This window comes from Streptomyces sp. NBC_00203, from assembly GCF_045206325.1.
GTDB lineage: Bacteria > Actinomycetota > Actinomycetes > Streptomycetales > Streptomycetaceae > Streptomyces > Streptomyces lutosisoli.
Window position 1 is genome coordinate 9,678,983 of sequence record NZ_CP108126.1, and the last position, 57,055, is coordinate 9,736,037.

Below are 57,055 nucleotides of genomic sequence, written 5' to 3' on the forward strand. Positions count from 1 at the left end.
GCACAGGGCGTGCCCTTCGCCCGCGAGTACGGCGGCCTCCTCGACACCCGTTCCTTCGGCGGCGTCCAGGTGTCCCGCACCTTCTACGCCCGGGGGCAGACGGGCCAGCAGCTGCTGCTCGGCGCGTACCAGGCGCTGTCCCGGCAGATCGCCGCCGGCAATATCGAGATGCACCCCCGGACCGAGATGCTCGACCTGATCGTGGTCGACGGACGGGCGCGCGGGATCGTGGCCCGCGACCTGATCACCGGGAAGATCGACACGTACTACGCGGACGCGGTGGTCCTCGCGAGCGGCGGATACGGCAACGTCTTCTACCTCTCGACGAACGCCATGAACTCCAACGCCACCGCCATCTGGCGGGCCCACCGGCGCGGCGCCTACTTCGCCAACCCCTGCTTCACCCAGATCCACCCCACCTGCATCCCGCGCACCGGCGACCACCAGTCCAAGCTCACGCTGATGAGCGAGTCACTGCGCAACGACGGCCGCATCTGGGTGCCGAAGGCCAAGGGCGACACCCGCCCGCCCAACGAGATCCCCGAGGACGAGCGCGACTACTACCTGGAGCGCATCTACCCGTCCTTCGGCAACCTCGTGCCCCGCGACATCGCGTCGAGGGCCGCGAAGAACGTCTGCGACGAGGGTCGCGGCGTCGGCCCCGGCGGCCAGGGCGTCTACCTGGACTTCGCCGACGCCATCCAGCGCATGGGCAGGGCGAAGGTCGAGGAGAAGTACGGCAACCTCTTCGACATGTACGCCCGGATCACCGCCGAGGACCCGTACAGCGTGCCGATGCGGATCTACCCCGCCGTGCACTACACGATGGGCGGACTGTGGGTGGACTACGACCTCCAGACCACCATCCCCGGCCTGTTCGCGATCGGCGAGGCCAACTTCTCGGACCACGGCGCGAACCGGCTCGGCGCATCGGCCCTGATGCAGGGGCTCGCCGACGGCTACTTCGTCCTGCCGTCGACGATCAACGACTACCTCGCCCGCCATCCGCACCACGAACAGGTCACCGACGAACACCCCGCCGTACAGGAGGTGCTGGCCGACACCGAGGACCGGCTGCGGCTGCTCCTCGCCGTCGACGGCGACCGCACACCCGACTCCTTCCACCGCGAAGTCGGCGAACTCATGTGGGAGTTCTGCGGCATGGCCCGTACCGAGACCGGGCTGCGCAAGGCACTTGAGCGCATCCCGCAGATCCGCGAGGAGTTCTGGCGGCGCATCAAGGTGCCCGGCACCGGCGAGGAGTTCAACCAGTCGCTGGAGAAGGCCAACCGCGTCGTCGACTACCTGGAGCTCGCCGAACTCATGTGCCTCGACGCACTGCACCGCTCCGAGTCCTGCGGCGGCCACTTCCGCGAGGAGTCGCAGACCCCGGACGGCGAGGCCGCCCGCAGGGACGAGGAGTTCTCGTACGCGGCCGCCTGGGAGTTCACCGCCACCGGCGACGCGCCCGTCCTGCACAAGGAAGACCTGGTCTTCGAGTACGTCCACCCCACCCAGCGGAGCTACGCATGAAGCTCACCCTGCGCGTCTGGCGGCAGAAGAACGCCGACGCCGACGGAGCGATGTCCACGTACGAGGTCGACGACATCTCGGCCGACATGTCCTTCCTGGAGATGCTCGACACCCTCAACGAGGAGCTCATCCTCAGCGGCGACGACCCCGTCGCCTTCGACCACGACTGCCGCGAGGGCATCTGCGGCGCCTGCTCGCTCGTCATCAACGGTGACGCACACGGACCCGAGCGCACCACCACCTGCCAGCTGCACATGCGGTCCTTCCAGGACGGCGACACGATCGACATCGAGCCGTGGCGCGCCTCGGCCTTCCCGGTCGTCAAGGACCTGGTGGTGGACCGGTCGGCCTTCGACCGGATCATCCAGGCCGGCGGCTACATCACCGCCCCGACCGGCGCCGCGCCCGAGGCACACGCGACGCCCGTACCCAAGCCGGACGCCGACTTCGCCTTCGAGCACGCCGAGTGCATCGGCTGCGGCGCCTGCGTCGCGGCCTGCCCGAACGGCGCGGCGATGCTGTTCACCTCGGCGAAGGTCAACCACCTGAACGTCCTGCCGCAGGGCGCGCCCGAGCGCGAGACCCGCGTGCTCGACATGGTGACGCAGATGGACGACGAGGGCTTCGGCGGCTGCACCCTCACCGGGGAGTGCGCGACCGCCTGCCCGAAGGGCATCCCGCTGGTCTCCATCACCAGCATGAACAAGGAGTGGCTGCGCGCGACCCGCAAGGCGGGCAAGCGTTAGCCGACAAGTCGTTCGCCGTATGGTGCGGACGGGCGGGACCGGGTGTGGTGCTCAAGCCCCGGTCCCGTCTCGCATTCCCGGGCACCCCTGGCATTCAACATCCTCACATCCGCCCTCCTGGCGCAGGTCACGCGCACGCCAACCGGCATCGGAAGAACAGGAGCGCGCAGACCGCACCGATCCGGTCTGCCGCCGATGAGCCGAAACCGGCCCGTGACCAGGAGAGTGCCATGACCGGCGTTTCCACCCTCGACAGCCCCCCGCAACCCGTCGCCCCGACCCGCTACACCGTCACCCTCGCCCGCGACGAGGCCGACGTCCGTGCCGCCCAGCGGCTGCGCCACGACGTCTTCGCCGGGGAGATGGGCGCCCTCCTGACCACCCCGGAGCCCGGCCACGACATCGACGCCTTCGACGCGTACTGCGATCACCTGCTGGTCCGCGACACGGTGACCGGCCAGGTGGTCGGCACCTACCGGCTGCTGCCGCCCGAGCGTGCCGCGATCGCCGGACGCCTGTACTCGGAGAGCGAGTTCGACCTCGGCCCGCTGGCCGCCATCCGCTCCGGGCTCGTCGAGGTCGGCCGCTCCTGCGTCCACCCCGACCACCGCGACGGCACGGTCATCGGGCTGATCTGGGCCGGCATAGCCCGCTACATGGTCGAGGGCGGCCACGAGTGGCTCGCCGGCTGCTGCTCCATCCCGCTCGCCGACGGCGGCGCGCTCGCCGCCGGCACCTGGGACCGGGTCCAGGACAAGCACCTGGCGCCCGAGGAGTACCGGGTACGTCCGCTGCTGCCCTGGAGCGCGGAAGGCGTAGCCCGGCCGCCCGCCCGCACGCCTTTGTCCCCGCCCGCCCGCACACCTTTGTCCCCGCCCGCCCGCACCGAGTTGCCCCCGCTCCTGCGCGGCTATCTCCGGCTCGGCGCGTGGGTCTGCGCCGAACCCGCGCACGACCCGGACTTCGGGGTCGCCGACCTGTACGTGCTGCTGTCGATGCGCCGGGTCAACCCGCGCTATCTGCGGCACTTCCTCTCACTCGTCCCCGCCTGATGAGCGCGTCCCGCCTCGCGGTCATCCGCCGCCCACGCCTCGGCGGGGGGCCGGGCGTCGCGGTGCTTCCCGGTCCCGTGCCCACGGTGCCGCGGCTCGTCGCGCCCGGCCCCGCCCCGCGGACCAGTGCCTGGCTGCCCACCGCACCCTGCTCCCCGCACGGCTGCGTGGAGTCCACGACCTCCTGGGCGGCGGTGCCGCGCGCCGTTCTGCGGCTCGCCGCGGTGCTGCTGGTGGTCCTCGTCGGCGTCCTCCTGACCCCGTTCGCGGCACGTATGCGGGCGGTGCCGCGCGACCGGTGGATCCGCCGCTGGTGCCTCGCCGTCGTGCGCGCCGCCGGTGTGCGGACACGGATCACCGGAGCCGCCGGGCCCACCGGTGGACTGCTGATCGTCGCCAACCACATCTCGTGGCTGGACATCCCGCTCCTCGCCGCCGTCCGCCCGGCGCGGATGCTCGCCAAGACCGAGGTCCGCGGCTGGCCCGTGGCGGGCGCGCTGGCGGCCCGCGGCGGCACCCTGTTCATCGAACGCGACCGGCTGCGCGCCCTGCCCGCCACCGTGGACCGGATCGCCCGGGCCCTGCGCGGCGGGGCGGCCGTGGTCGCCTTCCCCGAGGGCAGCACGTGGTGCGGCCGGGCCCAGGGACACTTCCGCCGGGCCGTCTTCCAGGCCGCGCTCGACGCCGGCGTGCCCGTCCAGCCGGTGCGCCTCCGCTACCGGCTCACCGGGGGAGCGGCCAGCACCGCGCCCGCCTTCGTCGGCGACGACTCGCTCCTCGCGTCGTTGTGGCGGGTGGCGTCGGCGCGGGGGCTGGTGGCCGAGGTGGAGCTGCGGCCCGTGCTCGCGGCCGGCGCCCACACCGACCGACGTGCCCTCGCGGACGCGGCGCAAGGGGGCTTGCGACGAGCCTGTCCACCGGCCGACGCACACCCCTGACGGCCGTGCCCATGGGCTCGGGGGCCTGCCGGCTACCGGCCCTGTCCGAGGGCACGGGCGAGGTAGGGCGCCGTCCGGCTCCCGGCCGCCCCCGCCACCTCCGCCGGCGGCCCCGCCGCCACGATCCGCCCGCCCGCGTCGCCGCCGCCGGGGCCCAGGTCGATCACCCAGTCGGCGCCCGCGACCACCGTCATGTCGTGCTCGACGACCACGACCGTGTGGCCCGCGTCGACCAGGCCGTGCAACTGGCGCATCAGCACTTCGACATCGGCCGGGTGCAGTCCCGTCGTCGGCTCGTCGAGGAGATAGAAGGTGTGGCCGCGCCGCACCCGCTGCAACTCGCTGGCCAGCTTGATGCGCTGGGCCTCACCGCCGGACAACTCGGTTGCGGGCTGGCCGAGTCGCAGATAGCCGAGGCCCACGTCGAGGAGCGTGGTGAGGCTGCGCGCGACGGCCGGGGTGTCCGCGAAGAAGTCGGCCGCGGCCTCCACCGTCAGGTCCAGGACCTGTGCGATGTTCCGTTCCCGGTACGTCACTTCGAGCGTCTCGGGGTGGTAGCGCGCCCCACCGCAGTCCGGGCACGGCGTATAGGTGCTGGGCAGGAACAGCAGCTCCACGCTGACGAAACCCTCGCCCTGACAGGTCTCGCACCGTCCGCCCGCGACGTTGAAGGAGAAGCGCCCCACGCCGTAGTCACGCCTCTTCGCCTCCTGAGTCGCGGCGAAGACCTTGCGTACGACGTCGAAGAGTCCGGTGTAGGTCGCCAGATTGGAGCGCGGGGTACGGCCGATGGGCTTCTGGTCGACGGAGACGAGCCGCCCGACACCGGAGAGCTCCTCCGTGATCTCGCCGATCAGCGTGGACTTGCCGGAGCCGGAGACGCCGGTGACCGCGGTGAACACGCCGAGCGGGAACTCGGCGGTGACCCCGCGCAGGTTGTGCCGGGTGACCGGCCCGACCTTCAACTGGCCGCCGGGTGACCGGACGTCGCGTACCGGAGCGGGGGAGCGGTCGAAGAGGAAGCGTGCCGTCGCGGACTCCGCCACGCGCTCCAGCTCCGCGACCGGGCCGCTGTGCAGTACGCGCCCGCCGTGCTCGCCGGCGCGCGGACCGACGTCGACGAGCCAGTCGGCGCCCCGTACGACATCGAGGTGGTGCTCCACGACGAACACCGAGTTGCCCGCCGACTTCAGCCGCTCCAGGACGGTGAGCAGGGCCTCGGTGTCCGCCGGGTGCAGTCCCGCGGACGGCTCGTCGAGGACGTACACGACCCCGAAGAGACCGGAGCGCAACTGCGTTGCCAGACGCAGCCGTTGGAGTTCTCCCGCGGAGAGGGTGGGGGTTGCCCGGTCGAGGCTCAGATAGCAGAGGCCGAGCTCGGCGACGGGCGCGATACGGGATCTGAGGTCGGCGGTGAGGACCCGGGCGGCCTCGCCGGTTCCCCGCAGCGCACGAGCCAGCTCCGCCAACGGCAGCGCGGCCAGCTCGGCGATGTTCCGTCCGGCGAACGTCACCGCCAGCGCCTCGGGACGCAGCCGGCTGCCGCCGCACGCCGGACAGGGGGCGCTGCTGAGAAACCGCTCAGCCTTGGCCCTGAGCGTCGGGCTCTTCGTGTCGGAGAAGGTCTTCATGACATAGCGCCGGGCGCTCATGTACGTACCCTGGTACGGGCGTTGGATCCGCTCCGCGTCGCGCACCGGGTGCACGGTGACGACCGGCTGCTCGTCCGTGAAGAGGATCCACTCCCGTTCCTCGGCGGGCAGTTCCCGCCAGGGCCGGTCCACGTCGTGGCCGAGCGTGTCGAGGATGTCCCGCAGGTTCTTGCCCTGCCAGGCACCCGGCCACGCGGCGATCGCGCCCTCGCGGATCGACAGCGCCGGATCGGGTACGAGCAACTCCTCGGTCGTACGGTGCACTTGACCGAGACCGTGGCACTCGGGGCAGGCCCCGGCCGCCGTATTGGGTGAGAACGCGTCCGAATCGAGCCGCGTGGCGCCCTCCGGATAATCGCCCGCCCGCGAGAACAGCATGCGCAGCGAGTTGGAGAGATTGGTGACCGTCCCCACGGACGAGCGCGACGTCGGTGCCGACCGCCGCTGCTGCAAGGACACCGCGGGCGGCAGCCCCGTGATCTCCCCGACCTTCGGCGCCCCCACCTGGTGGATCAGCCGTCGCGCGTACGGGGCGACCGACTCGAAGTAGCGGCGCTGAGCCTCCGCGTAGATGGTCCCGAAGGCCAGCGAGGACTTGCCGGAGCCGGAGACGCCGGTGAAGACCGCGAGGACGTCACGCGGGATGTCCACGTCCACGCCCTGGAGGTTGTGCTCACGGGCACCCCGGACGCGGACGTACGGGTCGTGGGGGCTGTGCATGGGGTGGACTCCTGCGGCTTGGGGCAGGGCCCCACGATACAAGGCCACCGCATGCGTAAGAACAAGACCCTTGCTCTTACCAGTAATATGCAACAAGCTTGACCGGTCCTTACCGCCTGCCCCGAATGCGGAGCCACTTCATGCCCCGTCTGATCCCGGACGCCGGACCGCAACGCGTCATCGCCGCTTCGAACTTCGTCTACACCGTCGGCAGCGGCCTCTACCTGACCGCCGGGGTGCTGTACTTCACCCAGTCGGTGCACCTTCCGGCAGGCCAGGTGGGCCTCGGACTCGGCATCGCCGGTCTTGTCTCACTGGCTGTGGGCATCGCCGTCGGCCATCTCGCGGACACCCGCGGAGCGCGCGGCGTCTACGCGACCACCCTGGTGGTCCAGGCGCTGGCAACGGCCGGCTTCGTGCTGGTGGACAGCTTCTGGCCGTTCGTTCTCGCGGTCTGCGCGGCCACCGGGGCGAAGGCGGCCGGACTGGCCGCACGCGGTCCGATCATCAGGCGCTACGGAGGAGACCGGCCGCAGGAATTCCGCGCCTACCTCCGTTCCGTGACCAACATCGGCATATCCCTCGGTGCTCTGCTGGCAGGCTGGGCCGTCCAGGTGGGCACCCACACCGCCTACCAGCTACTTGTCATCGGCAACGCGATCGGCTTCGCGGCTTCCGCCGCCGTCCTGGTCCTCCTCCCGCCGGTCACCCCCGGTCCCACCGTCGGCGGCCCTCGGTGGATCGCCCTGCGGGACCGCCCCTACCTCCTGATCACCGCCCTCGACGGCATCATGGCCATCCAGTTCAAGGTGCTCACCGTGGCCGTTCCGCTGTGGCTGGTCGCGGCGACGACCGCCCCGCCCTGGCTCATCTCGGGCACCATGCTCATCAACACCGTCATCGTCATCGCGTTTCAGGTACGGGCCAGCCGCAGCATTGATTCCCCCCTGACCGGCGGAGCCGCCTACCGGCGGTCGGGCGTGGCCTTCCTCGTCTCCTGCTCACTGATCTCGCTGTCCGCGGGGGTACCGGCCTGGGCCGCCGCGACGCTGCTGATGACGGCGGTGGTGATCCACACGGTCGGCGAGCTGTGGCACTCCGCCGGAGGCTTCGAGGTGTCCTTCGCCCTCGCTCCGGAGCACGCCACCGGCCAGTACCTGGGTGTCTTCGGCCTGGGGGCCGGACTGGCCGAAGCCCTCGGGCCGGGCCTGCTCATCGCGCTCTGCATCACCTGGGGCCGCCCAGGATGGTACGTCGTCGGAGCGCTGTTCGCCCTGACGGGCCTGGCGGCGCCCTTCGCCGTCCGCTGGGCACAACGCCACCAGGGCGCTCACCCGACGCACATCGAATCCCCGCTGAAGGAACTGGCCGTCTGAACTCTCGCCCCGGGCACGCGCGTTACCGTGTGCGGGGCGTTGCCAGGCTCCGCGCCAACAGAACGGGGAAGCCGGTGGAACAGTGGCCCGAAGGCGCCGCCGCCGATCCGGAAGCGGCGCGGGAGCGCTACGACTCCGGGTCAGGCCTGGACCCCGAGAGCCCGGTCAGCCCAGCCACCCGGGCGAGTCTCCGGTAGGAGTCCAGAAGGGCGTCCCGGTCGTACGAACTGGTGGTGACCAGCACCTCCTGGGCGCCGGTCTCTTTTATCACCGTCTCCAGCTCGTGGGCGACCTGCTCCTCGGTGCCCGCGATATGGCCGGTGAGCCCGGACTCGTAGAAGCCGCGCTCCTTGGCGGTCATCGTGAGCGCCTCGACGCGCTCGGCGGGCGGCAGCGGCGGGAAGGCGCCGTGCGTGCGGGAGTACGCCATCGACCAGGCCTCCGGGAGCAGCAGACGGCGCGCCGCCTCCGGGCTGTCGGCGACCGCGATCGTGCCGGAGATGACGACGTACGGCTCCCGCGCCCAGACGGACGGGCGGAAGGCCGCGCGGTAGTGGTCGATGCCCCGCCGCATCTTCTCCCGGTTCCTGAGGTCCCCGATGACCATCGGCAGGCCCGCCCGCGCCGCGATCGTGGCGCCCTCGCCCATCGCGAGTACGAAGGGCGGCACGGTCAGGCCCTCCGCGGGGCGCGCGTGGACGCGGGTCGGGGAAGTCCCCCGGAACCACCCGAGGAGTTCGGCGAGCTGTGCCGCGAAGTCCTCGGCGACGTCCTTGTCCCGGCCGAGCGCCTTGCGCACGCCGTCCGTGAAGCCGACGGAACGGCCCAGACCCATGTCGATCCGCCCCGGGAACAGCGACTCCAGCACACCGAACTGCTCGGCCACGACGAGCGGTTGGTGGTTCGGCAGCATCACACCTCCGGTGCCGACCCGGATCGTCCGCGTGGCGGCGGCGACCGCGGCGGCCAGCACGGTGGGCGCGGAGCCGGCGACGCCGGGCACTCCATGGTGTTCCGAGACCCAGATCCGGTGGTAGCCGAGCTTCTCCAGGTCCTGAGCCAGCCGCACGGTGTCGCGCAGCGCCTCGGGTGCCTCGTGCCCCTCGCGGGTGCGCGAGCGGTCGAGTACGGAGAAGCGCACGGCTTCTCCGGGCGGGCCCGGCTCCGGCGAGGAGCCGGGATTCTGCTGACTCTGCATGACTGCTCCGGAGACTCGGTGGCTGTCGTCTCAGCTGTCGCTCTGCTGATTTCCCCTGCGGCTTCCATGATCCGCGATCCGCGCGGTGTCCGGGGCGGGCAAGGCCGTCATGGGACCCGGGCCGACCGGGCCCTCGCGGCGGACCGACCGCGGGGCGATGCTGAAGGGGGTGACGAAGGGAGCCCCATGTCCGAGCGCCCGGAGGAGGCGGCCGGGGAACGCCGACGCGGTCTCGTGCGGCGGCTGGCTCCCGGTCTCGCCGTACTGGCCGGCTACCGGCGCTCGTGGCTGCGCGGTGACCTGCTGGCCGGAGTGACCGTCGCGGCGTATCTCGTTCCGCAGGTGATGGCCTACGCGGGCCTCGCGGGACTGCCGCCGGTCGCCGGGCTGTGGGCGATCATCCCCGCCCTGCTGCTGTACACGGCGCTGGGCTCGTCGCGATTGCTGTCCGTCGGGCCCGAGTCCACCACCGCACTGATGACGGCCACCGTGGTGGGGCCGCTCGCCGCGGGCAATCCGGACAAGTACGCCGTGCTCGCCGCCAGCCTCGCTGTCGTGGTCGGATTGATGTGCCTGGTCGCGTGGGCGGCGCGGCTGGGCTTCCTCGCCGATCTCCTGTCGCGGCCGATCCTGGTCGGCTACATGACCGGCGTGGCGCTCATCATGATCGTCGACCAGCTGCCCAAACTGACCGGTGTCAGCACCTCGGGATCAGAGTTCTTTCCTCAACTGCTCTCCTTCGTAAGGAATCTGGGGGAAGCCCAGCTCGCCACAGTGATCTTCTCCGTGGCGGTCATCGCATTCCTCTTCGCGGTTCCGCGGTTCTTCCCCAATGCCCCGGGCCCGCTGCTGGCCGTGGTGCTCGGCACCGCGGTCGTCGCGGCCTTCGGACTGGAGGACCACGGCATCGCCGTCATCGGCGCGGTACCGTCCGGGCTGCCAAGACCTGGCCTGCCGGCATCGGGTGACCTGCCGCAACTGGTGCTGCCGGCGCTCGGGGTGCTCCTCGTCGGCTACACCGACGTCATTCTCACGGCGCGCGCCTTCGCGGTACGGGGCGATGAACTCGACCCCAACCAGGAGCTGTTGGCCCTGGGGGCCGCGAATCTGGGTGCGGGCGTACTGCACGGCCTTCCCGTGAGCAGCAGCGCCAGTCGCACCGCCCTCGCCCGCTCGGCCGGGGGCCGCACCCAGGTGTACTCGCTCGTCGCCTGCGCCGCGGTCCTCGCCGTACTGCTGTTCCTGAGTCCGCTCCTCGCGCACACCCCGGTGACCGTTCTGGGAGCCCTGGTCGTCTACGCCGCCGTCCGCATGATGGATCTGGCCGGGTTCCGGCGACTGGCCGCCTTCCGGCGCCGGGAGCTGCTGCTGGCCCTGGGCTGCATGGCCGGAGTGCTCGCCCTGGACATCCTGTACGGCGTGCTGGTGGCGGTCGGGCTCTCGGTCGCGGAGCTGCTCACCCGGGTGGCCCGCCCGCACGACGCGGTCGAGGGCCTGGTGCCGGGCCTGGCCGGCATGCACGACGTGGACGACTATCCGCAGGCCCGCACGGTCCCCGGCCTGCTCGTCTACCGCTACGACTCGCCCCTGTTCTTCGCCAACGCCGAGGACTTCAAACGGCGGGCCCTGGCGGCGGTCGACCACCACGAAGGTCCCGTCGAGTGGTTCGTCCTCAACACCGAGGCCATCGTCGAGGTGGACATCACCGCGCTCGACGCGGTCGAGGCCCTGCGCCAGGAATTCGAGCGGCGCCACATCGTCTTCGCGCTCGCCCGCGTCAAGCAGGACCTGCTCGACGACCTGGACGCCTTCGGGCTGACCCGGACCATCGGCGCCGACCGGATCTTCCCGACACTGCCCACGGCCGTGGCCGCCTACGTCGAGTGGCACCGAAGCGGAGGCCCTCACGAGCCGAGGCAGAAGTAACGGCAAGCCCAACAGGCCTTGCAGATAGGGCCGTTCAGCCCCACGGTCACGGCCCTTCGGCACCCGGCAGGGACGGTCCCGCGCCAGCAGAGTGGTCGTTGTCGGGCACCGGTCCGGCACTCTCCGATTCCCGAAGGGATCACCACCATGGCCGTGCACGAGCACCCTCACCGGAGCCCGGGGTTCCACCTGCCGTCGTTCCGCAGGAGCCGGACCGCGTCCACCTCTGAGTCCGCCGTGTCGGCGAGCACCGACACGCACACTCTGCGGACCTACTCCTTCGCCTCGCTCCGGCTTCTGACGGGGTTCGTCTTCCTGTGGGCGTTCCTCGACAAGACCTTCGGCTTCGGCTATGCCACTCCGTCGGGCAAGGGCTGGGCCGACGGTTCCTCGCCCACCGAGGGCTTCCTCGGTGGCGTGGCCGCAGGTCCGATGGAGTCCACCTTCCACTCCTGGGCGGGCGACACCTGGGCCGACTGGCTGTTCATGGCCGGCCTGCTCGGTATCGGGCTCGCTCTGATCGGCGGGATCGCCCTGCGTCTGGCCGCTGTCGCGGGCACGGCGTTGATGGCGCTGATGTGGATCGCCGAGTGGCCGCCCGCCAAGCACCTCTCCGACGGCTCGGCCAGCATGTCCACCAACCCGTTCGTGGACTACCACCTCATCTACGCCGTCGTCCTCATCGCCCTGGCGCTGGTCGCGGCAGGCGACACCCTGGGCGTCGGCAAGCTCTGGGCCAAGCTGCCCTTCGTCCGGAACCACGGCTGGCTGCGCTGACCGCCGGAGAGGAGGGCCGGCCTCGCACAGGGGGCCCGCCTTCCCGTCCGCCGGCGGCGGCTCCATTGGGCCGATCGGTCCCTTCCGGGGACCTGCGGCCCCTGCATCACGAACCCCCCGCTATACGACGCTTGAATCGGATCGCTCGATTCAGGAGGTGAAGACCATGCCCCGCACCGTCACCGTAGGGCTCGACGGCTCGCCCGAGGGCCGGGCCGCTGCCGAATGGGCGGCCCGTGAGGCGAAACTCCGCGGACTGCCGCTGAAGGTCGTCCACGTCTGGGAGCCGGTACCGGAGCCCATGGCTCAGGCCCCGCTCCTCGGAGCCGAGACGCAGCAGCACTGGAGTGAAGGGATTCCCCGCGAAGCGGCCACCGGAATCCGGATACGCCACCCAGAGGTCGAAGTAGTCATGGAGCAACATTCCGGACGGCCCGCAGAGGTGCTGCCCGGCGCCGCCAAGGATGCCGAGCTGCTGGTTCTCGGCTCCCGAGGAATGAGCGGAGTGGGCGGTTTCATGGTGGGCTCCGTCGGCCTGGCCGTGGTGGCACATGCCGAGTGTCCCGTCGTTCTCGTACGGGCCGGAGAACAGGCGGCCGACGAGCACACGATGGACCCGGCCGGCATCCCCTCCGCCTCGGCCCCCTTCCGGCCCGTCGTGCTGGGACTCGACGCCACGAACCCGGACGACGCCTTGATCGGCTTCGCCTTCGAGGCGGCTCTCCTGCGCGGAACCTCCCTGCGTGTCGTGCACGGCTGGAACGAGCCGCCCTACATCGCGTACGGCATGCCCCCCGACCTCGAAATGAACGCCCGCATCGCCGCGGAGGAAGCCGCCGCCGTGGCCGACGTGCTGCGCCCCTGGCGCCAGAAGTTCCCGGCCGTCGAAGTCGTCGAGGACTCCCTGTCCGGAAGGGCGGCCAACCACCTGGTGGATGCCTCCCGCGAGGCCTCCCTGGTCGTCGTGGGCCGCCGCGTCCGCCGCTCGCCGCTGGGCGGGCACATCGGGCCCGTCACCCACGCCGTACTGCACCATGCCACCGCCCCCGTCGCCGTCGTCCCGCACGACTGACTCACCCGAGGAGACACCCCCATGAAGGCAGCAGTCGTACGAGCCTTCGGTGAGCCCTTGGTCATCGAGGAGCGCCCCGACCCCGAGCCCGGACCGGGCCAGGTCCGCGTCCGGGTGGAGGCCTCCGGGCTGTGCCACACCGACATCCACGCCGCGCACGGCGACTGGCCGGTCAAACCGAACCCGCCGTTCGTGCCCGGCCACGAGGGCGTCGGCCTCGTCGAGGCCCTCGGCGACGGGGTCACGCACCTCGCCCTGGGGCAGCGGGTCGCGGTGCCCTGGCTGGGCAAGGCCTGCGGACGGTGCGAGCACTGCCTCTCCGGCTGGGAGACGCTCTGCGAGCAGCAGATCAACACCGGATACGGCTGCGACGGCGGCTACGCCGAGAAGATGCTGGCCTGGGCGGACTTCGCCCAGCCGGTGCCCGACGGGATCTCCCCGCTCGACGCCGCACCGCTCACCTGCGCCGGCGTCACGACGTACAAGGCGCTCAAGGTCGCCGACGTCAGGCCCACCCAGCTGGTCGCCATCTCAGGTGTGGGAGGGCTGGGCCATCTGGCGGTCCAGTACGCGAAGATCGCCGGGGCCGCCGTGGCCGCGATCGACGTCACCGACGAGAAGCTCGAGCTCGCCGCCGAACTCGGCGCCGACCTCGTGATCGACGCCCGCAAGGAGGATCCCGGCGAGGTGCTCAAGCGGTACGGCGGTGCCCATGCCGCCATCGCGCTCGCGGTGAACGAAGCGGCGTTCTCAGCGGTGTACACCGGGCTTCGGCGGGGCGGCAAGCTCGTGATGGTCGCCCTGCCGGCGCACGGCACGATCCCGGTCCCCATCTTCGACACCGTGCTGAACGGCACCTCCGTGATCGGCTCGATCGTCGGCACGCGGCAGGACCTCGCCGAGGTGTTCCACCTGCACGCGGCGGGCCGGACCAGGGTCATCCGGGAATCCCGGCCCCTGGACTCTGTCAACGAGTCGATGGACGAAGTGCTGCGCGGTCACGTCAAGGCACGGATCGTCTTCGACTTCGGCGAAGGACGGTGAAGAGCGTGGAGACGTGGGAGCCGCCCCTGGTCGTGGGCGTCGACGGATCCGGGTCGAGCCTGCGCGCCGTGGACTGGGCGACGGACGAGGCCGCGCTGCACGGTGTACCGCTGCGCCTGGTGTACGCCTCGCTGTGGGAGCGCTACGAGGGCGCCGTGCCCGCCGAGAGGCCGGGCAGTCGCCCGGAGCAGGTGATGGTCGACAACGTCGTCGAGGCCGCCGCGCAGCGCGCCCACCGTCGCCACTCCGACGTCAAGGTTTCCACCGAGGTGCTGCCCGACGACGCCGTGAGCGTGCTGCTGAAGGAGGGGCACAGCGCCTTTGCGCTGGTCCTCGGGTCCCGTGGGCGCAGCGGCATGGCCGAGCTGTTGCTCGGCTCGGTCGGTCTCGCCGTCGCGGCCCGCGCGGTCTGTCCGGTGGTCGTGCTCCGCGGCAGCCACGACAACCAGGCCAGGGCCGGGACACACCGGAGCGTCGTCCTCGGGGTCGGCGAGGAGTCACGCGCCTCGGCGGCCACGCGCTTCGCCTTCGAGGAGGCGGAGGTCCGCAACGCCGTCCTGCACGCCGTACGGGCGTGGCGCTGGCCCGCGCACGAGAGCACCGACCATCCTCTGCTCGCGGGAGAACCCGCCCGTTTGCACGAGGAGCAGGCGGTGAAGGTTCTGGACTCGGCGCTGAGCGAGGCAGCGGCGAACCATCCGTCCGTGGATCTACGCCGACGCGCCACGGAGGGCACGGCCCGCAAGGTGTTGCTGGACGCTTCTGCCGACGCCGACCTGCTCGTCGTCGGCGCGCGGCGCCGCCAGGGACACTTCGGACTTCAGCTCGGCCGGGTCGCGCACGCGGCGCTGCACCACTCCGCCTGCCCGGTCGCGGTCGTACCACAGCACACGTGAGCGGCTCAAAGGCCCGCGGCGTGATCGGGGACGTACGTCTGCAGATCGCGCGGCGGCCGCACGTAGCCGGTCGACGGCGGTCTCGGCGGCAGCTCCAGAACGGGCGGCGCCACCTCCTGGTACGGAACCGAGCCGAGCAGGTGCGCGATCATGTTCAGCCGCGCCCGGCGCTTGTCGTCGCTCTCGACGATGTACCAGGGCGCCTCGGAGACGTCGGTGTGCACCAGCATCTCGTCCTTCGCCCGGGAGTACGCCTCCCAACGGGTGATCGACTCCAGGTCCATGGCGGAGAGCTTCCAGCGCCGCGTCGGATCCTTCAGCCGCCGCCGGAACCGCTTCTGCTGCTCCGCGTCGCTCACCGAGAACCAGTACTTGCGCAGCAGGATGCCCTCCTCGACCAGCATGCGCTCGAAGATCGGGCACTGCCGCAGGAAGAGCTGGTGTTCCTCCTTGGTGCAGAACCCCATCACACGCTCGACGCCGGCGCGGTTGTACCAGCTGCGGTCGAACAGCACGATCTCCCCGGCGGCCGGAAGATGTTCGACGTACCGCTGGAAGTACCACTGCGTGCGCTCGCGCTCGGTCGGCTTGGGCAGCGCCACCGTCCGGGCGATGCGCGGGTTCAGATGTTCCGCGACCCGTTTGATCGTGCCGCCCTTGCCCGCCGCGTCCCGTCCCTCGAAGACGACCACGAGCCGGGCGCCCTCCGCCCGGACCCACTCCTGAAGCTTCACCAGCTCCGTCTGCAGACGCAGCAGCTCCCGCTCGTACGCCGCGCGCGGCAATGTCGCCGTCTTCTTGTCGGCCATGCCGCCTCCTCCGCCCGATGACTACGGAGTCACCATGCTCAAGGTCGAACACCAGGACAGCACCGTACTGACCGACGACGAACTGCGCACCCTGGACGCCCACTGGCGGGCAGCCAACTTCCTTGCCGTGGGGCAGATCTACCTCTTGGCCAACCCGCTCCTCACGGAGCCTCTGACCCCCGCGCACATCAAGCCGCGGCTGCTCGGCCACTGGGGCACCTCGCCCGGTCTGAACCTCGTGTACACGCACCTCAACCGTGTCATCAAGGCCCGCGGTCTCGACGCGCTCTGCGTGTGGGGCCCCGGACACGGTGGGCCCGCCGTCCTCGCCGGCTCCTGGCTGGAGGGCAGCTACAGCCAGACGTATCCGGACGTGTCGCGTGACGCGGCGGGTATGGACAAGCTGTTCCGGCAGTTCTCCTTCCCCGGCGGAGTACCCAGCCACGTGGCACCCGAGACGCCGGGTTCGATCCACGAGGGCGGTGAGCTGGGCTACTCGCTGGCGCACGCCTACGGTGCCGCCTTCGACAACCCGGATCTGCTGGTCGCCTGCGTGATCGGCGACGGCGAGGCGGAGACCGGACCGCTGGCCGCGTCCTGGCACTCCAACAAGTTCCTCGACCCGGTCCATGACGGGGCCGTCCTGCCGATCCTCCACCTCAACGGCTACAAGATCGCCAACCCGACCGTGCTCTCCCGGCTCCCGGAGACCGAACTCGACGAGCTGCTGCGCGGCTACGGCCACGATCCGATCCATGTCACCGGCGACGACCCGCGGCAGGTCCACCGGGCGATGGCCCAGGCGTTCGACGAGGCACTGGACCGCGTCGCGCTCATCCAGGCCACCGCTCGCGAGGACGGTGTGTCCGAGCGCGTGCGCTGGCCCATGATCGTGCTGCGCACGCCGAAGGGCTGGACCGGCCCCGCGGAGGTCGACGGGGAGCCGGTCGAGGGAACATGGCGCGCCCACCAGGTTCCGCTGGCCGCCGTCCGTGAAAACCCCGAACATCTGCGCCAGTTGGAGACCTGGCTGCGCTCGTACCGTCCCGAGGAGCTCTTCGACGTCGAGGGGCGGCCCGTCGCCGACGTCCTCGCCTGCGTTCCCGACGGTTCGAAGCGTCTGGGCGCCACCCCGCACGCCAACGGCGGCCTGCTCGTCCGCGATCTGCCGATCCCGTCCCTGGACCGTTTCGCCGTGCCCGTCGACAAGCCGGGTGCCACCCTGCACGAGCCCACGCGAGTCCTCGGCGACCTCCTCGAACAGGTCATGAAGGACACCTCGGGCCGCCGTGACTTCCGTCTGGTCGGCCCCGACGAGACCGCCTCCAACCGGCTGGGAGCCGTCCTCAACGCCAGCGGCAAGGCCTGGCAGGCGGGGACCCTCCCGGTGGACGAGCATCTGGACCGGCACGGCCGGGTGATGGAGATCCTTTCCGAACACCTCTGCCAGGGCTGGCTGGAGGGCTACACGCTGACCGGCAGGCACGGACTGTTCTCCTGCTACGAGGCGTTCGTGCACATCGTCGACTCGATGGTCAACCAGCACATCAAGTGGCTCAGGACATCGAGGCAGTTGGCGTGGCGCGCCCCGATCGCCTCCCTCAACTACCTGCTCACCTCGCACGTCTGGCGCCAGGACCACAACGGCTTCTCGCACCAGGACCCCGGATTCGTGGACCACGTCCTCAACAAGAGCCCGGAGGTCGTACGGGTCTATCTGCCGCCGGACGCCAACACCCTGCTGTCCGTGGCGGATCACGTCCTGCGCAGCCGTGACTATGTGAATGTCGTGGTCGCGGGCAAGCAGCCGTGCTTCGACTGGCTGTCGATGGACCAGGCCAGGGCCCACTGCGCCCGAGGCGCCGGAATCTGGGAATGGGCGGGCTCCGCCGATGGGGACCGCGAACCGGACGTCGTCCTCGCCTGCGCCGGCGACGTCCCCACCCAGGAGATCCTGGCCGCCTCCGCTCTGCTGCGGCGCCATCTGCCCGAGCTGGCCGTTCGGGTGGTGAACGTCGTGGACATGACCCGGCTGCTGCCGCGCGAGGAACACCCGCACGGGATGAGCGACTTCGAGTACGACGGGCTGTTCACCACCGACAAGCCGGTGATCTTCGCCTACCACGGCTATCCCTGGCTGATCCACCGCCTCGCCTACCGGCGCACCGGCCACGCCCACCTCCACGTCCGCGGCTACAAGGAGATGGGCACCACCACGACCCCCTTCGACATGGTCGTCCGCAACGACATGGACCGCTACCGCCTGGTCATGGACGTCATCGACCGCGTCCCCGGCCTCGGCGTCCGCGCCGCCGCCGTACGCCAGCTGATGGCCGACGCCCGTACCCGGCACCACGCCTGGATCCGCGAACACGGCACCGACCTGCCCGAGGTCGCCGACTGGACCTGGACCGCCTGAAAACCCCTGTCACACAAAGGAGTTCACCGTCATGACGGCACGCGTCGGCATCAACGGCTTCGGCCGTACCAACCGGCTCCCCGGCCTCGCGGCACCGGTGGTGGACGACCGATGAGCACGGACCGGAGTGGCCCGGCTGCCGTGCCCCGCGCGCTGCGGGGGATGGCAGCCGTGGTCCTCGACACCGACGGCGTCATCACGGACTCCGCGCGGGTGCACGCGGCCGCCTGGAAGACGGCGTTCGACGGCTTCCTGCACGACCGCGGTCCAGGGGAGCAACGCCCCTTCGACGTACGCGACGACTATCTGAGGTACGTCGACGGCAGGTCGCGCCTGGACGGGGCCGCTGCCTTCCTCCGCGCCCGGGGGCTGCGGCCCACCGACGCCGAGATCCAGTCCGTGGCCGCCCGCAAGGAGCGACTGTTCACGGAACACCTGCGCGCCGAGGGCGTCGACGCCTATCCGGGCACGGTCCGGCTGCTCCGCACCCTGCGGGCCGCAGGCATTCCGCTGGCCGCCGCCTCCGCCTCCCGGCATGCCGGCGAGCTCCTCGGACAGGCGGGAGTGCGGGAACTGTTCGACACGCTCGTGGACGGCACCGAAGCCGCCCGCCTGCACCTGCCCGGCAAACCCGACCCCGCCCTCTTCCTGGAGGCGACCCGCCGCCTGGGCGTCCCCGCCGACCGTGCGGCCGTCATCGAGGATGCTCTCGCCGGAGTCGAGGCCGGGCGACGCGGAGGCTTCGGCCTTGTCGTGGGCGTCGACCGCGCCGACACCCCGGACACCCGGGCCGCTCTGCTGAAGCACGGCGCGGACCTGGTGGTCGCCGACCTCGCGGAGCTATTCGTATCGGAGGACTGACGATGGCCGACTGGACGTGGGAGTACGAGGGCTACGACCCCGCGCAGGAGCGGCTGCGCGAAGCGCTCTGCACCCTCGGCAACGGCTACTTCGCCACCCGCGGCGCAGCCCCGGAGTGCACGGCGGATTCCGTCCACTACCCGGGCACGTACGCGGCGGGCTGCTACAACCGCCTCGCGTCGGACGTGGCGGGACGCCGGGTCGAGAACGAGGACATGGTCAACCTCCCCAACTGGCTGCCGCTGCGGCTGCGTACGGGCTCGGGCACCTGGCTCTCGCCCGACACCCACAAGATCCTCGACCACCACCAGAACCTGGACCTCCGAGCGGGCACCCTGGAGCGCACCGTCCGCTACGAGGACGAGGACGGCCGGTGTCTGGCCGTACGGCAGCTGCGGCTGGTCCACATGGCCGACCCTCATCTGGCCCTGCTGCGCACGCAGGTGACCGCCGAGGGCTGGTCCGGGGAGATCGACGTCGAGTCGGCGCTCGACGGGACGGTCACCAACTCCGGAGTGGAGCGCTATCGCTCACTCGCCTCCCAGCACCTCACCGATGTCCGGACCGGCACATCACCGCAGGACACGGTCTGGCTCCGCTGCCGCACCAGCCGCTCCGACATCCGTATCGGCATGGCGGCGCGTACCGTCACCGACGCAGCCGCCGAGACCGGCGTCGCACACGACAACGCCCGGGCTGTTCAGCTGCTGCGGCTCTCCCTGGCCGACGGCCGGACGGTGACCGTGGACAAGACGGTCGCCCTGCACACCTCCCGCGACCCTGCGATCAAGGACCCGCTGCACGCGGCCGTCGAGCGGGTCGGCCGGGCCCCGGACGCCGAGACGCTGCTGGCCTCGCACCGCACGGCCTGGCAACAGCTATGGCGCAACGCCGAGTTGGACGTGCCGAACAGCGCGGGCCCGGTGCTGCGGCTGCATCTCTTCCACGTGCTCCAGACGCTCTCGCCGCACACCGCCGACCTGGACGTCGGCGTCCCGGCGCGCGGTCTGCACGGTGAGGCCTACCGCGGGCACGTCTTCTGGGACGAGCTGTTCGTCCTGCCGTACCTCAACCTGCACCTCCCCGAGGTCTCCCGGGCCCTGCTCACCTACCGCCACCGCCGGCTGGAACAGGCCTGCCGGTCCGCCCGCGACGCCGGGCACACCGGCGCGATGTACCCGTGGCAGAGCGGCAGCGACGGCCGGGAGGAGACCCAGCAGCTGCACCTCAACCCGCGCTCCGGGCGCTGGCTGCCCGACCACTCACGGCTCCAGCACCACGTCGGCTCGGCGATCGCGTACAACGTCTGGCAGTACTGCGAGGCGAGCGGCGACACCGAGTTCCTGCACACCAAGGGCGTCGAGATGCTGGTGCGGATCGCCCGGTTCTGGGCCGGCATCGCGGCGTACGACGGGACGCTCGGCCGGTACCGGATCCGCGGTGTCGTCGGCCCCGACGAGTACCACGACGCCTACCCGGGCGCCGGCCGGCCGGGGCTCGACGACAACGCGTACACCAATGTCACCGCCGCCTGGGTGCTCGCCCGCACCCTCGACGTCCTGCACGAGCTGCCCGAACTGCCGCGCCGGGACCTCTGTGAGCGCACCGGTCTCGACTCCGCCGAGCTCGACCGGTGGGAGGACGTCTCCAAGCGGCTCTACGTGCCCTTCCACGCCGGGGTGATCAGCCAGTTCGAGGGTTACGGCGCTCTGGAGGAGCTCGACTGGGCCGGGTACCGGGAGCGGTACGGCGACATCCGGCGGCTCGACCGGATCCTGGAGGCCGAGGGCGACACCGTCAACCGCTACCAGGCGTCCAAGCAGGCGGACGTCCTGATGCTGGGCTACCTCTTCTCGCCCGCTGAACTCGGCGACCTGTTCCGCAGGCTCGGACACGAACTGGACGACACCGCCTGGCGGCGCACGGTCGACTACTACCTGCGCCGTACAAGTCACGGCTCGACGCTGAGCAGCCTGGTGCACGGCTGGGTGCTCGCCCGGGCCCGGCGCGCGGAGGCGTGGACGTACGTGCACGAGGCCCTGGCCGGGGACATCGCGGATCTGCAGGGAGGCACCACAGGCGAGGGCATCCATCTCGGCGCCATGGCCGGCACCCTCGATCTCGTGCAGCGCGGCCTGACGGGGCTGGAGACCCGCGGCGGAGCCCTCCGGTTCGACCCGGTGCCGCTGCCGGAGCTGTCCGAGTACGGCTTCGCCATCCGCTACCGGGGCCATCGCGGCGTGCAACTGCGGTTGAGCGCCGACGAGTTGCGGATCGCGGTGCCCGAGTCCGACAACGAACCGATCGAAGTCGCCCTCGCGGACCGCACCGTCTCCTTGGCTCCGGGGGAATCGTGTGTGCTGACTCTGCATACGTTCCGTGAAGCCAGGTGGCCATGAGTCACTGCGGGGCGGCGCTTTGCCGCCCTGGCCGCCGACCGGATCGCCTGAACTACGTTCAGGATTCCTGTCTTCGGCCCAATGCGCAGTGATGCCGAGGCATCCCGAGCAGTACGGTGAGGGCAGGAGAACTGGTGCGTGGTCTCTTGTCCGCTGAACGGCCGGAGGAAGCGATGGGCGCGGACGCGCGCGGAGGCTCCGAGCAGCATCTGCCCAAGCTTCGGCTCGACGAGTTGCTGGGCGAGCTGCAGGTGCGCATCGACGCCGTCCGCGGCACCCGGGACCGCCTGCACAGCCTGCTGGAGGCCGTCCTGTCCGTCGGACGGGAGCTGGACCTGCCGCAGGTGCTGCGCAGCATCGTCGAGGCGGCGGTGGTCCTGGTGGACGCCGAGTACGGAGCGCTGGGCGTGATCGGCGGCGACCGGAAACTGTCCGAGTTCCTCACCGTCGGCATCGACGAGGAGCAGCGATCCCAGATCGGGGAGCTGCCGAGTGGGCACGGGCTCCTCGGGGAGCTCATCCGGCACCCGGTGCCTCTGCGGTTGCCGGAGCTCTCGGAGCATCCGGAGTCGTACGGCTTCCCGGCCCACCACCCGCCGATGCACTCCTTCCTCGGCGTGCCGATCCGGGTACGCGACGAGGTGTTCGGCAACCTCTACCTCACCGAGAAGCGCAGCGACAAGGAATTCGACGCGGAGGACGAGTCCGTCCTGTCGACCTTGGCCGTGGCCGCCGGGGTCGCCATCGAGAACGCGCGGCTGTACGAGGAGACCAGGCTCCGCGAGCGCTGGCAGCGGGCCAGCGGCAAGGTCACGAGTGTTCTGCTGACCGGGGCGCCCAGCGCCGAGGTGCTGGAGCTGATCGTCGGCGAGGCCCGGAAGATCGTCTCCGCGGACATGGGCATGATCGCGGAGCGCCAGACGGGTGACGAGGTACTGCGGCCGGTGCTCGCGGTCGGCCTCGGCGCGGAGCAGCGCGGTGGCTTGGTGATGTCGGCCCGGGACGGATTCGTCGCGGCGGCGCTGAGCTCCACGGAGCCGGTGGTCAGCACCGACATCGAGCACGACTCCCGCACCGGTGAGGGGGAGCCCCAGTGGGCCGGGCTCGGACCCGTGGTCGCGGTGCCGCTCGGCACCAGCGGGAAGGCGCGGGGCGTGCTGCTGCTGGGGCGAGGACCGGGCGGTACGCCGTTCGGTGACGCGGACACCGGGCCGCTGCTCGGGTTCGCCGACCAGGCGGCACTGGCGCTGGAGCTGGCCGAGCGACGGCGGGACGCGGAACAGATCACGCTGCTCCAGGACCGCGACCGTATCGCTCGTGACCTGCACGACCTCGCCATCCAGCGGCTCTTCGCGGCCGGGATGACGCTGCAGAGCGCCCAGCGCTTCATGGAGCACCCCGAGGGCATGGAGCGGCTGACGCGAACCGTCGACGACCTCGATGACACCATCAAGATCATCCGGTCCACGATCTTCGGCCTGCGGACACACGGCGGAAGAGGCCGGGAAAGCAACGGATTGCGCGGCCGGGTGTCCGAGGCGGTCACGGCCTCGACCACGTCGTTCGGTTTCGCGCCCGCCCTACGGATCGAGGGGCTCGTCGAGACCGATGTCCCCGGCGACATCGCCGACCACGCGGTCGCGGTGCTCGGTGAGGCGCTGAGCAACGCGGCCCGGCACTCCGGTGCTCAAGCTGTCGACGTCCGACTCCGGTGCGCCGGAGGCGAGTTGACGCTCACCGTGACGGACGACGGCTGCGGAGTGCCCAGCGACGTCCAGCGCAGCGGGCTCAAGAACCTGGAGGAGCGGGCCGTGGGACTCGGCGGAACACTGACGCTCGCCGAACGGCCGGAGGGCGGCGGCACACGGCTGGTGTGGCGGGTTCCCGTGAGCCCGGACGGCGGCGCGGCGGGACGCTGACCCGTCGGAGGGCGCGGTTCGTGCCGAGGGTCAGGACAAAGAGGGCCGAGGGTCAGGACAAAGAGGGAGGACCCGGGGCTCAGCGCGTCGGATGGTCGGTGGAGCCGGGCTGTTCGAGGTGGCTGGCCAGGACGGCCGCCTGGACCCGGCGCTGGACACCGAGTTTCGCGAGCAGCCGGGAGATGTGGTTCTTGACCGTCTTCTCGGACAGATAGAGCTTCTTGCCGATCTCGCGGTTGGTGAGTCCGTCACCGATCAGCGCGAGAATGTCCCGCTCGCGGGGCGAGAGACTGGCGAGCTCGGGTGCGAGGGCCGGTGCCTCGGTGGGGTCCGCGCGCAGGGAGCGCATCAGCCGGGCGGTCGTCGTGGGGTCCAGCATCGACTGCCCGGAGGCCACCGTGCGTACCGCCGAGACCAGGTCGGAGCCCTTGATCTGCTTGAGCACATAACCTGCCGCTCCCGCCATGATCGCGTCGAGCAGGGCTTCCTCGTCGTCGAACGAGGTCAGCATCAGACAGGACAGTTCCGGCATCTGGCTGCGCAGCTCCCGGCAGACACTGATCCCGTCGCCGTCCGGCAGACGTACGTCGAGGACGGCCACGTCGGGGCGCAGCGCCGGCCCGCGCACCAGTGCGTGCTCGACGCTGTCGGCGTCGCCGACCACCGAGATGTCCGGCTCGGCGTCCAGGAGGTCCGTCAGACCACGGCGTACGACCTCGTGGTCGTCCAGCAGGAAGACCCGGATGGGGTCCTGTTCCGAAAACGTACGCGCCTCGGCCATGACGACCCCTTGTTCACTGGTGGACTGCGGACCACGAGCTGACTGTGACGACGATCATCGCCGTGCGGGACCGGATGCACTAGGGCCGACCGGCCCAACCAGAGCGTAGTTGTCCGTTCGGCCGCGGGTCACGGCTAGGTCGCGGTAGTCCTCCCCGCGCGGTGACTCCTCGGCGGATTCCGACGCGGTCGGTCAGCGAAGACTTCCGCTGCCGTAGGGCGCGTACAGGTCCAGCAGCCGGTTCCTGGCCGACCGCAGACGGCGGGCGACGATGTCACCCGCCCACTGGGCCACCGCCATTCCCAGCGCGGGATCGGCCTGGCACATGGCCCGTACCGACTCGGCGTCGAACTCGTAGGCGCGCACCGGGCTCGTGGCCTCGGCGCCCAGATGCCAGGTGTGCGGTCCGAACAACCAGGACCAGCCGATGAGTTCGTTGTGTCCGAGGACATCGATGACAGCCGCGCGGCGGCCGGGCACATGCATGTCGAGGGCCACCGTGCCGCTCCGGATGATCCAGAACCGGTCCGCGCGGCGTCCCTCCTCGAACAGGCGGGTTCCCTGGGGGAACGACACCTCCCGGGCGATGCGCATCAGCCGCCCGCTGTGCTCGGCGGACAACGCTCGCAGCTTGTCGGCAGTGGGGGAAGCGTTCATGATCCTGGCCTCTTCCTGGAGCGTGGTTCTGCCCACTCCAATCTCGCTCCGACACCTCGCCTTCGCCATGGGCCACCCGGCCCCGAGGCCGGGCCGCATGGCATCCGGAAGGGCCTGCCCGGCCCCTGCACCCGTGCTCGCCCCGGTACCAGGCTGGAGGGCAGGCGAGGAATCCACGGGCATGCGCGCAGGAGGTGTGGACCGGTCGTCCTCGGCGGTCCGCGGCACGGCGCCCTGGAAGTGAGGGCTTCCCGCGGCTTTCCGCAAGAAAGGAAGTGAGAGGCCATGTCCGAACAGACACTGCCGAACGCGGCGTCCGCCACAGCGGACCGCGCACAGAGCGACATCGGGCGTCGCATCGCCCGGCGACGCGAAGAACTCGGCCTGACCCGGGAGGAGACGGCCAAAAGGGCGGGTGCGGCTCCCCGATACGTCGAATACCTGGAGGAGAACGCCACCGCCACTCCCGGCACCAGCGTGCTCGTCCGGCTCGCCGACGTCCTGCACACCAGCGTGGCGGCCCTGCGCGGCGGCGACGCCGACCTGCCACCCGGTACCGGACGAGCCGCAGGCCACCCGGAAATGATCGATCTCAGTGACGAGGAGTGCCGGGCGCGGCTGTCGACGCACGGCGTCGGCAGGATCGGCATGGACACGCCCGACGGACCGTTCATCGGGCCACTGAACTACAGCGTCATCGACGGTGCGGTCGCCTTCAGGACGGCACCTGGTGCCACGCCTGCCATGGCCGTCGGAACCCGCGTCGCGTTCGAGATCGACCACATCGACGAGGCCCTGAGCCAGGGCTGGAGCGTCCTCGTACGCGGCCGGGCCCGGGCCGTGTCCGCCCCCGACACCGTGCGCCGACTGGAGGAGCTCGCGTACAGCGCGCCCTGGGCGGGCGGCGAGCGCGACATGTGGGTGTGCATCGATCCGGTCGACATCTCCGGACGCCGGATCGCCGTGCGCTGAACGCCGACGCCGAAGGGCGGCCGGCAGTATTCGTGAAAGTTGACCCGGTGATGAATCCCCATGACGGCTTCCGTGAACTCGACCGGCAGGAGTGCCTTGGTCTGCTGGGCACCGCGCCGGTCGGCCGCATCGTGCACACGCGTCACGCTCTGCCCGCGGTGCTACCGGTCAACTTCTGCCTGGACGCGGACTGCGCCGTACTGCTCCGTACGGCGGCGGAATCGGAACTGGCCCAGGCGATCGACGGTGTGGTCGTCGCCTTCGAAGCGGACGAGGTCGACGCCCGCGCGCACTCCGGCTGGAGTGTCGTCGTCACCGGTCGCGCCACTGTGGTGACCGACCCCGTCGAGCACGGCCGACTGTCCCGGACCGGCCCACGCTCCTGGGTGGCGTCGCCCCAGGACGTCTTCATACGCATCGAGCCCGAGTTGGTCACCGGCCGCGAACTCGTCGGAGGGCGCACACGGCCGCCCCCGCGGGTGCCGCGCGGCTGAGGTCGCGCGCCGCCCCGTACTGGCACACGATGCGAAGACGATCCGACACACACTTCTCTGGAGTCCTCATGGTCTGGATCCCGCAGATCGCCGACCTCGCCGACCGACTCGGCGCCGCCGACCTCGCCGCCGCCCTGCGCGAGCCGGAGGCCTTGCCCGATGCGACCGCGGCCACGGTTCCCGTCGCACTCGACGACCCGGGAGCCGGCCGTATCAGCGGCGCGGGCGTGCTCGCCGCCTGGCTGGCCGAGCAGGAGAAGTGGCGCGCTGAGCACGAGGTGGACATCGCGCCGGTCGCCACCACCGTCACCGAGAAGCGGGCCGTGGGCGAGTGGGTGGTGCACCTGCGCGGTCCGGACGGCACACGCATCGGGCTCCCCGTTGCCGTCGCCGTGGAGCCCGCGTCCGCGCTGCCGGTGCGGATCTACCACTCCCGGTGGCCGCTGCTCGGCCATCACGTCGTACGTTCTCCGCTGCTGCCGTACGACCCGGACGCGCACGCCTCGGATGTGGTGGGCGCCTACAAGGCGGCCCTCGGTGCGGGCGACGCCGCTGCCGTCGTCGCCACCTTCGCGGCCGACGGCTACTTCCGTGAGCCGTCCGGCGACGCCTACCGGTATGCCGGCACCGAGGTGCTGTCCGGCTTCTACAAGGGCTTCTTCTCCGCGGGCGGCGGTATCCCGCTCAAGCTGTGCACGGTCACGGAGGACGGCACCCGCAGCGCGTTCGAGTACATCTGCGACCGCTGGGGCGACGTCGACCTGCCGCCGCAGGCGGGCCTCGCCGTGTACACGCGCGGCGGCGACGGCCTGATCACTGCCGCGCATGTGTACGACGACGTGGCGGGCCCTGTGGAGTAGGGCTTCACGGCGCTCGTGGCGGGCAGGGAACAAGTCGTCGGAGTGCCCCGCCCCACCGCCAGCGAGAGCAGGAGTGAGCATGCAGTACGTGAAGCTCGGTTCGACGGGCCTGGACGTCTCCCGGATCTGCCTGGGCTGCATGAGTTTCGGTCTTCCCGACCGCGGCGTCCACGAGTGGACCCTCGACGAAGAGGCCTCCCGCCCGCTGATCCGCCAGGCGCTGGAGGCCGGGATCAACTTCTTCGACACCGCGAACGTGTACTCCGACGGCACCAGCGAGGAGATCGTCGGCCGGGCGCTCGCCGGCCTCGCGCGCCGCGACGAGATCGTCATCGCGACGAAGGTGAACGGCGCGATGCACGACGGCCTCAACGCCCGTGGCCTGTCCCGCAAGGCGATCATGACGGAGATCGACAACAGTCTGCGCCGCCTCGGCACCGACTACGTCGACCTCTACCAGATCCACCGCTTCGACCCCGCCACGCCCGTCGAGGAGACGATGGAGGCGCTGCACGACGTGGTCAAGGCGGGCAAGGCCCGTTACCTCGGGGCGAGTTCGATGTACGCCTGGCAGTTCTCCAAGGCCCAGTACACGGCCCGGCTGCACGGCTGGACGCGGTTCGTCTCCATGCAGAACCACTACAACCTCCTCTACCGCGAGGAGGAGCGCGAGATGCTGCCGCTCTGCGCGGACCAGGGCGTCGGCGTACTGCCCTGGAGCCCGCTCGCGCGCGGTCGCCTCACCCGCGACTGGGACACGGACACGGCGCGCAGCCGGACCGACGAGTTCGGCAGGAAGCTCTACCAGGACGGCGACCGCGAGATCGTCGACGCCGTCGCCCGTATCGCCGCCGGGCGCGAGGTCCCGCGCGCCCGGGTCGCTCTCGCCTGGCTGCTGCACCAGAGCACCGTGACCGCACCCATCGTCGGCGCCACCAAGCCGCATCACGTCGAGGACGCGGTCGCCTCCCTCGCCCTGGAGCTGACGGACAAGGAGATCGAGGAACTGGAGCGGCCGTACACGCCTCGGGCGATCAGCGGGCACTGAGGCGCAAGCCGGCGGGGTGCGTGAGAGCGCTCCCAATGTGGTGAGTTGTGCGGCGGTTCGTGGCGGCTCCGGGAATCCGAATTTCATTAGCGCGTCCCCGGCTGACGTTTGGTCAATATTCCGTCCGGCGGCGGGAATGGGAAAAAGGCGAGACCGCTTGTTCCGGCTCGGTGCCCTGTGCAAAGGTGTGCCTTGTCGGCGTGCAGACAAACTTTCAACTTCCTTCTGTACGCGTACGGTGCGCCCGTTCCCCCCTCGCTTCAAAAGAGCTGCCGGAGGCGGTCGTTCGCGGCGCAACCCCCCATGGGTAGTCCCTCCGCTTCGGCGGGCGGGCTACATACCCATTGGTATGGACTAATTCCTGCGTTACCTTTGGGAGGAAAGTGGACGTGAATGACGCATCGCTGTCTCATTCCCCAACACCCGCTCGTTCGTTCGAGGTTTCGGATGAGAGGCTTGCGGCAGACCTGAAGAAGAGCCCGGCGAACACGCCCGCGCACCATCCCGTCGGAGAACTCCTGGACCGCCACTGGGAAGCGGTCTTCTCTTATGCGCGCCTGTGCACCCACGGTGGGCGTCCCGCCGGAATACTCACCACGGCCTCATTCACGCGCCTGTTCGGCGAATCACTGCGGCAGGCCGGGCCGACGGCGGCGTGGCGTCCGCAGCTGCTGGTCACCGTCCGCCGCATAGCCGCCGAGTGGCTCATGGACCAGCGGAGCGAGCTGCTCCATCCCGAACTGGTCTCCGGCTCCGACCGTGAGGACCGGGCCGCGGCACGCCTCCTTCCGCCGGAGGGCAGACGCCTGCTCTCCCGGGCGTTCCAGCGGCTCCCCGAGCCCGCCCGCTGTCTGCTCTGGCACATGGAGGCGGAAGCCGAACAACTCGAGGTGCCCGCTGCCCTGTTGGGCCTCACCGTCGAGGACGCCGCCGTAGAACTGCGGCGGGCCCGTGAACGCCTGCGCGAGGGCTGTCTGGAGATCCATCGCGAACTGGCCCCCGAGCAGGAGTGCCGCCGCTACAGCCGCATGCTGGACGTGTCCCTCCGGCGCGGCGGAGTCGACCTCGACCCAGATCTGCGGCGCCACATGGCCAGATGCGCGCATTGCCGGTACGCGGCCGACCAGTTGGACCAGTTCAACGGCCAACTCGCCCTCCCGCTGGCCGAAGCCGTGCTCGGCTGGGGTGCGCGCGCCTACCTCGACACCCGCGTGGGGCGCGCCACCGCGATCGTGGAGGTGACGGAACCGCCCGGGGCCGTCGAGGGCGCCGTGGGAGCGACGTCCGAACTCGCCGCCGCGCAGGGAGAGTTCCCCCCTCCGGCAGATGTCCCTCGCCGCCCCGACCTTCCCCCGCGCACCGCGCGGCGCGCCCAGCCGCCCGCCGGCTCCCGCCCGTCGACGCACCGGGCCACGACCCACAAGGCTCCCCGACGCGCCCCGCGCCGCCGGAACGTCACCCTCGGCGTGCTGACCGTGAGCACGCTGATCCTGGTCCCGCTGGTCCTGTGGGCGGCCGGTTCCCGTTCCGAGGGCCAGAACGGCATGGCCGAGGGCACCAACTCCTCGGAGGCGCCCAGCTCCGGCTCGGGCACGGTGCCCGGCGCCAACCCGTCGTGGGTCGGCACCGGCAAGCAGGCGAACGGCACAGGGGGCCGCCTGCGCAACGCCGCGACCGGGCTGTGCGTCGGCATCGTAGGCAAGAAGCCCGCGAAGGGCATGGAGACCGAACTCACCTCGTGCACCTCGAAGTCGGCCCAGCAGTGGACGTACGAGGCGGACGGGCTGCTGCGCGACGTGGCCGACCCCGGCCTCTGCCTCGACTCCCACCTGGGCTACTCGGTCCAACTCGCCGCCTGCTCGGGCGAGTCGCAGCCCGGCACCAAGAACGTGCGCTACGACTTCACCCTCCAGGGCACGCTGGTGCCGCGCTGGAACCAGGACCTGGCCCTCGCACCCGCCTCCGCCAAGGCCGAAGCGGCGCTGGTCCTCAAACTCCGCAAGGACGAGCCGGCCGAGCGCTGGACCCTCGACACCTCCTCGCCCTCGCTCCAGCTGGAGGTGGTCAACTGGGACTCCGCCGCCGAATCGACCGCGCCCGCGACCCCCGCCCTGCCCAAGGCGTCGACGACTCCGTCACCGGCCGCCACGGACAAGCCTTCGGCGACGCCGACCCCCCAGCCGACTCCGTCGTCCGCCGCTCCGTCGTACGGCTACTGCACCTACCCGTATTACTACTACTGCCAGGGGAGCGGGCAGTACGGCTCCGGATACGACTATGGGTACGGAGGATACGGCTCCGGATACGGGGGAGGCCAAGGAGGCCACCGCTGATTGTCAGGACGCGGTGGTGCCGGACGGCGCGGAAGCCGTGCCCAGGAAATCCGCCCAGTCGCCGAGCGGCGACTGTCCGGGGCTGAGCGTGCGCAACTTCCGTAGCACCGCCGGGTCCTGGGCCTCCAGCCACTCCACGAGCTGCCGGAAGGAGACCATGCGTACGTCGTCATGCGTGGCGATCTCGGTGATGGCCTGCTCGACGGCGTCCATGTAGATCCCGCCGTTCCACCGCTCGAAGTGGTTGCCGATGAAGAAGGGGGCCCGGTTGCTCTCGTAGGCGCGACGGAAACCGGCGAGGTAGCTGTCGCGGGCCTGGGTGCGCCAGGCGTCGTACTGGGAGCGGTCGCCGAGCGGGTTCGCGTTCGACTGGTTGGCCATCAAGTTGTAGTCCATCGACAGGACCTGGAAGGAGTGGCCGGGGAAAGGGATGGACTGGAGCGGGAAGTCCCAGATCCGGCCGCCCTGTACCTTGCCCGGCCATATCTGGAGGCCACCGGGCGAGCTGGCGTCGTACTTCCAGCCGAGCTGGGCGGCGGTGGGCAGCAGGTTGGCCTGGCCCTCCAGACACGGGGTGCGGCCGCCGATCAGTTCCTTGCGGTAGTCGAAGGGGAGCGGATCGAGGTCGGTGAAGCCGGTGTTGGTCTTCCACTCGGTCACAAAGCGTGTCGCCTGGTCGATCTCGCTGCGCCACTCGGCGGGGGACCAGCGGCGGACCCCGTCCGTGCCGCAGAAGTGGCCGTTGAAATGGGTGCCTATCTCATGGCCCTCCAGCCAGGCCGCGCGTATCTGCTGGAGCGTGGCATGGATGTGCCGGTCGGAGAGGTATCCGATCGCGGAGGCGCCGACGGGGTGCTGCGGCGGCTTGTAGAGGTGCTTCTTCGACTCGGGCAGGGTGTAGATGCCGCTGAGGAAGAACGTCATCGAGGCGCCGTGGTCGGCGGCGACCTTGCGGAAGCGGGAGAACAGCTGGTTGCTGAGCTCGCCCGCGCCGTCCCAGGAGAACACCACGAACTGCGGCGGGCGTTCACCGGGCTTCAGCCGCTCCGCCTTCGGCTGCTTGGGCTGGGCTCCGGTGTCGGAGGTGGAGCCGTCGCCGATGAGCTTGGGCCGCCGGCTCGGCGCCGAGGTCTGCCCGCCCCCGTTGCTGGTCCCCACGGACCAGTCGTTCGCCGAGCAGGCGGAGAGCGCGCCCAGGGCACCCGCCGACGCCGTCGCGGTCAGCAGCCGCCTGCGTGAGATACCGCTCATGATCATCCCCCGATTCCTCGGTACGGCCCCCGCCGTACGGCGGGAGCCTGTGTTCCTGTGACGCGCCGTTCTGCGGGGTGCGTCAAACGGTGGGATGCGCGGAATTCCGGAAAGGGTCGTGTGATTCAGGCCATGTAGCCGTTCCGTGACAAACCCCGCCGACCTGCGGGGCAGATGGCGGGGCAGAGGGGAGTGAGGCCGGTGGGTTCAGGCTCCGGTGCCGGCCTGGACGACCGTCAAGGAGACCGACGAGGCGTTGCCGGACACCGGCACCTTCCCCTGCGTCCACGTCACTTTGAGCGAGTCCTTCTCGTCGGGCGGTGTGACGAGCAGCGAGGCCGGCGTCGCCGTACCGGCGCCGCTGATCTCCGGGTTGGAGAACGTCAGGCCGGACCACGCGCTCTGTCCGGGCGCCAGCGTGACGGTCGTCGGTGTGCCCGAGGAGCGCCGCGGGTCGGGGCCCAGCTGCTTGCCGGACGCGTCGACGAACGCCGCGCCGGGGTAGCCGCGCAGAGTGCAGGTGCGCCCGGAGCCGTTGGTCAGGACGACGGGGAAGTTCTCCTGCCCCGCGCCCGGGTCGTTGTTCCCGACCGACGCGCGCAGTTCGGAGGTATGGCAGCGGGTGCCGGTCGAACCGCTCCCGGAGGAGGCGGACGCCGATCCCGACGTCGTACCGGATCCGGTCGGGGCGGCGCTCCCGGTGGGGCTTGCCGTGGGGTTCGAACCGGCGTCCGTGGTCCGGTCACCGGAGGCCGGCTCGGCCGTGCCGGGCAGCTTCTGCGGCGTACCGGCCCCGCCGTTCTCGGTACCGCAGGCGGTGAGCACGCCCAGCAGCGCGACACCCGCGAGCAGCGCCGCCCGCCGGGCGGGAGCCGAAGTGCGGGGTGCGGGAACCGTGCCGGGCCGGTCCGTGTCCGCCGCGCCGCGCCGGAAGGTCGCCATGTCACCACTCCTTGAGCATCACCGCACGCGCCCTGACGCGTGCGCACGGCGCCTTGTGCCCCGTCATCAGTCTTCGATGCGGCGGGACCCGGAAAGGTTCGCGGGATCGTCGGGGAATTTTCGCCGGACTCGCCGTCGCGGTCAGTCTCCGACTCGTACGGACCCGAGCACGCGGTCGGTCGCGTTCCGGTCGCCGTCGTCCTGACGGATCTGGACGTACACCTGGGGCTGCCCGGCGCCGCCCGTCGGTGTGAGACCCGCTTCCGTGAGGGATCCGCCGCTGCCCGGGCAGCCGTCCCAGGTCCGTATCAGACCGTGCCAGTGCGCGCCGGTGTAGGTGCGGCTGCCGTCGTAGTGGCATCCGGAGTGCGCGATCGCGCGGACCTCCGCCGTGACGTCGCCCTGCTCGCTCAGGCCGATGAAGGCTCCGTTGACGTCCGCACCGAGGTCCTGCCATGCGGTGAGGTCGTCCGCGACGGCGAGACCGGGTTCCTTCGCGGCCTTGAGGCCCAAGGTCCGTGGATTCCATCCGGAGTCGCGCAGCTGGTGGCCCCACGCGGCGGGCACCTCGGCCGTGACCCGGCCGGTGCTGTCCTCGACCCGGACGGTCCCGGCGCCGGATCCTCGCGTCACGATCGCGGCGGTGACGCCGACGGCGCAGGCCACGACCGCGGCGGCCAGCACCGTGATCACCGCCCGCCGACGGCGCCGGGGAGGCCGGGGGCCGGCGCCGGGGTCGGCCAGCCGCTCCAGCTCCGCGGCGAAACCGGCGGCGGTGGGCCAGCGCCGCTCGCGGTCGGGTTCCATGGCGCGCAGCAGCGCCCGCTGGACGTCGGGGGCCAGGTCCGTACGGAGCCGGTCGGGCCGTACGACCTTGCCGGGCGGGCCGGGGACCGTGCCGGTGACGAGGTGGTAGCCGAGGGCGCCCAGGCTGTAGACGTCGGCCCGGGCGTCGATGCCCGACCCGGGCGCGGCCTGCTCGGGCGGCGTGTAGCCCGCGGAACCCGCCGCCATCGTCAGCCCGGATGCCTGGGCCAGGCTCTTGGCCAGACCGAGGTCCGCCAACAGCACGCGGTCGAAGCCCCCGGGCGCGGTGCGCAGCAGCACGTTGGACGGCTTGATGTCCCGGTGCACGATGCCGGCCTCGTGCAGCGCGGCCGCTCCCCGCGCCGCGAGGGCCGTCAGCCGCAGGGCCTCGGCGACGGGCAGCGGTCCGGCCTCGAGCCGGTCGGCGAGGGTGCCCCCGTCGGCGTACTCCATGACGAAGTACGGCCTGCCGTCGGGCAGTTCCCCGATGTCGTAGACCTGGACGACCCGGCTGGAGTCTGCGCGGCGCAGCAGCCGTGCCTCGGAGAGGAAACGTTCCCGGATGTCCAGGTGGTCGACCCAGTTCTCGGACAGCACCTTCACCGCGACGGCCGCCTCAAGGACGTCGTCATGGGCGAGCCAGACCACGCCGAAGCCGCCCGCGCCCAGGCGCCTGTCCAGCCGGTAGCGGCCGATGCGCTCCAGAGGATCCCTCAGCATGGACAACCCACCGGAAGGCCCATGAGCAGGGGCTCACGCGGCTGGAGCCGACGTGGGGGTGCGCAGTGGCTGTGCCCTGTTGGTCGGGGCGGCGTACGCCTCCTGTGTTCACCAGTGGGCATTGGCTCTCCAGGGCGGGGCGGATGCCACGAGCGCGGCGCTGTGGCCGCTGTCCGTAGACGGGCTGCTGCTCCTGGCAACGGTCGGGTTGTTGAACCCTACCTGTCACGTCAGCCGGCACCTTACGGAGAGGGCCGCGATGTCGTCGTCGAGCCCTCCGCCGCTGAAGTCGAGCAGATCCGAGTGAAGCCGGTCGAGCAGCTCGCGGGGCGGCTCCGGGCCCAGCTGCCGCATCCAGTCCGGCAGCGGAAAGAACTCACCGGCACGGTCCCGGGTCTCCGACACGCCGTCGGTGTAGAGCAGCAACTGGTCGCCCGGGGCGAAGGGAACGGTATCGACGCAGTAGTGGTCACCGATGAGCGCTGAGAGGTTGAGAGGCGGCGAGGGGACGGTGGGGTCCAGGACGCGGATGTTCCCATGGTGCGCGAGCAGCGGCGGAGGGTGTCCGCAGTTGAGCAGCCTGACGAGGCCGCCGCCGTGCGGGATCTCGGCGATGAGAGCCGTGGCGAAGCGTTCCGGCAGATCCGGGCCGGGAAACGCGGCGCTGTGGCGGGCGATGCTGGTCTCCAGACGATGGACGATGCCCCGCAGGTCGGGCTCCTCGTACGCGGCCTCCCTGAAGCAGCTGATCACCGCCGAGGCCGCCCCCACCGCGGACAGGCCCTTGCCCCGTACATCGCCGATGAGCAGCCGGACTCCGAACGGGGTGCCGGCCGCCTCGTAGAAGTCGCCGCCGATCCGGGCCTGCACTTGGGCAGCCAGATACAGCGACTCGATCTCGACGTTCTCGATGTGGCGTGGCAGGGGGCGCAGCAGCACTTTCTGGGCCGCGTCGGCCACAAGCCGGACCTGGAGGAGTATCTCCTCCCGCTGAAGCCGGACGTGGCTCCCGTATGCGGCCGCCAAGGTGACCGCGACGATCGCGGCCGACGTGTACTGCGTCCCCAGATCGGCGTAGAAGAAGCTGAGGGTGATCATGATCAGCAGGCAGAACGTCCCCAGCAGAATCGTGGGGAGCACGGCCCACATCGCGGCGGCGAGTGCGGGGGCGGCGGGCAGAAGGCGACTGACGGCGATCTGCCGCGGTGTGGAAAAGGCCAAGGCGGCGATGAAGACGGTAAAGATCACCGGTGACAGCTGGGCGGCCTCCCATCGGCCGCGGTAGGACGGACGACGGCGCCGCAGCCGCCCAGACATGGTCACAAAGTGCATTGTATCGGTCAAAGCCGACATTGGGCTCTGGGGGATCATGCTTCATGTGCGGCGATCAGGTCCGCACGTCCGCATCCACCCGTTGTCGCCCGCTACCTCGACCGCGCCGCCGCCCGGTCTCGTCCGGGCGGCGGCGCGGTCGGGAAGCGATACGGGAGCGTCCAGAATTTCCGCCGGCCGGGGCGCCGTGGTGGTCGCGGGGCGGAAGCCGTGCGGCACATGCCCGAGCGGCCGCCCGAGGTCGATCTGGGTGGGCATCACTCCTCGGGCGAGCCCTGGTCACCCGGGATCACCAGTGCTAGAAAGGTCGCATGGCGAGCTTTTTCGCCCTTTTTCGACGCAAATCGCTGAAGTCACTGGTGAGCAGAAGCCCGCGAAGCGTTGCCGGGCAGGTGCTCGTTCTCCAGGTGGCGCTGGTCGTGGTGCTCGTGGCCTGCGGCGTGTTCGCCGTCGCCCTGCAGTCGAAGCGGGACACCAACGCCGAGGCAAGGCGCCGCTCCGTGGCCGTGGCACAGACCTTCGCGCACTCTCCCGGTGTCCTGGCGGCACTGCGGACCCCCGACCCGAGCAAGATTCTCCAGCCGCTCACCGAGGCGGGGCGCAAGGCCGCCGGCGTCGACTTCATCGTGGTCATGGACACCCATGGCATCCGCTACACCCACCCCCTGCCGAGCCGGATCGGAAAGCGGTTCGTGGGCACCATCGGGCCGTCGCTGGCGGGGCAGGTCTACGTAGAAAGTGTCCACGGCCCGCTCGGCCAGGAGGTGCAGGCCACAGTCCCCGTCTATGACGAAAAGGGCAAGGTGGTGGCCCTCGTCTCCGCCGGGCTGAAGGTCAAGAACGTGACCAATCAGGTGGACCGGCAACTGCCGATCATCCTGGGCGCCGGGGCAGGGGCGCTCCTGGTGGCCACCGGCGGGACGGTACTGGTGGCCAAGCGGCTGCGACGGCAGACCCACAGCCTGGCCCCGGACGAGATGACCCGCATGTATGACCACCACGACGCGGTGCTGCACTCCGTGCGCGAAGGGGTGCTCATCGTCGAAGACGACGGGCGGCTGCTGCTGGCGAACGACGAGGCAAGACGGCTGCTGGAGCTGCCCTCGGACGTCGAGGGACAGCTCGTGTCCGAGCTGTCGAGCCTCGACCCCGAGACGAGGGAGCTGCTCGTCTCCGGGCGCGAGGCCACTGACGAGGTGCACTTCGCCGGAGAGCGGCTGCTGGCGGTCAACCAGCGCCCCACGGACCGCGGCGGAGGCCCCAAGGGAACGGTGGTGACGCTGCGCGACTCCACAGAGTTGCAGGCGTTGACCGGCAAGGCGGAGATCGCGCGGGAGCGGCTCAAGCTGCTGTACGACGCCGGACTCGGCATCGGCACCACCCTGGACGTGCTGAGCACCGCCGACGAGCTGGCGCGGGTCGCCGTCCCTCGCTTCGCCGACTTCGTCACCGTGGACCTGGCCGACGCCGTCCTGCACGGCGAGGAGCCGGCGCCCACGGCAACGGATATGCGACGCACGGCCGTGTGCGGCATCCGAGACGACCATCCGCTCTATGAGATGGGCCGGCTGATCGACTTCCTGCCTTCCACGCCTCAGGCGCGCGGTTACGGCAGCGGCCACTCCGAATTGGTGGCCGACCTGTCGACCGCCACGGGCTGGCACGCCCAGGACCCGGAGCGCACCAAGGCGATCATGGACTACGGCATCCATTCCCTCATCACCGCTCCGATCCAGGCCCGCGGTGTCGTGCTGGGCATGGCCAACTTCTGGCGCTCCGAGCAGCATGAGCCCTTCGACGAGGAGGAGCTGTCACTGGCGGAGGAACTGGTGGCCCGTGCCGCGGTCAGCATCGACAACGCCCGCCGCTACACCCGCGAGCACGCCCTGGCGGTCACCCTCCAGCGCAGCCTGCTCCCGCGGGCCCTGCCCGAGCAGAGCGCCCTCGACGTCGGCTACCGCTACCTCCCCGCCCAGTCGGGCGTGAGCGGAGACTGGTTCGATGTGATTCCCCTGCCGGGGAGCCGGGTGGCGCTGGTCGTCGGCGATGTGGTCGGCCACGGCCTCCATGCCGCCGCCACGATGGGGCGGCTGCGAACCGCGGTGCACAACTTCTCCACCCTCGATCTGCCGCCCGACGAACTGCTGAGCCATGTGGACGACCTGGTCGGCCGCATCGACGAGGACGAGGCGGGTACGGAGAGTGCCGCGGGCGTCGTGGGCGCCACGTGCCTGTACGCGATCTACGACCCCGTGACGCGCCGTTGCGCCATGGCGAGTGCGGGGCACCTGGCGCCGGCGCTCGTCCACCCCGACGGAACCGTCACCTTCGCGGACCTGCCGGCCGGGCCTCCCCTCGGCCTCGGCGGCATGCCGTTCCAGACCGCCGAGCTGGACCTCGCGGAGGGCACCCAGCTCGTCCTCTACACCGACGGCCTCATCGAGGACCGCAGGCGCGACCTGGACGTGGGAATGGAGCTGCTGCGCGATGCGCTGGCGGGCCACCCCGACCGGTCACCCGAGGAGAGCTGCCAGGCCGTGCTGGACGAGCTGCTGCCCGGGCGTCCCCAGGACGACGTCGCCCTCCTCATCGCCCGCACCCGGGTGCTGCCTCCCGACCGGATCGCCGACTGGGATGTGCCGCTCGACCCGGCCGCCGTCGCGGGGATGCGCGACACCGTGTCCCAAAAGCTCGACGAGTGGGGTTTGTCCGAGCTCGCCTTCACCATGGAACTCGTCCTGAGCGAGCTGGTCACCAACGCCATCCGCTACGCCTCCGAGCCGATCCACGTGCGCCTGATCCGCGACCGTACGCTGATCTGCGAGGTGGCCGACGGCAGCAGCACCTCGCCCCATCTGCGGTACGCCGCGACGATGGACGAGGGAGGCCGGGGCCTGTTCCTGGTGTCGCAGATGACCGAGCGCTGGGGCACCCGGTACACCCCCCAGGGCAAGGTGATCTGGGCCGAACAGGCGTTGCCGGACGCCATCGAGGAACCCCGGCCCGACACCGGTTGACGCGGACGAGCCCCCGGACGAGGGCGCGGCCGGCCAGTAAGCCCCGGCGTGCAGCGGCCGGCGGGCGGCTATCATGCCTGGCCTCTGATCAACACCGAGGGGAGCGATCGGTGCACGACGCGGCGGAGACCGAGGAGCTCGCTCTGCGTGCGGCCGCCGGTGACGGGCCGGCGCTGAACGCGCTGCTCCAGAAGGTCCGGCCCGAGGTGGTACGGCGCTGCGGCCGTTTCCTGCCCTGCCGTGAGGACGCCGAGGAGGCGGCCCAGGACGTGCTCCTCCAAGTGGCCCGGAAAATCACCACCTTCGAGGGCCGCAGCCGCTTCAGCACCTGGCTGTACACGGTCGTCGCCAACTGCGCCCGCCAGAAGTACCGCGAGCTGAAGCGGCGCGCGGCCGAGCAGCCGGGCGCGATCGACGCGTCACAGCATGTCGATCCGCGCACCACGAGCGTCATCGCCGGATCCCGGGTCGACCTCCTGGAGGCGCTGGAGCGACTGGAGCGCGAACACCCGCACCTGGTGGCGCCGTTGGTCTACCGGGACATCTGCCAGCTGGAGTACGCCGAGGTCGCCGAGCGCGTCGGCATCCCGCTGGGCACGCTCAAGTCGCGTCTTCACGAGGCGCGCAAGCAGGTCAGGCCCTGGCTGGCCGACGCCTCCTGACGGAGTGTCAATTCAGTCTTGCCGTGGGGTGGTTGTGTCGCACGGTAAGAGCTTTCTAAGAAGTGGCGTACGGGTCTCCCGGTGCCCGTGATCTTGTGTGTACTGTCCACGCCTGTGTCGAGCGGAAGTTGTTCAACGGCCGTTCTACGCGCGCAGATCGGCGACCCGCACCGCCTCTTCCCCCGTCCCCCCACTCATGGAGGAATGCCGGATGCTCACCCCCACCAAGCCCCGCCACAGACTCGCCACCGCTCTCACCGCGCTCGGCGTGCTGCTCACGGGCGCCGCACTCCAGACGACCTCGGCCGCCCCCGCCCACGCGGCCACCACGCACCGCGTCCTGTTCGACAACGGCCACGCCGAGACGGCCGGCAACGCCGACTGGATCATCTCCACCAGCCAGCCGAACCCGCTCAGCGAGGACTCCTCCCCGTCCTCCGAGACGGACTGGACCGGCGCCCTCTCGTCCTGGGGCGTGGCGCTGCAGCAGACCGGCGACTACTCGCTGGACACGCTGCCTTCGGGCTCCAAGCTGACGTACGGCGGTGCGGCCGCGACCGACCTGTCGAACTTCGACACCCTGGTGCTGCCCGAGCCGAACACTCTCTTCACCACCGCCGAGAAGACCGCGATCATGACGTTCGTGAAGAACGGCGGCGGTCTGTTCATGATCTCCGACCACACCGGCGCCGACCGCAACAGCGACGGTTACGACGCGGTCGAGATCCTCAACGATCTGATGACCAACAACAGCGTCGACTCCACCGACCCGTTCGGCCTCTCCATCGACTCGCTGAGCATCAGCTCCGGCTACCCCGCGGCGATATCGGACAGCACCAACGCGGTCCTGCACGGCTCGTTCGGCACGGTCACCAAGAGCCTGATCGCCAGTGGTACGACGGCCACGCTCAAGCCCGCCGACAACTCGGCCGTCAAGGGCCTGCTCTACCGCAGCGGTTACTCCGGCAACACCGGAGCGTTCTTCGCCACCAGCACCTTCGGCAGCGGCAAGGTCGCCTTCTGGGGCGACAGTTCGCCGATCGACGACGGCACCGGCCAGTCCGGCAACACGCTGTACGACGGCTGGAACGACACCGGCGCCACCAACGCCGCGCTCGCGCTGAACGCCACCGAGTGGCTCTCTTCGTGAGGTAGCACCACGCACACGGCCCTCCCCGCCACGCGTGAACGAGCGTGGCGGGGAGGGCCGTTGCCGTGTACGGAGAACGGTCAGCGCGCGGTGTAGATGAAGCCGATCTTGTCGACCTCGTCGCCCGTGCGGCCGTGGAAGCCGGCGATCTGCCAGCCCGACGGCGCGGTGCGGGTCACACAGTCCGACGTCGTCGTGCCGCCGGCGAGACTGCGGCCGAGGTTGGTGGAGAACTTGGCGTAGAAGATCCGGGTGTGATCGTCCTTCACGCCCTGGCACAGCTGCGCCGACGTGACGTACTCGCCGCTGCCGAGGGTGAGCGACGAGGCGGTGCCGCCCGTGCCCCCGTGCGCCAGCGCCGTGCCGTTGCTGAGCGTCAGCCCCATCTGGTCGACGCGGGAACCGGCGCGCAGCGAGACGGTGGTGGCCCGGGCGCCCGCGGGCACGCTGTCGATGTCGTTGAAGTAGTCCCCGTGCGGGCCGCCGAACTGGTCGCTCAGCTGGAAGGCGGAGGTGCGCGACCAGCTGAACTTCGCGGTGATCGGGTCGTGGTCGGAGAGCATCAGCCCGTCGGAGGTCAGGAAGCTCGCGTGCTCGTTGTTGTAGCTGGTGGCGTTCAGCGAGACGAGCTTGCTGCCCCGGTAGAGGATCTTGTCGACGACCTCGCAGGTGTTGGGCACGGTGGCCCCGGTCTGGTCGCAGACCAGCGCGTCGCTGCCCTTGGCGGGCGGGGTGCCGCCGCGGATGAGCTGCACCCAGGCGTCGGTCAGGCCGTTGGCCGCGCCGAACTCGGCGATGGTGTCACCGGAGCGGGTGTAGCGGGTGTTGGTGTCACCCATGACGACGACGGCGTTGCCCGCCGAGTGGCTCTTGATGAACGCGGTGAGCTGGTTGAGGTTGTCCGCGCGCGAGGCCAGGTCGCCGTCGTTCGTACCGGCGTTGGTGTGCAGGTTGTAGAAGTCGACGTACACGCCCTCGGCGAGGCGCTCCCGCATGAAGGTGAAGCCCTTGGGCGTCAGGCAGTCACCCGAGTCGATCTGGCAGGAGTTCCAGCCGACCCGCTCGAAGTCGTCGGTGTCGTAGGAGATCTTCGAGAGGGTGTTGAGTCCGCTGCCTATGCCGGCGCCGCCGCTGGTGGGGGTGCGGTAGGCGTGCGCGGTGTCGGCCGCGTAGAGGTAGGCGTGGTAGTTGAAGTCCTCCTCGACATGGACGATGTCGTACGGGGCGATCCGCTGGCCGATCGCCGTGGTGCTCGTGTCGCGAGGTGTGGACGCGCTGGAGAGGCTCTCCGGCAGTCCGGCGACGTTGTAGCTGAGCACGCTGAAGGTGCCCGAGTCGGCGGCGGCCGCGGGGGAGGCGATCGCCGTGAGCCCGCCGACAGCGGCCGTTGCCGCTGCCAGACAGGCGAGAACTCTGCGGAGGGGGGACATGGGGGTGCCTCCTGGGGACGAAGGGGGGTCAGTAGCCGACCGAGAACGTGGCGTCGGACTTTTCCGTGGAGGTGGAGATCGGATCGATGCGCAGTACGTAGTTTGAGTGACGGATGTAACGCGTGGGGTAGTTGTAGGAGCGGAAGGATGACCACGAGGTGTCGGCCAGCCCCGCGGTCCGGTAGAACGTGGCGTCCTGGGCGAACGTCGTGGTGCTGTCGTTCACGTCCAGCACCAACTGGTAGTTGGAGTGCCGCAGATAGCGGGTCGGGTAGTTCACCGACTGGAAGGACACTCCGGAGCTGTCGGCCAGACCGGGCACGAGCTTCCACTGGGAGTCGGTGTACGGGTCGAACGGGTACGCGTCGATGCGGCCGACGTAGTTGGAGTGACGGACGTACCGGTCCGGATAGTTGTACGACTTCAGCCGGTTCCAGGCCGGCGCTCCGTACGCGGCCAGCAGGTTGTTGTACTCCGTCGTCGTGATGGGCTGGATGGTGCCGTGCTTGGAGTTGAGCGGCTGGGTGTAGAGCTTCTGGTCGACCGCCGTCCAGGTGCCGGTGGAGAGGTCGGTCGACTGCCAGGCGTAGAAGACGCCGTTCGGCGTATAGGTGTCTCCCCAGAGGTACCAAGCGCTGGTCGTCTGGGACTTGACGAGGATCGGAGCCTCGGTGCCGCCGTGTGCGACCGGCGTGCTGAACACGGTGAAGCTGCCCGGGTCCAGGGTGCTGGACTTGGCGCCCACCAGCGTCTGGTCCTTCTTGAAGTACAGGTAGTTGACACCGTTCACGCCCACGGCGAGGTCGCCGTCGATGATGTCGTAGCCGGGGTCGAAGAAGACCTGAGCATCCGTCACCGTCACGAAGTCGGTGGTGTAGTTGACCATGATGACGTTGTGGCCACTGGAGTTGACGGCCGAGTAGATGATCCCGTACTGGCTCCGGCCCGCGTCCCAGAAAGCCTCCGGCGCCCAGCTGTGGGTGGCCATCTCGTGCAGCTTCAGCCGGTGGTAGCCGGTGAAGGACCGCAGGTCGGTGGAGTTCCAGACGTGGATGTACTGGCTCTGCAGGCTCCAGTCGGTGCCCTTGAGGTCGGTGGCGAGCACCACGAACGTGCCGTCCTGCTTGCGCAGGATGAACGGGTCGCGGAGTCCGCCGGTGCCCTCGGTCGGGGTCACCACGGGGTTGTTCTGGTTCAGCGGCGTCCACTGGAGCGAGTCGGGGCTGACGGCCAGGTGGAGGCCGTAGTCGGAGCCGTTGCCGCTCGGCGACTCGGTGAAGTAGCCCATCACGTACGCGGATGTGGTCGCCGCGCGGGCGGGCGTGGAGCCGATGGTGAAGGTGGCGGTCAGGGCGGCCATCGCCCCCAGCACAGTGCGGCGGGACGGCTGGAGCGGGCTTTCACTCATGGGGGTCTCCCTCTCTCGTGCGGTGTCGGTCAGGCCCAGGCGGTGACGGGGACGAAGGAGCCGTCCTGACGGAAGAGGTCGGTGCCGTCCGCGATGTCCACGCGGAGCTGGTAGTTGTAGTGGCGCAGGTAGTAGCCCGGGTAGTTGTACGACTCCAGGCGGATCGAGCCGCTCGCCGTGCCGGTCCGGGCGATGAAGGTGGCGTCCTTCGCGAACGTCGACGTCCCGTCGTTGGCGTCGAACCGGCCCCGGTAGTCGTAGTGCCGCAGGTAGTTGCCCGCCGCGTCCCGGAAGGAGTAGCCGTTCGCGTCGGCGAGGCCCGCCACGACCGTGAACGTGGACGCCTGCTTCTCCGCGGTGGTGCTGGAACTGGTCACCACGGGCAGGTTGAGCAGGGAGGACTGCTCCTGCCAGTAGCGGGTGGTGTAGTTGCCCGACCGGAGGGAGCGGGTGACACCGGTCGACAGGCTCGGTCCTCCGGAGGCCGTCTCCTTGATGACGGTGAAGTGGCGTGCGGTGCCGGAGATGCCCGGCAGCTTCTTCGGGGCGCTCCAGGTGGCGAAGGTGTCGTAGCTGTCGCTGTAGTAGTAACTGCCGTCGCCGTAGCCGTCGAAGAAGATCCGCCAGCCGCCGTTGTCGAGCTGGATCAGGGCCGGCCCCTCACGGGTGCCGCCCCAGCCCGCCCAGTCGCCGGTCTTCTGGATGGTGTACGAGCCGGTGAGGCTGGAGGCGGTCGCGTACTCGATGTACTTCGTCGTCTCGTTCTTGGTGAACGCGTGGTACGTCGACCCGGTCTTCACGATGAAGGTGTCGATGTGGTTGCTGCCGATGCCGGACAGCGCCACGGGTGAACTCCACGTGGTGAGCGCGGAGTTGGTGGCCTTCAGCAGATACGGCGTGAAGATCCACTCGTCGCTGGTGAGCGAGCAGGACACGATGATGTTCACGCTGCCGTCGCTGTCCACGAACCACTCCGGCGCCCACGCGCGCGACAGGCTGGTGATCGGGACCGTGTAGTCGTACAGGAACGTCCAGTTGACCCGGTCGGAGCTGCGGGCGAAGCCGATGGTGGTGCTGACGTCCTGCCAGGTGTGCGTGGTGTACGTGACGTAGTAGTAGCCGTCGGTGTGCTTGAACACGCTGGCGTCACGGATGCGGTTGCTGGGCGGCGTGTACGCGGATGCCTTCAGAAGCCGGAAGTCGGTGGCGTCGTCGGACTCGTAGACGTTGACCGTGCCGTCGTCGCTGTTGAGGAACGGCACGATGGTGTAGCGGGTGGCGTAACCCTTGGCGGGTGCCGCCGCCGCTGCGGTGCCGAGCAGTCCGGGCAGTTCACCGAGGACGAGGGCGGTGGCGGGCAGGGCGACCAGCGCGCGGAGCAGGCTCCGGCGGGATGGCTGAACAGGGCGTGGCGGACTGTCTGGTGCGATCATGTGCGGCTCTCCTTGGTTCGTTCACTCAGCCGGCGGGGCGACTTCCGCGGCGGTGAGGGCCTTGCCGTACACGCGGAAGCCGTCGACGGGGAGGAAGCCACGTCTGTCGCGAGGGGGGTTCACCAAGACCTCCGCATGCCGAAGAACCGGGCGGTGGTGTCCCTCCACCACCCTGTTCTTGTTCGAAATACCGAATGTTGTGCGACATGCTGTGCGAGGCATTACGGTAAGGGCTTGCTGGGTGATGTGAACAGAGCCTGACGAGGCAGAAGTTGGACGTGTTCACGAGGGAGATCGGCCGCCGCGGTGCGCGGGGCGTCCCGAGCCCTGTCTAGGGTGGTCGGCGTGAAGGAGAAGATCAGCAGACCGCTCGCCGTGTTCGACCTCGACGGCACACTCGCGGACACCGCGCATCGGCAGCGGTTCCTGGAGAGCAAGCCACGGGACTGGGCCGCGTTCTTCGCGGCCGCGCCGCAGGATCCACCGCTGGCCGAGGGCATCGCACTGGCGCGGGAGAGCGCACAGGAGTGCGAGGTGGTCTACCTCACCGGCCGCCCCGAGCGGTGCCGCCGCGACACCGAGGACTGGCTGGCCGCGCAGGGGCTGCCGGACGGTCGCATCTGGATGCGGCGCAACGACGACCGCAGGCCGGCCCGGCGCACCAAACTGGAGATCCTCCGCCGGCTGGCCCGCGACCGCGAGATCCGCGTCCTCGTGGACGACGACGAGCTGGTCTGCGAGGACGCGGAGCGGGCGGGCTTCAGGGTCGTCAGGGCGCGCTGGGCGCCCGCGTCCGCGGCGCTGAGGGACGCGCAGGAGCGGGAGGGGCGGACCTGAGGGGTCCGCGCAGGGGTGGTGACCCCGGGAGCCGGGGCCGCGTCACTCGCCGTCGTCGAGCCGGAAACCGACCTTCAGGCCGACCTGGTAGTGCTCGATCTGCCCGTTCTCGATCTGGCCCCTGACCTGCGTGACCTCGAACCAGTCCAGGTTGCGCAAGGTCTGCGAGGCGCGGGTGATCCCATTGCGAATGGCCTGGTCGATGCCCTCGTGGGAGGTGCCGACGATCTCGGTGACCCGGTACGTGTTCTCGGACATGCGGGTACTCCTCTCGCCGTGGCGGGTGTGCCACGCGTCATTCCACGGTGCCCCACAGCGCGGCGGTCCGCGAGATGTCGGGGATGCCCTGGGTGAAGTCGTCGGGCGCGTCCCGGGCCGTACGCCCGTGGTGCGCGGCCAGCGACAGCCGCGAGACGATGCGGTAGCGGTCACCCCGGTAGAGGGAGTGGACGTACTCCACCGGCCGGTCGGAGGTGTCCGTGGTGAGGCGCTCGATCAGCAGGGCGGGGGAGAGGACCGGGACCCCCAGCACCTTGGCCTCGGCCTCGCTGACGACGGTCGGCTCGATCGACTGGGTCGCCTCGTGGACCTGGATCCGGTGGTGTTCCCGCAGATGGGCGTAGAGGTCCCCGGCCTCCAGCTCGGCGGGCGTGAGCGAGGGCACCAGCGCGGCCGGGATGTGCAGATGCTCGATCGCCATGGGGGAGCCGTCGACCAGTCGCAGCCGCGCGATGTAGACCAGCTCGGCGGCCGGTGACATCCGCAGCTTCCGGCCGATCCTGGCGCCCGCGCGGATGGTCGCGAGCTCCAGTACGCGGCTCGACCAGCTGCCGGTGGCGAGCGGCACGCTCGCCGTCTGCCGGTCCGGGACGATCTCCTGGGTGATCTTCGCCGGCGCCACGAACATGCCCCGCCCGTGCTCGCGCACCAGCAGCCCCGTGGCGACGAGTTCGTCGACGGCGGCCCGCAACGTGGGGCGTGAGACGCCGAGTTCGGCGCAGAGCGTGCGCTCGGAGGGAATGGCGGCCCCCGGACCGCGGTCCTCGACCAGACCGAGCAGGAAGTCGCGGACCCGCTCCCGCTTGAGTACGCCGTCCATGTGCTCCCCACTCCGTGCTCGATGACGCCGATCAGCGCCCGGCGGTCCTTCGGCTGGTCAGCCCCGATGTTAACCGCCCACCTGACCAGTTGACGATACGGAGGGGCCCTAGGATCCCCAATCTCCGTCCCTGCACGGCCTCTTGACGCGCCTATTGGTCTATGCCACCTTCAAGTCGCGCAAGAGGTCAGGTGACCAATTGGTAAGGTCGCGCCCCGCCGCGAAAGGGTTCCCCGTCATGCCCGCAGCCGACGTCTCGCTTCTGCCCGCGCCCGGCCGACTCGTCGTACTCCCCGGACGGTTCCCCCTTGACGGACGCACGACCGTCACGGCGGCCCCAGGCGCCGAAGCGGCCGTCGCGCTGCTGCGTGAGCTCCTCGCCCCGGCCACCGGACTGCCGCTGCCCACGGCGACCGACGGGCAGATCGCCTTCACCCTCGACCCGACGCTCACGGCCCTCGGCCGGGAGGGGTACGGGCTGAGGGTCACCCCCGACGCGGTACACCTGCACGCGGCCGGCCCCACCGGTCTGCTGCGGGGGGTACAGACCCTGCGCCAGCTGCTGCCCCCCGCCGCTCTCGCCGACAGCCCCGTACGCGGTGTCGCCTGGGCCCTCCCCTGCGTACGGATCACCGACGTACCGCGCCACGTGTGGCGCGGGGCGATGCTCGATGTGGCCCGGCACTTCCAACCCGCCTCGTACATAAGGCGATTCATCGACCTGCTGGCGCTGCACAAGCTGAACACCCTGCATCTGCACCTCACCGACGACCAGGGCTGGCGCATGCCGGTCGCCGCGTACCCGAAGCTCACCGAGATCGGCGCCCGGCGTGCCGAGACCGCCGGGGACGGCATCCCGCACGGCGGCAGCTACACGCGGGCCGAGCTGCGCGGCCTCGTCGCCCACGCCGCCGCGCGCGGCGTCACCGTCGTACCCGAGATCGACATGCCCGGCCATGTCCGGGCCGCCCTCGCCGCCTACCCCGAGCTCGGCAACGATCCGGACCGCCGGCTCGACGTGTGGACCCGGTGGGGCGTGTCCGAGCACGTGCTGGGCGTCCACGACCGGGCCCTGGACTTCTGCCGCACCGTCCTCGACGAGGTCATGGACGCCTTCCCCTCGCCGTACGTCCACGTCGGCGGCGACGAGTGCCCCACCACCGAATGGGCGGCGCATCCGGACGCGCGGCGGCGGGCGCGCGAGGAGGGGCTCGCCGGGCCCGAGCGGCTCCACGGCTGGTTCATGGGGCAGATAGGGGAGTTCCTCGTCCGCCGGGGGCGCAGGCCTCTCGGCTGGTGCGAGGACGGCGTGACCCTGCCGCGCTCCTTCACCGTGCTGCCATGGCGGGACGCGGCCGACGGCCTCGCCGCCGCCCGGCGCGGCCACCAGGTGGTGATGGCGCCCCACCGGTCCACCTACTTCGACTACCGGGAGTCCGGGCGGCGCGGCGAACCGCCCGCCCAGCCGGGCCCGCCGATCGGCCTCGACACCGTGCACGCCTTCCGTCCGGCCCCCGCCGACTGGGAGGCCGAGGCCGCCGCCCAAGTCCTGGGAACCCAGGCCCAGTTGTGGACCGAGTATCTGCCCACGCCCGCGCACATCGAGTACCGGGCGTTCCCGCGGCTGTGCGCTCTCGCCGAGAACGCCTGGTCGGCGCCCCGGCCCTGGCCGGACTTCGCGCACCGCCTGCGGCATCACCGCGTACGCCTGCACGCCCTCGGCGTACCGATTCATCCCCCACACCGGGAGCCATGGCTGCCGGCCCTCCGAGAGGAGACACATCCATGAACCGACAAGGCAACAGAGCACGTACGGCCATCGCCGTCGCGGCGGCCGCGGGGCTCGCCCTCGCCGGACTCACCGCCCTGCCCGCGACCGCCGCCGCCGACGGGCTCAGCGTGCAGTACCGCACCAGCGCGACCGGTGCGAGCGCCGACCAGAGCGAACCCTGGCTGAAGGTCACCAACACCGGTAGCGGACCGGTGCAGTTGAGCGAGGTCAAGGTCCGTTACTACTTCAAGGCCGACTCGGCCGGCATGGCCTACCGCTTCGCGTGTTCGTGGGCCGTGAAGGGCTGCGCGAACATCACCGGCACTTTCGGCACGCTCACGCAGCCGACGGCGACGGCCGACCGCTATCTGGAGATCGGCTTCACCTCCGGCGCGGGCAGCCTCGCGGCCGGCGCCGACACCGGCGACATGCAGCTGCGCTTCTACCGCTCCGACTGGCAGACCCTGAACCAGAGCGACGACTACTCCTTCGGCGCCGAGCGGACCTCGTACGCGAACTGGGACAAGGTGACGGCGACCCGCGCGAACACGCTCGTCTGGGGGACCGCGCCCGCGGGCAACGAGCCCGGCCCGGACCCCGATCCGACCGACCCGCCCACCGACGGCGCCGCGCTCTTCGACGACTTCGCCTACACCGGCCACACCGACCCGAGGATCTCCGAGCACGGCTGGAACGTCCGCTCCAACTCCGGTGGCCCCGGCGTCTCCGGTGCGACCTGGGCCCCCGAGAACGTCACCTTCACCGGCTCCGGCGCCGGCTCGGTGATGAACCTGGAGACATCGACCGCGGGGACCGGCGCCTCGACGAAGCAGACCGAAGTCCTCACCAAGGCCATGAAATTCAAGAACGGCACGTACGCGGCACGCGTCAAGTTCTCCGACGCGCCCAAGGCAGGGCCCGACGGCGACCACCTCGTCCAGACGTTCTTCACGATCAACGACCTCACCGCGCCGATGGCCGACGACTACGCCGAGTACGACTTCGAGTATCTGCCCAACGGCGGCTGGGGCGAGCCCTCGGACATCCTCTACACGACGTCCTGGGAGACCTACAACCCGGACCCGTGGCAGGCGGTCAACCAGCACACCGAGGGGCGCCGGAGCTACGACGGCTGGCACGACCTGGTCCTGACGATCGACGGCAGCGCCATCACGTACTTCATCGACGGACAGCTCTTCGGTACGCACGACGCCGCGTATCTGCCCGAGCGGCCCATGTCGATCAACTTCAACCAGTGGCTCATCGACCTGGCCGGGCAGACCAGTACGACACCCCGCGCCTACGACGAGCAGGTCGACTACGTGCTGCACGTCAAGGACCAGGTTCTCAGCCCCGCCCAGGTGGCGGCCAAGGTCGCCGCGTACCGGAGCGCCGGGACCACCTTCCAGGACACCGTGCCCGGAACCTGAACCCCTTGACGGGGGTGATTGGTCCATACCAAAATCAGAACTCCCGTACGAGCGTTGAGCTCGTCCCCCACGCCGGGCCCCTCATCCCTGTCCGCAAGACAGAACAGGACCCCTCGTGAGACATCGCCTCCTCGCCGTCGTATGCGTCACCGCCGCCCTGCTCACCGCCTGCGGTGCCCTGCCGGAAACGGGGTCCGGGCAGCGGACCGTCACGGTGTGGCTGATGAAGGACAGCGCGTCCAAGGAGTTCCTGAAGCGGTTCACCGAGGACTTCGAGCGGACGCACAGTGACCTCCGGCTCGACATCCGCATCCAGCAGTGGACCGGCATCGGCGAGAAGGTCCAGTCGGCACTCAAACGGGAGGACAAGGAGACACCCGACGTCATCGAGGTCGGCAACACCCAGGTCGCGCAGTACGTGGACGGGGGAGGTCTGAGTGACCTGACCCTTGAATCGATGCGCGACTGGGGCAGGGAGGACTGGCTGCCGGGCCTCGCCCAGCCCGGCAGCTTCGGCTCCCGTCAGTTCGGCATCCCCTGGTACGCGGCCAACCGCGTCGTCATCTACCGCAAGGACCTGTTCGCACGGGCGGGCATCAAGCAGCCGCCGAAGACCCGCGACCAGTGGCTCGCGGACACCCAACTGCTCAACTCCTCGGGCAACCAGGGGATCTATCTCGCCGGACAGGACTGGTACACCCTCTCCGGGTTCATCTGGGACGAGGGCGGTGACCTCGCGAAGGAGGCTTCCCCCGGGGTCTGGAAGGGCACTCTGCAGACACCGGCCGCCCTGCGGGGCATGGACTTCTACCGGCGACTCCAGGCGCTCGGCGACGGGCCCGTGAACGCCGACGAGGAACATCCGCCGCAGGCAGGGGTGTTCGCCAAGGGGCGGGTCGCCCAGCTCGTGGCCGTGCCCGGGCTCGTCCAGGCCATCGAGCGGACGAACCCCGCCCTCAAGGACAAGCTGGGCTTCTTCCCGGTGCCGGGCAAGACCGCTGCCGCGCCGGGCGCGGTCTTCACCGGCGGCTCCGACCTCGTGGTGCCCAAGAACACGGACGACCGCCCCGGTGCAACGGCTGTCGTCTCGGCACTCGCCGGCGCCAAGTGGCAGACCGAACTGGCCCGGACGATGAACTACGTGCCCAACAAGACGACCCTCGCCGGAGCGGTGGCGGGCGAGGAAGGTGCCGCGGCCATGGCGGCGGGCGCCGCGCAGGGCCGGGCGACCCCTTCCTCGCCCCAGTGGGCCGCTGTCGAGGCCGACAACCCGATCAAGGCCTACATGACCAAGGTCCTCAACGGATCCGACCCGGCGACGGAGGCCCGGCGCGCCTCCGAGCGCATTACCGAGGCGCTGGCGGACAAGGGCGAGTGACGGATCTCCACGGACTCCCGGCCGTGGAGATCCGCCGACTCCTACCCGGCCATGCTCAGCGACAGCGCGAAGCGGCCCTCCTCGTCCGTCCACCAATGCGTCAACTCAAGGCCGGCGACGGCCAGTTCGTCGCGTACTCCCTCCTCGCGGAACTTCGCCGAGATCTCGGTGCGCAGCTCCTCGCCGTCCGCGAAGTCGACGGCGAGGTCCAGGGCGGGAATCTTCACGGTCTGCGCGGTACGCGAGCGCAGCCGCATCTCGATCCACTCCTGCTCGGTGTCCCAGAGGGCGACATGGTCGAAGGTGTCGGGATCGAAGTCGGCGCCGAGCTCACGGTTGACGACGGCCAGCACGTTCTTGTTGAACTCGGCCGTCACTCCGGCCGCGTCGTCGTACGCGGCGACGAGGACCGACTCGTCCTTGACGAGGTCCGTGCCCAGCAGCAGCGCGTCGCCGGGCGACAGCAGCGCCCGTACGGACGCCAGGAACGTGGCGCGTTCGGCGGGCAGCAGATTGCCGATCGTGCCGCCGAGGAACGCCACGAGCCGTGGTCCGGGCGTGTCCGGAAGGGCGAGACCGCCGGTGAAGTCGGCGATCAGCGCGTGCACATCGAGGCCCGGGTGCTCCTCGATCAGGGCGTGCCCGGCCTGGGTGAGCGCGCTCTCGCTGACGTCGACGGGCACGTAGGTGTGCAGCCCCGGCAGCGCGTCCAGCAGATACCGGGTCTTCTCGGACGAGCCGGAACCCAGCTCGACGAGGGTGCGTGCCCCGGTCGTCGCGGCGATCTCCGGCGCGCGGCGGATCAGGATCTCGCGCTCGGCGCGCGTGGGGTAGTACTCGGGAAGTTCGGTGATCTTCTCGAACAGCTCGCTGCCGTACGCGTCGTAGAACCATTTCGGCGGCAGAGTCTTGGGCGTGCGGGTGAGGCCGTGCAGGACGTCGGCGCGCAGGGCGGCGTCCGTGGCGTCCTCGGGCAGGGTGCGGGTGAGAAGGAACGGACTCACGTACGGGGCTCCTTCGATGGTGCCGATGCCATGTCGTCGTTCATGTCCTTGAGCGGGGTGAGCAGCACCTCGGTGCGGCTCGCGGTGAGCAGTGTGCGGTCGGGGACCTCCTGCCAGAGCGGGTCGTCGTCGTACGGCTCGGAGGCCACGACCGTGCGCCGGCCGGGCTCGGTGAGATACCAGAGGGTGTCGCCCCAGGCCGTCGCGGTGATCGTCTCGCCGTTGGTGAGCAGCAGGTTGAGCCGGGACCCGGGGGCCGCCTCGGCGACCTCCAGGACCGTGTCGGCCAGCGCCAGACTCTCGTCGTCACCGCCGTGCAGCCGGTGCAGGACCAGCGCCCAGACGAGTGCCGAGTCGCAGCGTGCCTCCAGCGACAGCAGCTCCACCGCGGGCAGCGTCTGGACGAGCGGTGCCAGGGAGCCCGGCCATCCGGGCACGGCGCCGTTGTGGCTGAACAGCCAGGGGCCCGCGGCGAACGGCGCCGCCGCGGCCTCCCCGTCGGCGCCCGCCACGGTGGCGTCGCGCACCGCGGCGAGCAGTGCCCTGGTCCTTACGACACGGGCCAGGTCCGCGAACGACTGGTCGCCCCAGATGGGCCCGGCACGGCGGTACCGGGCGGGCACGGCATCCCCTTCGGCATACCAACCCACCCCGAAACCATCGGCGTTGACCGTCCCGTGCCGCTGCCGCCGGGGTGCCCACGACTGCCGGTACAGGCCGTGCTCCGGCTCCACGAGGAGCGCGCCGAGCGGCTCCTCGGCTCCCAGGAACGCCAGATGACGGCACATCAGGAGCCTCCGAGCGCGGCGTCCCGGGCTGTCCGGAACCCGGAGAAGATCTGCCGCCGTATCGGATAGTCCCAGTTGCGGAACGTGCCCCGGCAGGCCACCGGGTCCACCGCGAACGAGCCGCCGCGCAGCACCTTGTACTCCGGCCCGAAGAACACCTCCGAGTACTCCCGGTAGGGGAAAGCTACGAAGCCGGGGTAGGGCAGCAGATCGCTCGACGTCCACTCCCACACGTCTCCGATCAACTGCCGTACGCCCAGCGGCGATGCGCCCGCCGGATAGCTGCCGGCCGGGGCCGGACGCAGATGGCGCTGGCCGAGGTTGGCGTGTTCCGGGGTGGGGTCGGCGTCGCCCCACGGATAGCGCGTGGAACGGTCGGCCGCCGGGTCGTGGCGGGCCGCCTTCTCCCACTCCTCCTCGGTGGGCAGCCGTCGCCCCGCCCAGCGCGCGTACGCGTCGGCCTCGTACCAGCAGACATGCAGCACGGGCTCGTCGGGCGGTACGACCTCGGTGACACCGAAACGGCGTCGCAGCCACTGCCCGCCCTCGCGACGCCAGAACAGCGGCGCCTCGATGTCGTGCGCCCGGATGTGGTCCCAGCCCTCCGGAGTCCACCAGCGCCGGTCGCCGTAGCCGCCGTCCTCGATGAAGGCCTGGTACGCGGCGTTCGTGACCGGCGTGGTGTCGATGAAGAACGCCGGGACCATACGCCGGTGCGCGGGCCTTTCGTTGTCCAGTGCCCATGGCTCGGTGGACGTGCCCATCACGAACGGGCCCTCGGGCACCAGGACTTCGGCGGGCCCGGTGAACAGGGGAGCGGGAGCGGGGTCCGGCGCTGTGAGGGCGGCGGGCCCCTTGCGGAGCTGATGGGTGATCAGCATCGTCTCGTCGTGCTGCTGTTCGTGCTGCGCGATCATCCCGAAGGCGAAGCCCGCCTCGGTCAGCCGTGTGCCCTGGAACGCGGCGCTCTCCAGGACGTCCAGCGCCCGGCCGCGCACCTCGGCCGCGTACTGGCGGGCCTCGGCGGGCGGCAGCAGCGGCAGCGAGGGCCGCGCGGCGCGCGGATGCTCGAACGCGTCGTACAGCCCGTCGATCTCGGGCCGCATCGCCTCACGCCCCGCGACCTCGCGCAGCAGCCACAGCTCCTCCTGGTTGCCGATGTGCGCGAGGTCCCACACCAGCGGCGACATCAACGGCGAGTGCTGGGCGGTCAGTTCGGGATCCTCCACACAGGACGTGAGGAGCGCGGTGCGATCGCGGGCCGTGGTCAGCGCGTCCAGCGCGCGTGTCCTGAGCGACTCCGGGTCCGTGAGCGAATCGGGCGCGGTCATGTGCGGATGTCCTTCCCGTGGAACTGGCCGTGGGACCGGCCATGAGATTGACCGTTGAACCGGATGAGCAGATCGTCGGCGGGGCAGCGGCCCCGCGCCACATAGCGGTCGGTGAACTCCGCCACGGCGTCCAGGACTTCGGCCGTGGCGCCCAGCCGGGGCAGAGCCTCCGACGCCGCCGCGAAACAGGTGACGGCGGCCTCCCGCAGCTCCGGGTCGGCCAGGCCGTACCGCGCGGCGTCCCGCCACAGCGGATTGCACGGGGCCGGCCGCGCGTCCGCCCGCTCGGCCAGGGGCTTCACGGTCCGGTAGGCGGTCTCGGCGGCCTCCGCGTCGTCGAAGAGTGCCGCCGTCACGGCGAGCGGCACGATCCACCCGTCGTCGCCCGGCTGGGCATCGATCATGCGGAGCTCCAGATGACCGCGCGGACGCACCGGCGGGAACAGGGTCGTCAGGTGATAGTCGAGGTCCGCCCGGTCCGGCGGTGTGCCGGACCGGGTCCACGCCCGGAAACTCATGCCCTCCGGTACGTCCCAGGGCCCGCTCGACGCCCGTACGCACATCACGGGCGCGTCCAGCACATGCCGGGCCCACGTGGCGCGCGGCTCGCCGTCCTGAGGAGGTGCGCTGCTGCGCCCGGGATCCATCGCCGCCCACAGCGACTGCCGCGTGGAGCGCCAGCCGGTCTGCCGCCCATGGGCCACAGGGGAGTGCGCGAACGCGGCCACCAGGACCGCCCCCAGCTGGTGCGCCAGCCACCAGCGACGCCCGTGCCCCAGCGGGCCCGGCTCCTCGTACCCGGCGTCCAGGCACACCTGGACTGAGGCGGAGCTGCACATCATCGCGCGGCCCTCGGGCCCCGCACGGTCGAGATACCGCTCCATGGCGTCGTACCGCGGCTCATGGAGGAAGCGGCTCGGGGGGTTCCAGGGATCGTGGCCGTAGCCACTGAGGCCGAGGCCCGCCTCGCGCAGCGTGGCGCGTACGGCGTCGAGGTCGGCGGAGACGGACCCGATGCACTCCATGAGGGAGGCGGCGGGAGCGGAGCTGAGCTCCAACTGGCCGCCGGGTTCGACGGTGAGCGCCGAACTCAGGGGCAGGGTCCGCAGTGCGGCATAGGCCGCTTCGAGAAGTGCGGGTGGTACCGGGAGCCGCGGTTGCCGCAGCTCGTGGACGAGCCATTCCACTTCGACACCGAGGAAGCGGGGTGGACCGGTCTTGAAGCAGATGCCACGGACCAGCGCCTCCACCTCGGCCTCGGTGACAACGGAGCGGTGCTCCGTACAGCCACTTACCGAATCGGACATGTCGGGATCCTCCTGAGATTCCACCATGTCGCCGGCCCGGCGTCCTGTTGGGCCGAACCGGCAATCGCTCGTCCCACCCAAGACCTTCTCGGCGGTTCGCACAAGGGTGCGGATCGTCGCTTTCGGGACCGGGAAACACTGTTTGCGGAGCCGCGAAACTCTGTTGCGCCGCATGACCAGCATCGCTCACGATGCGTTCATGGGCACGACGGGGGAGATCGCGCGGGGGGCGCTCGTGGCGCGTACGGAGGTCGCGCCATGAGCGCGCGTCTGCTGGGCGATCGCCCAGCAGACGGAGGAGATCGTCGCGGCGGGCGGGTACCGCGCGTCCCACGGGCGCGAGGTGCCGATCGCCGCGGCGGTCGAGGCCGCGCGGGCCGGGACGCGGATGTACGGCCCGGATCCGGTGAAAACACCGGAGATCGCCGACGGGGACAGGCCCGCCGCTCTCGCGGACACATTGAACACACTGTTCGAGGTCACGGCCGAGAGCAGCCTGGAGGCCGCCCGGCGCCTCACGGCCCTGGCCGAGGACCCGGTGGCCGTCCTGAACTTCTCCTCCGCGCGCAATCCCGGCGGCGGCTACCTGAACGGCGCGCAGGCCCAGGAAGAGGCCCTGTGCCGGGCCTCCGCGCTGTACACATGCCTGCTGGGGGCCAGGGAGTTCTACGACCACCACCGAGCCCACCGCGACCCGTTCTACACGGACCGTGTCATCCACTCACCCGCCGTGCCCGTCTTCCGCGACGACCGAGGCCGACTCCTGGACGAGCCGTACCCGGCCGGATTCCTGACCGCGGCGGCCCCCAACGCCGGTGTGGTCCTGCGCACCGCCCCGGACCGCGCGCCCGACCTCCCACGCGCCCTCGCCACCCGCGCCGAGCGCGTCCTGGAGGTGGCCGCGGCCCGCGGCTACCGCCGCCTGGTCCTCGGCGCCTGGGGCTGCGGCGTCTTCCAGAACGACCCGGCCCAGGTGGCGAAAGCCTTCCACGACCTGCTGATCAAGGGCCGCTTCGAGGGCCACTTCGAACACGTCGTCTTCGGAATCCTGGACCGCACGACGGGCAGTACGACTCGCGGGGCATTCGAGCAAGAGTTCGCCCCTGGTCTCCGGTCCCGCTGACGCACTGTGACGCGCAGCGATAGTTGGTCAATCGCAGTGCTGCTTGGCCATGAAGGCGTCCTCGGGCTGTCCTGGACCTCGATGCCGTAGGCACCTCCAGACGGGCGCGGCCCGTGGCGTCGCTCGCGCGATGGCCGGGGACCGCATCGGCCCTCATCTGACCACCCGCTCACATCTCGATCTACGCGCACTAGCGCAACAAGGCCGACCTGGTATCTATCCATGATTTCCTGAATTCAGGATTCCTTGTACTCTCGTGCGGTGCTGACTATTGCCTCCGACGCCGACGTGCTGGCCCGGTTCGGCCGCGCGCTCGCCGACCCGATCCGCTGCCGCATCCTGCTCGCGCTCCG

General features: G+C 70.5%; 47 protein-coding genes and 1 pseudogene (2 of these 48 cut by a window edge). 29 read left to right on the plus strand and 19 right to left on the minus strand.

What is annotated here, in order from left to right:
- The 4 genes from OG975_RS42870 to OG975_RS42885 all read left to right on the plus strand — a co-directional run.
- A protein-coding gene (locus OG975_RS42870; protein WP_406335060.1) for a fumarate reductase/succinate dehydrogenase flavoprotein subunit crosses the window boundary here: on the plus strand, positions 1-1,533 show its 3' portion. The gene continues 417 nt to the left of window position 1, outside the view; 1,533 of the gene's 1,950 nt are visible here — the last part of the coding sequence; its start codon lies off the left edge, out of view; its stop codon occupies positions 1,531-1,533.
- Entirely contained in the window at positions 1,530-2,279 is a 750-nt protein-coding gene (locus OG975_RS42875; protein ID WP_406335062.1) for a succinate dehydrogenase/fumarate reductase iron-sulfur subunit, read from the plus strand. The genes OG975_RS42870 and OG975_RS42875 overlap by 4 nt, the downstream gene beginning before the upstream one ends.
- Positions 2,280-2,509: 230 nt before the next feature.
- The gene (locus OG975_RS42880) at positions 2,510-3,331 is read left to right on the plus strand and encodes a GNAT family N-acetyltransferase (RefSeq protein WP_406335064.1); all 822 of its coding nucleotides are present in this window, start codon (positions 2,510-2,512) and stop codon (positions 3,329-3,331) included.
- Positions 3,331-4,269, plus strand: coding sequence for a lysophospholipid acyltransferase family protein (locus OG975_RS42885; RefSeq protein ID WP_406335065.1), 939 nt, complete (start codon positions 3,331-3,333; stop codon positions 4,267-4,269). Before OG975_RS42880 ends, OG975_RS42885 begins: the two co-directional genes overlap by 1 nt.
- A 32-nt stretch (positions 4,270-4,301) precedes the next feature.
- Here the strand turns inward: OG975_RS42885 and OG975_RS42890 are convergent, their stop codons facing one another.
- Positions 4,302-6,641, minus strand: a complete 2,340-nt coding sequence (locus OG975_RS42890; RefSeq protein WP_406335066.1) for an ATP-binding cassette domain-containing protein — start codon at positions 6,639-6,641, stop codon at positions 4,302-4,304.
- A gap of 140 nt (positions 6,642-6,781) precedes the next feature.
- On the opposite strand from OG975_RS42890, the gene OG975_RS42895 reads away from it, so the two are divergent.
- Entirely contained in the window at positions 6,782-8,017 is a 1,236-nt protein-coding gene (locus tag OG975_RS42895; RefSeq protein ID WP_406335067.1) for an MFS transporter, read from the plus strand.
- Positions 8,018-8,144: 127 nt separating this feature from the next.
- On the opposite strand, the gene OG975_RS42900 is transcribed toward OG975_RS42895, so the two are convergent.
- Positions 8,145-9,215: an LLM class flavin-dependent oxidoreductase gene (locus OG975_RS42900; protein WP_406335069.1), complete on the minus strand. Its 1,071-nt coding sequence runs from the start codon at positions 9,213-9,215 to the stop codon at positions 8,145-8,147.
- Between the two features lie 186 nt (positions 9,216-9,401).
- Between OG975_RS42900 and OG975_RS42905 the strand changes: the two genes are divergently transcribed.
- The 5 genes from OG975_RS42905 (at position 9,402) to OG975_RS42925 (ending at position 14,930) form a co-directional block, all read left to right on the plus strand.
- Positions 9,402-11,141, plus strand: a complete 1,740-nt coding sequence (locus tag OG975_RS42905; RefSeq protein WP_406335071.1) for a SulP family inorganic anion transporter — start codon at positions 9,402-9,404, stop codon at positions 11,139-11,141.
- A 147-nt stretch (positions 11,142-11,288) separates the two neighbouring features.
- Positions 11,289-11,918, plus strand: a complete 630-nt coding sequence (locus OG975_RS42910) for a hypothetical protein (protein WP_406335072.1) — start codon at positions 11,289-11,291, stop codon at positions 11,916-11,918.
- Between the two features lie 166 nt (positions 11,919-12,084).
- Positions 12,085-12,990, plus strand: a complete 906-nt coding sequence (locus tag OG975_RS42915; RefSeq protein ID WP_406335073.1) for a universal stress protein — start codon at positions 12,085-12,087, stop codon at positions 12,988-12,990.
- Between the two features lie 21 nt (positions 12,991-13,011).
- A complete protein-coding gene (locus OG975_RS42920) occupies positions 13,012-14,034 on the plus strand; it encodes a zinc-dependent alcohol dehydrogenase (protein WP_327433871.1) in 1,023 nt (340 codons plus the stop codon).
- Between the two features lie 5 nt (positions 14,035-14,039).
- Positions 14,040-14,930: a universal stress protein gene (locus tag OG975_RS42925; protein ID WP_406335074.1), complete on the plus strand. Its 891-nt coding sequence runs from the start codon at positions 14,040-14,042 to the stop codon at positions 14,928-14,930.
- 5 nt (positions 14,931-14,935) lie between these two features.
- On the opposite strand, the gene ppk2 is transcribed toward OG975_RS42925, so the two are convergent.
- On the minus strand, positions 14,936-15,739 hold the full coding sequence (gene ppk2 / locus OG975_RS42930) for a polyphosphate kinase 2 (RefSeq protein WP_406335075.1): 804 nt from the start codon (positions 15,737-15,739) through the stop codon (positions 14,936-14,938).
- Between the two features lie 34 nt (positions 15,740-15,773).
- Between ppk2 and OG975_RS42935 the strand changes: the two genes are divergently transcribed.
- From OG975_RS42935 to OG975_RS42950, 4 genes are all read left to right on the plus strand, one after another.
- A complete protein-coding gene (locus tag OG975_RS42935) occupies positions 15,774-18,158 on the plus strand; it encodes a phosphoketolase (RefSeq protein WP_406335077.1) in 2,385 nt (794 codons plus the stop codon).
- 111 nt (positions 18,159-18,269) lie between these two features.
- Entirely contained in the window at positions 18,270-19,019 is a 750-nt protein-coding gene (locus tag OG975_RS42940) for an HAD family hydrolase (RefSeq protein WP_406335078.1), read from the plus strand.
- Between the two features lie 2 nt (positions 19,020-19,021).
- On the plus strand, positions 19,022-21,418 hold the full coding sequence (locus OG975_RS42945; RefSeq protein ID WP_406335079.1) for a glycoside hydrolase family 65 protein: 2,397 nt from the start codon (positions 19,022-19,024) through the stop codon (positions 21,416-21,418).
- Between the two features lie 173 nt (positions 21,419-21,591).
- On the plus strand, positions 21,592-23,337 hold the full coding sequence (locus OG975_RS42950; protein WP_406336712.1) for a GAF domain-containing protein: 1,746 nt from the start codon (positions 21,592-21,594) through the stop codon (positions 23,335-23,337).
- A 79-nt stretch (positions 23,338-23,416) separates the two neighbouring features.
- On the opposite strand, the gene OG975_RS42955 is transcribed toward OG975_RS42950, so the two are convergent.
- Both OG975_RS42955 and OG975_RS42960 read right to left on the minus strand, forming a co-directional pair.
- The gene (locus OG975_RS42955) at positions 23,417-24,118 is read right to left on the minus strand and encodes a response regulator (RefSeq protein WP_406335081.1); all 702 of its coding nucleotides are present in this window, start codon (positions 24,116-24,118) and stop codon (positions 23,417-23,419) included.
- Between the two features lie 192 nt (positions 24,119-24,310).
- The gene (locus OG975_RS42960) at positions 24,311-24,775 is read right to left on the minus strand and encodes a Crp/Fnr family transcriptional regulator (protein ID WP_406335082.1); all 465 of its coding nucleotides are present in this window, start codon (positions 24,773-24,775) and stop codon (positions 24,311-24,313) included.
- A 285-nt stretch (positions 24,776-25,060) separates the two neighbouring features.
- On the opposite strand from OG975_RS42960, the gene OG975_RS42965 reads away from it, so the two are divergent.
- The 5 genes from OG975_RS42965 (at position 25,061) to OG975_RS42985 (ending at position 30,482) form a co-directional block, all read left to right on the plus strand.
- Positions 25,061-25,747 (plus strand): helix-turn-helix domain-containing protein, encoded by a 687-nt coding sequence (locus OG975_RS42965; protein WP_406335083.1) that lies wholly within the window; start codon positions 25,061-25,063, stop codon positions 25,745-25,747.
- A gap of 50 nt (positions 25,748-25,797) precedes the next feature.
- On the plus strand, positions 25,798-26,241 hold the full coding sequence (locus tag OG975_RS42970; protein WP_406336713.1) for a pyridoxamine 5'-phosphate oxidase family protein: 444 nt from the start codon (positions 25,798-25,800) through the stop codon (positions 26,239-26,241).
- Between the two features lie 68 nt (positions 26,242-26,309).
- Positions 26,310-27,101: a nuclear transport factor 2 family protein gene (locus OG975_RS42975; protein WP_406335085.1), complete on the plus strand. Its 792-nt coding sequence runs from the start codon at positions 26,310-26,312 to the stop codon at positions 27,099-27,101.
- Between the two features lie 79 nt (positions 27,102-27,180).
- Positions 27,181-28,149: an aldo/keto reductase gene (locus tag OG975_RS42980; protein ID WP_406335086.1), complete on the plus strand. Its 969-nt coding sequence runs from the start codon at positions 27,181-27,183 to the stop codon at positions 28,147-28,149.
- Between the two features lie 389 nt (positions 28,150-28,538).
- Positions 28,539-30,482: a ricin-type beta-trefoil lectin domain protein gene (locus OG975_RS42985; protein WP_406335087.1), complete on the plus strand. Its 1,944-nt coding sequence runs from the start codon at positions 28,539-28,541 to the stop codon at positions 30,480-30,482.
- Between the two features lie 3 nt (positions 30,483-30,485).
- On the opposite strand, the gene OG975_RS42990 is transcribed toward OG975_RS42985, so the two are convergent.
- The 3 genes from OG975_RS42990 to OG975_RS43000 form a co-directional block, all read right to left on the minus strand.
- Positions 30,486-31,733: a hypothetical protein gene (locus OG975_RS42990; protein ID WP_406335089.1), complete on the minus strand. Its 1,248-nt coding sequence runs from the start codon at positions 31,731-31,733 to the stop codon at positions 30,486-30,488.
- A 207-nt stretch (positions 31,734-31,940) separates the two neighbouring features.
- Entirely contained in the window at positions 31,941-32,675 is a 735-nt protein-coding gene (locus OG975_RS42995; RefSeq protein ID WP_406335090.1) for a DUF4232 domain-containing protein, read from the minus strand.
- A 141-nt stretch (positions 32,676-32,816) separates the two neighbouring features.
- Complete coding sequence (locus OG975_RS43000) at positions 32,817-34,202, minus strand: serine/threonine-protein kinase (protein ID WP_406335091.1); 1,386 nt, start codon at positions 34,200-34,202, stop codon at positions 32,817-32,819.
- Between the two features lie 58 nt (positions 34,203-34,260).
- Between OG975_RS43000 and OG975_RS43005 the strand changes: the two genes are divergently transcribed.
- Positions 34,261-34,509, plus strand: a complete 249-nt coding sequence (locus OG975_RS43005; protein WP_406336714.1) for a DUF2637 domain-containing protein — start codon at positions 34,261-34,263, stop codon at positions 34,507-34,509.
- Here OG975_RS43005 and OG975_RS43010 read toward each other — a convergent pair.
- Both OG975_RS43010 and OG975_RS43015 read right to left on the minus strand, forming a co-directional pair.
- The gene (locus tag OG975_RS43010) at positions 34,428-35,519 is read right to left on the minus strand and encodes a PP2C family protein-serine/threonine phosphatase (RefSeq protein WP_406336715.1); all 1,092 of its coding nucleotides are present in this window, start codon (positions 35,517-35,519) and stop codon (positions 34,428-34,430) included. The genes OG975_RS43005 and OG975_RS43010 overlap by 82 nt on opposite strands.
- Positions 35,520-35,576: 57 nt before the next feature.
- Complete coding sequence (locus OG975_RS43015; protein ID WP_406335092.1) at positions 35,577-35,792, minus strand: hypothetical protein; 216 nt, start codon at positions 35,790-35,792, stop codon at positions 35,577-35,579.
- Between the two features lie 53 nt (positions 35,793-35,845).
- Between OG975_RS43015 and OG975_RS43020 the strand changes: the two genes are divergently transcribed.
- The 3 genes from OG975_RS43020 (at position 35,846) to OG975_RS43030 (ending at position 40,363) form a co-directional block, all read left to right on the plus strand.
- Positions 35,846-38,551: a SpoIIE family protein phosphatase gene (locus OG975_RS43020; RefSeq protein WP_406335093.1), complete on the plus strand. Its 2,706-nt coding sequence runs from the start codon at positions 35,846-35,848 to the stop codon at positions 38,549-38,551.
- 110 nt (positions 38,552-38,661) lie between these two features.
- Positions 38,662-39,213, plus strand: a complete 552-nt coding sequence (locus OG975_RS43025; RefSeq protein ID WP_406335094.1) for an RNA polymerase sigma factor — start codon at positions 38,662-38,664, stop codon at positions 39,211-39,213.
- A gap of 211 nt (positions 39,214-39,424) precedes the next feature.
- The gene (locus tag OG975_RS43030) at positions 39,425-40,363 is read left to right on the plus strand and encodes a hydrolase (RefSeq protein ID WP_406335095.1); all 939 of its coding nucleotides are present in this window, start codon (positions 39,425-39,427) and stop codon (positions 40,361-40,363) included.
- 80 nt (positions 40,364-40,443) lie between these two features.
- Here OG975_RS43030 and OG975_RS43035 read toward each other — a convergent pair whose 3' ends face one another.
- The 3 genes from OG975_RS43035 to OG975_RS43045 are packed head-to-tail and all read right to left on the minus strand — an operon-like array spanning position 40,444 to position 44,634.
- A complete protein-coding gene (locus OG975_RS43035; protein WP_406335096.1) occupies positions 40,444-41,793 on the minus strand; it encodes a jacalin-like lectin in 1,350 nt (449 codons plus the stop codon).
- Positions 41,794-41,821: 28 nt separating this feature from the next.
- Positions 41,822-43,201, minus strand: a complete 1,380-nt coding sequence (locus OG975_RS43040) for a glycoside hydrolase family 43 protein (protein ID WP_406335098.1) — start codon at positions 43,199-43,201, stop codon at positions 41,822-41,824.
- 29 nt (positions 43,202-43,230) lie between these two features.
- Positions 43,231-44,634, minus strand: coding sequence for a glycoside hydrolase family 43 protein (locus tag OG975_RS43045; protein WP_406335099.1), 1,404 nt, complete (start codon positions 44,632-44,634; stop codon positions 43,231-43,233).
- Positions 44,635-44,970: 336 nt separating this feature from the next.
- On the opposite strand from OG975_RS43045, the gene OG975_RS43050 reads away from it, so the two are divergent.
- Positions 44,971-45,471 carry a haloacid dehalogenase-like hydrolase gene (locus OG975_RS43050; RefSeq protein ID WP_406335100.1) on the plus strand — a complete coding sequence of 167 codons (501 nt, stop codon included), beginning with the start codon at positions 44,971-44,973 and terminating at the stop codon, positions 45,469-45,471.
- Between the two features lie 42 nt (positions 45,472-45,513).
- Here OG975_RS43050 and OG975_RS43055 read toward each other — a convergent pair whose 3' ends face one another.
- Both OG975_RS43055 and OG975_RS43060 read right to left on the minus strand, forming a co-directional pair.
- Complete coding sequence (locus OG975_RS43055) at positions 45,514-45,729, minus strand: dodecin (RefSeq protein ID WP_381259840.1); 216 nt, start codon at positions 45,727-45,729, stop codon at positions 45,514-45,516.
- A gap of 37 nt (positions 45,730-45,766) precedes the next feature.
- Entirely contained in the window at positions 45,767-46,570 is an 804-nt protein-coding gene (locus tag OG975_RS43060; RefSeq protein ID WP_369264464.1) for a GntR family transcriptional regulator, read from the minus strand.
- A 238-nt stretch (positions 46,571-46,808) separates the two neighbouring features.
- On the opposite strand from OG975_RS43060, the gene OG975_RS43065 reads away from it, so the two are divergent.
- From OG975_RS43065 to OG975_RS43075, 3 genes are all read left to right on the plus strand, one after another.
- Positions 46,809-48,359, plus strand: coding sequence for a beta-N-acetylhexosaminidase (locus tag OG975_RS43065; RefSeq protein WP_406335101.1), 1,551 nt, complete (start codon positions 46,809-46,811; stop codon positions 48,357-48,359).
- Positions 48,356-49,771: a cellulose binding domain-containing protein gene (locus OG975_RS43070; RefSeq protein WP_406335102.1), complete on the plus strand. Its 1,416-nt coding sequence runs from the start codon at positions 48,356-48,358 to the stop codon at positions 49,769-49,771. The genes OG975_RS43065 and OG975_RS43070 overlap by 4 nt, the downstream gene beginning before the upstream one ends.
- A gap of 115 nt (positions 49,772-49,886) precedes the next feature.
- Complete coding sequence (locus tag OG975_RS43075) at positions 49,887-51,149, plus strand: extracellular solute-binding protein (protein WP_406335103.1); 1,263 nt, start codon at positions 49,887-49,889, stop codon at positions 51,147-51,149.
- A 41-nt stretch (positions 51,150-51,190) separates the two neighbouring features.
- Here the strand turns inward: OG975_RS43075 and egtD are convergent, their stop codons facing one another.
- From egtD to egtA, 4 genes are read right to left on the minus strand one after another with little or no spacing between them, the layout of a single operon-like run.
- Entirely contained in the window at positions 51,191-52,153 is a 963-nt protein-coding gene (gene egtD, locus OG975_RS43080; protein ID WP_406335104.1) for an L-histidine N(alpha)-methyltransferase, read from the minus strand.
- Entirely contained in the window at positions 52,150-52,941 is a 792-nt protein-coding gene (gene egtC / locus OG975_RS43085) for an ergothioneine biosynthesis protein EgtC (RefSeq protein ID WP_406335106.1), read from the minus strand. Before egtC ends, egtD begins: the two co-directional genes overlap by 4 nt.
- Positions 52,941-54,272, minus strand: a complete 1,332-nt coding sequence (gene egtB, locus OG975_RS43090) for an ergothioneine biosynthesis protein EgtB (protein ID WP_406335107.1) — start codon at positions 54,270-54,272, stop codon at positions 52,941-52,943. Before egtB ends, egtC begins: the two co-directional genes overlap by 1 nt.
- Positions 54,269-55,579, minus strand: a complete 1,311-nt coding sequence (gene egtA / locus OG975_RS43095) for an ergothioneine biosynthesis glutamate--cysteine ligase EgtA (RefSeq protein WP_406335108.1) — start codon at positions 55,577-55,579, stop codon at positions 54,269-54,271. The genes egtB and egtA overlap by 4 nt, the downstream gene beginning before the upstream one ends.
- A gap of 258 nt (positions 55,580-55,837) precedes the next feature.
- On the opposite strand from egtA, the pseudogene OG975_RS43100 reads away from it, so the two are divergent.
- Both OG975_RS43100 and OG975_RS43105 read left to right on the plus strand, forming a co-directional pair.
- Positions 55,838-56,702 (plus strand): annotated as a pseudogene (locus OG975_RS43100) (TIGR02452 family protein).
- Positions 56,703-56,963: 261 nt separating this feature from the next.
- A protein-coding gene (locus OG975_RS43105; RefSeq protein WP_406335110.1) for an ArsR/SmtB family transcription factor crosses the window boundary here: on the plus strand, positions 56,964-57,055 show its 5' end (the start). It continues 244 nt past the right edge of the window; the window shows 92 of its 336 coding nt (coding positions 1-92); its start codon is at positions 56,964-56,966; its stop codon lies beyond the right edge, outside the window.

Excerpts from the sequence above, each read along its gene's own strand:
- OG975_RS42965 (WP_406335083.1), top strand. The coding sequence starts at position 25,061 with ATGTCCGAACAGACACTGCCGAACGCGGCGTCCGCCACAGCGGACCGC.
- OG975_RS42975 (WP_406335085.1), top strand. The coding sequence starts at position 26,310 with ATGGTCTGGATCCCGCAGATCGCCGACCTCGCCGACCGACTCGGCGCC.
- OG975_RS43020 (WP_406335093.1), top strand. The coding sequence starts at position 35,846 with ATGGCGAGCTTTTTCGCCCTTTTTCGACGCAAATCGCTGAAGTCACTG.
- OG975_RS43060 (WP_369264464.1), bottom strand. The coding sequence starts at position 46,570 with ATGGACGGCGTACTCAAGCGGGAGCGGGTCCGCGACTTCCTGCTCGGT.
- OG975_RS42880 (WP_406335064.1), top strand. The coding sequence starts at position 2,510 with ATGACCGGCGTTTCCACCCTCGACAGCCCCCCGCAACCCGTCGCCCCG.
- OG975_RS43065 (WP_406335101.1), top strand. The coding sequence starts at position 46,809 with ATGCCCGCAGCCGACGTCTCGCTTCTGCCCGCGCCCGGCCGACTCGTC.
- OG975_RS42935 (WP_406335077.1), top strand. The coding sequence starts at position 15,774 with ATGCTCAAGGTCGAACACCAGGACAGCACCGTACTGACCGACGACGAA.
- OG975_RS42920 (WP_327433871.1), top strand. The coding sequence starts at position 13,012 with ATGAAGGCAGCAGTCGTACGAGCCTTCGGTGAGCCCTTGGTCATCGAG.
- OG975_RS42905 (WP_406335071.1), top strand. The coding sequence starts at position 9,402 with ATGTCCGAGCGCCCGGAGGAGGCGGCCGGGGAACGCCGACGCGGTCTC.
- OG975_RS43045 (WP_406335099.1), bottom strand. The coding sequence starts at position 44,634 with ATGATCGCACCAGACAGTCCGCCACGCCCTGTTCAGCCATCCCGCCGG.
- OG975_RS43015 (WP_406335092.1), bottom strand. The coding sequence starts at position 35,792 with ATGCCCACCCAGATCGACCTCGGGCGGCCGCTCGGGCATGTGCCGCAC.
- egtB (WP_406335107.1), bottom strand. The coding sequence starts at position 54,272 with ATGACCGCGCCCGATTCGCTCACGGACCCGGAGTCGCTCAGGACACGC.
- OG975_RS42890 (WP_406335066.1), bottom strand. The coding sequence starts at position 6,641 with ATGCACAGCCCCCACGACCCGTACGTCCGCGTCCGGGGTGCCCGTGAG.
- OG975_RS42940 (WP_406335078.1), top strand. The coding sequence starts at position 18,270 with ATGAGCACGGACCGGAGTGGCCCGGCTGCCGTGCCCCGCGCGCTGCGG.
- OG975_RS42980 (WP_406335086.1), top strand. The coding sequence starts at position 27,181 with ATGCAGTACGTGAAGCTCGGTTCGACGGGCCTGGACGTCTCCCGGATC.
- OG975_RS43070 (WP_406335102.1), top strand. The coding sequence starts at position 48,356 with ATGAACCGACAAGGCAACAGAGCACGTACGGCCATCGCCGTCGCGGCG.
- OG975_RS42950 (WP_406336712.1), top strand. The coding sequence starts at position 21,592 with ATGGGCGCGGACGCGCGCGGAGGCTCCGAGCAGCATCTGCCCAAGCTT.
- OG975_RS42885 (WP_406335065.1), top strand. The coding sequence starts at position 3,331 with ATGAGCGCGTCCCGCCTCGCGGTCATCCGCCGCCCACGCCTCGGCGGG.
- ppk2 (WP_406335075.1), bottom strand. The coding sequence starts at position 15,739 with ATGGCCGACAAGAAGACGGCGACATTGCCGCGCGCGGCGTACGAGCGG.
- OG975_RS42955 (WP_406335081.1), bottom strand. The coding sequence starts at position 24,118 with ATGGCCGAGGCGCGTACGTTTTCGGAACAGGACCCCATCCGGGTCTTC.
- OG975_RS42900 (WP_406335069.1), bottom strand. The coding sequence starts at position 9,215 with ATGCAGAGTCAGCAGAATCCCGGCTCCTCGCCGGAGCCGGGCCCGCCC.
- OG975_RS42915 (WP_406335073.1), top strand. The coding sequence starts at position 12,085 with ATGCCCCGCACCGTCACCGTAGGGCTCGACGGCTCGCCCGAGGGCCGG.
- OG975_RS42945 (WP_406335079.1), top strand. The coding sequence starts at position 19,022 with ATGGCCGACTGGACGTGGGAGTACGAGGGCTACGACCCCGCGCAGGAG.
- OG975_RS42910 (WP_406335072.1), top strand. The coding sequence starts at position 11,289 with ATGGCCGTGCACGAGCACCCTCACCGGAGCCCGGGGTTCCACCTGCCG.
- OG975_RS42960 (WP_406335082.1), bottom strand. The coding sequence starts at position 24,775 with ATGAACGCTTCCCCCACTGCCGACAAGCTGCGAGCGTTGTCCGCCGAG.
- egtA (WP_406335108.1), bottom strand. The coding sequence starts at position 55,579 with ATGTCCGATTCGGTAAGTGGCTGTACGGAGCACCGCTCCGTTGTCACC.
- OG975_RS42990 (WP_406335089.1), bottom strand. The coding sequence starts at position 31,733 with ATGAGCGGTATCTCACGCAGGCGGCTGCTGACCGCGACGGCGTCGGCG.
- OG975_RS43000 (WP_406335091.1), bottom strand. The coding sequence starts at position 34,202 with ATGCTGAGGGATCCTCTGGAGCGCATCGGCCGCTACCGGCTGGACAGG.
- OG975_RS43030 (WP_406335095.1), top strand. The coding sequence starts at position 39,425 with ATGCTCACCCCCACCAAGCCCCGCCACAGACTCGCCACCGCTCTCACC.
- egtC (WP_406335106.1), bottom strand. The coding sequence starts at position 52,941 with ATGTGCCGTCATCTGGCGTTCCTGGGAGCCGAGGAGCCGCTCGGCGCG.
- OG975_RS42875 (WP_406335062.1), top strand. The coding sequence starts at position 1,530 with ATGAAGCTCACCCTGCGCGTCTGGCGGCAGAAGAACGCCGACGCCGAC.
- OG975_RS43010 (WP_406336715.1), bottom strand. The coding sequence starts at position 35,519 with ATGTCTGGGCGGCTGCGGCGCCGTCGTCCGTCCTACCGCGGCCGATGG.
- OG975_RS43035 (WP_406335096.1), bottom strand. The coding sequence starts at position 41,793 with ATGTCCCCCCTCCGCAGAGTTCTCGCCTGTCTGGCAGCGGCAACGGCC.
- OG975_RS42995 (WP_406335090.1), bottom strand. The coding sequence starts at position 32,675 with ATGGCGACCTTCCGGCGCGGCGCGGCGGACACGGACCGGCCCGGCACG.
- OG975_RS42895 (WP_406335067.1), top strand. The coding sequence starts at position 6,782 with ATGCCCCGTCTGATCCCGGACGCCGGACCGCAACGCGTCATCGCCGCT.
- OG975_RS43055 (WP_381259840.1), bottom strand. The coding sequence starts at position 45,729 with ATGTCCGAGAACACGTACCGGGTCACCGAGATCGTCGGCACCTCCCAC.
- OG975_RS42970 (WP_406336713.1), top strand. The coding sequence starts at position 25,798 with ATGAATCCCCATGACGGCTTCCGTGAACTCGACCGGCAGGAGTGCCTT.
- OG975_RS43040 (WP_406335098.1), bottom strand. The coding sequence starts at position 43,201 with ATGAGTGAAAGCCCGCTCCAGCCGTCCCGCCGCACTGTGCTGGGGGCG.